Annotated in this window: 34 protein-coding genes and 1 riboswitch; of the genes, 9 read left to right on the plus strand and 25 right to left on the minus strand. The window is 72.3% G+C overall.

Translation table 11 applies throughout. The features are described from left to right. Positions 1–223: 223 nt before the first annotated feature. From OO47_RS28105 to OO47_RS28120, 4 genes are all read right to left on the minus strand, one after another. Positions 224–907 (minus strand): GntR family transcriptional regulator, encoded by a 684-nt coding sequence (locus OO47_RS28105; protein ID WP_030220767.1) that lies wholly within the window; start codon positions 905–907, stop codon positions 224–226. 201 nt (positions 908–1108) lie between these two features. After that, the gene (locus tag OO47_RS28110; RefSeq protein WP_030220769.1) at positions 1109–1879 is read right to left on the minus strand and encodes a M23 family metallopeptidase; all 771 of its coding nucleotides are present in this window, start codon (positions 1877–1879) and stop codon (positions 1109–1111) included. Between the two features lie 13 nt (positions 1880–1892). Then, positions 1893–2055: riboswitch (cyclic di-AMP (ydaO/yuaA leader) on the minus strand. 257 nt (positions 2056–2312) lie between these two features. Beyond that, positions 2313–3680, minus strand: coding sequence for a M16 family metallopeptidase (locus OO47_RS28115; RefSeq protein ID WP_030220773.1), 1368 nt, complete (start codon positions 3678–3680; stop codon positions 2313–2315). A gap of 26 nt (positions 3681–3706) precedes the next feature. Continuing rightward, positions 3707–5053: a M16 family metallopeptidase gene (locus OO47_RS28120; RefSeq protein WP_078489969.1), complete on the minus strand. Its 1347-nt coding sequence runs from the start codon at positions 5051–5053 to the stop codon at positions 3707–3709. A 181-nt stretch (positions 5054–5234) separates the two neighbouring features. Between OO47_RS28120 and OO47_RS28125 the strand changes: the two genes are divergently transcribed. Continuing rightward, positions 5235–7694 (plus strand): DNA gyrase/topoisomerase IV subunit A, encoded by a 2460-nt coding sequence (locus tag OO47_RS28125; RefSeq protein WP_030220779.1) that lies wholly within the window; start codon positions 5235–5237, stop codon positions 7692–7694. 29 nt (positions 7695–7723) lie between these two features. Here OO47_RS28125 and OO47_RS28130 read toward each other — a convergent pair whose 3' ends face one another. Beyond that, complete coding sequence (locus tag OO47_RS28130) at positions 7724–8779, minus strand: CobW family GTP-binding protein (protein ID WP_030220782.1); 1056 nt, start codon at positions 8777–8779, stop codon at positions 7724–7726. 289 nt (positions 8780–9068) lie between these two features. On the opposite strand from OO47_RS28130, the gene OO47_RS28135 reads away from it, so the two are divergent. Both OO47_RS28135 and OO47_RS28140 read left to right on the plus strand, forming a co-directional pair. After that, on the plus strand, positions 9069–10730 hold the full coding sequence (locus OO47_RS28135) for an ATP-binding protein (protein ID WP_030220786.1): 1662 nt from the start codon (positions 9069–9071) through the stop codon (positions 10728–10730). Continuing rightward, a complete protein-coding gene (locus tag OO47_RS28140) occupies positions 10727–11428 on the plus strand; it encodes a DUF7342 family protein (RefSeq protein ID WP_030220788.1) in 702 nt (233 codons plus the stop codon). Before OO47_RS28135 ends, OO47_RS28140 begins: the two co-directional genes overlap by 4 nt. Positions 11429–11454: 26 nt before the next feature. Here OO47_RS28140 and OO47_RS28145 read toward each other — a convergent pair whose 3' ends face one another. The 3 genes from OO47_RS28145 to OO47_RS28155 all read right to left on the minus strand — a co-directional run bounded on the left by OO47_RS28145 (position 11455) and on the right by OO47_RS28155 (position 15848). Then, on the minus strand, positions 11455–13047 hold the full coding sequence (locus OO47_RS28145) for a solute symporter family protein (RefSeq protein ID WP_030220790.1): 1593 nt from the start codon (positions 13045–13047) through the stop codon (positions 11455–11457). Then, on the minus strand, positions 13044–13529 hold the full coding sequence (locus OO47_RS28150; protein ID WP_234323324.1) for a DUF485 domain-containing protein: 486 nt from the start codon (positions 13527–13529) through the stop codon (positions 13044–13046). The genes OO47_RS28145 and OO47_RS28150 overlap by 4 nt, the downstream gene beginning before the upstream one ends. Positions 13530–13730: 201 nt before the next feature. Further along, complete coding sequence (locus OO47_RS28155; RefSeq protein ID WP_030220795.1) at positions 13731–15848, minus strand: DNA gyrase/topoisomerase IV subunit B; 2118 nt, start codon at positions 15846–15848, stop codon at positions 13731–13733. A gap of 434 nt (positions 15849–16282) precedes the next feature. On the opposite strand from OO47_RS28155, the gene OO47_RS28160 reads away from it, so the two are divergent. Then, positions 16283–16513 carry a DUF7455 domain-containing protein gene (locus tag OO47_RS28160; RefSeq protein ID WP_030211728.1) on the plus strand — a complete coding sequence of 77 codons (231 nt, stop codon included), beginning with the start codon at positions 16283–16285 and terminating at the stop codon, positions 16511–16513. Between the two features lie 225 nt (positions 16514–16738). Here the strand turns inward: OO47_RS28160 and OO47_RS28165 are convergent, their stop codons facing one another. From OO47_RS28165 to OO47_RS33620, 7 genes are all read right to left on the minus strand, one after another. Then, positions 16739–17557, minus strand: a complete 819-nt coding sequence (locus OO47_RS28165) for a serine protease (RefSeq protein ID WP_030220797.1) — start codon at positions 17555–17557, stop codon at positions 16739–16741. Between the two features lie 172 nt (positions 17558–17729). After that, complete coding sequence (locus OO47_RS28170) at positions 17730–19274, minus strand: RNA polymerase sigma factor (protein WP_030220799.1); 1545 nt, start codon at positions 19272–19274, stop codon at positions 17730–17732. Between the two features lie 379 nt (positions 19275–19653). Beyond that, entirely contained in the window at positions 19654–20541 is an 888-nt protein-coding gene (locus tag OO47_RS28175; RefSeq protein ID WP_078489971.1) for a FadR/GntR family transcriptional regulator, read from the minus strand. Between the two features lie 160 nt (positions 20542–20701). Then, positions 20702–22501 carry an ABC transporter ATP-binding protein gene (locus tag OO47_RS28180; protein ID WP_030220802.1) on the minus strand — a complete coding sequence of 600 codons (1800 nt, stop codon included), beginning with the start codon at positions 22499–22501 and terminating at the stop codon, positions 20702–20704. 119 nt (positions 22502–22620) lie between these two features. Then, a complete protein-coding gene (locus tag OO47_RS28185; protein ID WP_030220804.1) occupies positions 22621–23391 on the minus strand; it encodes an NUDIX hydrolase in 771 nt (256 codons plus the stop codon). A gap of 121 nt (positions 23392–23512) precedes the next feature. After that, entirely contained in the window at positions 23513–25567 is a 2055-nt protein-coding gene (locus OO47_RS28190; protein WP_030220806.1) for a glycogen debranching N-terminal domain-containing protein, read from the minus strand. Positions 25568–25682: 115 nt separating this feature from the next. Beyond that, positions 25683–27209 (minus strand): DUF4192 domain-containing protein, encoded by a 1527-nt coding sequence (locus tag OO47_RS33620; RefSeq protein WP_030220808.1) that lies wholly within the window; start codon positions 27207–27209, stop codon positions 25683–25685. Between the two features lie 344 nt (positions 27210–27553). Here OO47_RS33620 and OO47_RS28200 point away from each other — a divergent pair, with 344 nt between their 5' ends. Together OO47_RS28200 and OO47_RS28205 are read left to right on the plus strand one after the other, a co-directional pair. Further along, positions 27554–28669, plus strand: coding sequence for a winged helix DNA-binding domain-containing protein (locus OO47_RS28200; protein ID WP_033210568.1), 1116 nt, complete (start codon positions 27554–27556; stop codon positions 28667–28669). Positions 28670–28815: 146 nt separating this feature from the next. Then, positions 28816–30351 carry an ATP-dependent DNA ligase gene (locus OO47_RS28205; RefSeq protein ID WP_030220812.1) on the plus strand — a complete coding sequence of 512 codons (1536 nt, stop codon included), beginning with the start codon at positions 28816–28818 and terminating at the stop codon, positions 30349–30351. Positions 30352–30458: 107 nt separating this feature from the next. Here OO47_RS28205 and OO47_RS28210 read toward each other — a convergent pair whose 3' ends face one another. Next, positions 30459–32618: a RecQ family ATP-dependent DNA helicase gene (locus OO47_RS28210; protein WP_030220813.1), complete on the minus strand. Its 2160-nt coding sequence runs from the start codon at positions 32616–32618 to the stop codon at positions 30459–30461. A 346-nt stretch (positions 32619–32964) separates the two neighbouring features. Here OO47_RS28210 and OO47_RS28215 point away from each other — a divergent pair, with 346 nt between their 5' ends. Beyond that, on the plus strand, positions 32965–33594 hold the full coding sequence (locus OO47_RS28215) for a hypothetical protein (protein WP_030220817.1): 630 nt from the start codon (positions 32965–32967) through the stop codon (positions 33592–33594). Between the two features lie 144 nt (positions 33595–33738). Here OO47_RS28215 and OO47_RS28220 read toward each other — a convergent pair whose 3' ends face one another. The 5 genes from OO47_RS28220 to OO47_RS28240 all read right to left on the minus strand — a co-directional run bounded on the left by OO47_RS28220 (position 33739) and on the right by OO47_RS28240 (position 37789). Beyond that, the gene (locus OO47_RS28220) at positions 33739–34371 is read right to left on the minus strand and encodes a hypothetical protein (protein WP_033210570.1); all 633 of its coding nucleotides are present in this window, start codon (positions 34369–34371) and stop codon (positions 33739–33741) included. Positions 34372–34475: 104 nt separating this feature from the next. After that, positions 34476–35192: a ribonuclease HII gene (locus tag OO47_RS28225; protein ID WP_030220824.1), complete on the minus strand. Its 717-nt coding sequence runs from the start codon at positions 35190–35192 to the stop codon at positions 34476–34478. A gap of 338 nt (positions 35193–35530) precedes the next feature. Then, a complete protein-coding gene (locus tag OO47_RS28230; protein ID WP_030220827.1) occupies positions 35531–36439 on the minus strand; it encodes an ADP-ribosylglycohydrolase family protein in 909 nt (302 codons plus the stop codon). Positions 36440–36451: 12 nt separating this feature from the next. Then, positions 36452–37111 carry a histidine phosphatase family protein gene (locus tag OO47_RS28235; RefSeq protein WP_030220830.1) on the minus strand — a complete coding sequence of 220 codons (660 nt, stop codon included), beginning with the start codon at positions 37109–37111 and terminating at the stop codon, positions 36452–36454. 72 nt (positions 37112–37183) lie between these two features. After that, on the minus strand, positions 37184–37789 hold the full coding sequence (locus OO47_RS28240) for a YdbC family protein (RefSeq protein WP_030220832.1): 606 nt from the start codon (positions 37787–37789) through the stop codon (positions 37184–37186). 372 nt (positions 37790–38161) lie between these two features. Between OO47_RS28240 and OO47_RS28245 the strand changes: the two genes are divergently transcribed. Then, positions 38162–38692 (plus strand): TerD family protein, encoded by a 531-nt coding sequence (locus OO47_RS28245; RefSeq protein ID WP_030220834.1) that lies wholly within the window; start codon positions 38162–38164, stop codon positions 38690–38692. Positions 38693–38753: 61 nt separating this feature from the next. Here OO47_RS28245 and OO47_RS28250 read toward each other — a convergent pair whose 3' ends face one another. Both OO47_RS28250 and nrdR read right to left on the minus strand, forming a co-directional pair. Further along, a complete protein-coding gene (locus tag OO47_RS28250; protein WP_030220837.1) occupies positions 38754–41651 on the minus strand; it encodes a vitamin B12-dependent ribonucleotide reductase in 2898 nt (965 codons plus the stop codon). Between the two features lie 178 nt (positions 41652–41829). Further along, complete coding sequence (gene nrdR, locus OO47_RS28255) at positions 41830–42339, minus strand: transcriptional regulator NrdR (RefSeq protein ID WP_030220839.1); 510 nt, start codon at positions 42337–42339, stop codon at positions 41830–41832. A 503-nt stretch (positions 42340–42842) separates the two neighbouring features. Between nrdR and lexA the strand changes: the two genes are divergently transcribed. After that, positions 42843–43631, plus strand: a complete 789-nt coding sequence (gene lexA, locus OO47_RS28260; protein ID WP_030220842.1) for a transcriptional repressor LexA — start codon at positions 42843–42845, stop codon at positions 43629–43631. Between the two features lie 114 nt (positions 43632–43745). Here the strand turns inward: lexA and OO47_RS28265 are convergent, their stop codons facing one another. Next, complete coding sequence (locus OO47_RS28265; RefSeq protein WP_030220845.1) at positions 43746–45743, minus strand: ATP-dependent DNA helicase; 1998 nt, start codon at positions 45741–45743, stop codon at positions 43746–43748. Between the two features lie 37 nt (positions 45744–45780). Then, a partial coding sequence (locus OO47_RS28270) for an IucA/IucC family protein (protein ID WP_051736414.1) occupies positions 45781–47637 on the minus strand: 1857 nt, incomplete at its 5' end.

The raw sequence follows: 47637 nt of genomic DNA on the forward strand, positions 1-47637 counted from the left end.
TGGTGGAGACGGTTCTCTTGGTCGAAAACCCATCTACCAGGGGTTTCGTCATGCTGTCAGGTCAACCGGCAAGCTCGCAAAGCAGGTTGAGAAACCCTCCGTGGCCGCCGGAATTCCGGCGGCCACGGCCTTTCGCTTTTCCACCCCGCTCCCCCGCGCCCCCCATTTCCGGGCAGCACGAAAAGCCCCGTGGTATTTCTATTCTTTGTATACGGTGCGCGTGTTAATTCCGGGCACTCGTCGTGTTGACGACGTGTTGCGAAACCCTCACACGTCCCCGCTCCGGCCTCTTGAGCCGGTGCAGCGGCGTCGAGCGCTCCACGTGCAGCGCGGTGAGGGCCCTCGCCCGCTCGGCGTCGCCGCGCGCCACGGCGTCCACGATCGCGCCGTGCTCGGCCCACGTCTCCACCGGCCGTTCGGGCTGCCCCACCGCGTACATCCACGCGATCTTGTGCCGCAGCTGGGTGAGCAGCGCCGTCAGCGGCGGGCTGCCGGAGGCCTGCGCGAGCGTCTCGTGGAACCAGCCGCCGAGCGAGCGCAGGTCCTCGCCCTGGCCGCGCCTGGCCCGCTCCTGCCCCAGTCTGACCAGGCCGCGCAGCACCTTGAGGTGGGCGTCGGTGCGCCGCTGCGCGGCCCGGGCGGCCCCCAGCGGTTCGAGCAGCGCCCGCATGTCGAGCAGGTCGGCCGCCTCCTGCTCGGTGGGCTCGGCGACGTGCGCGCCCGCGTGGCGCCGGGTGAGGACGAAGCCCTCGGACTCCAGGGTGCGCAGCGCCTCGCGGACCGGGACGCGGGAGACCCCGTATCGGCGGGCGAGCTGCTCCTCGGTCAGCCGGCTGCCCCGCTCAAGGACGCCGGAGACGATGTCGTCCCGGATCGCCGTGCATACCGAATGCGCGGGAATGCGCATGTCCGACCTCCGCCTTGGTCCGCGCGAGACAATTCGAGCGGCGCCTGTTCTGCGCCTGATCCGCGACTCTATTGCAGCATGCCGGAATTTCCGATGCCCCATGGAATCCCTGGCCGCCTTTCGGCGGACGAGGGGACGGCGAAAAGCCCCGGCTCAGCACGAGCCGGGGCTTTTGCGACGCGAGTGGGGCGGTGGGGCGGGTCAGACGGTGACGCCGCGGGCGCGGAGGTAGGAGATCGGGTTGATGTCGGAGCCGTAGTCGGCGCCCGTGCGCGCCTCGAAGTGGAGGTGCGGCCCGGTCGAGTTGCCGGTCGAACCCGAGATGCCGATCTGCTGGCCCGGCTCGACGGTCTGGCCGACGTACACCCCGATGGAGGAGAGGTGACCGTACTGGGTGTACGTGCCGTCGTGCATCCGGATGACGATGTTGTTGCCGTACGCGCCGCCCCAGCCGGCCTCGACGACGGTGCCGGAGCCGACGGAGACGACCCGGCTGCCGTAGGCGGCGTGGAAGTCGACGCCGGAGTGGCTGCCGGAGGACCAGAGCGAGCCGCCGGTCCTGTAGCCGGTGGAGACGTACGAGCCGGCGATGGGGAGCTGGAAGGAGTTCAGGCGGCGGCGCTCGGCCTCGCGGGCGGCGCGGGCCCTCTCCTCGCGGATCTCCTTGGCGCGGGCCTCGGCCTTGCGCTTCGCCTCGGCGCGGGCCTTCTGCTCGGCGAGGGCCTCGAAGGCCTCGCGGTCCTGGGCGTCGGCCTGGGCGTTGAGCCGGTCGACGAGGGAGTCCTCGGTGATCACCTTGGTGAGCCCGGTGTCCTCGGGGGAGCGGTTGTCCGTGTCGGCGGCGAGCGCCGGGGAGGCGAGGGTTCCGATGACGCCGGTGGTGGCGAGGGTCGCCGCGCCGGCGATGCCCGCGCCACGGCGCGCCATCCGGCTCGAACCACGATGCTTCCCGGTGGCACGGGTGAACGCCATGAAGACGTTGTTCCTTTCCTTCCTTCTCGCCTACCGGGTTAGCTGACGGGTTCGGAGCAGGAAGGTCTCCTACGGGCCCCTCCGCACGAGGCGAAGGCGTCCGATTCACCCCAGGGACTGCGTGGGTCCCCGGCTCCCCAGGCTCGCGCCTGACGGGGACTCGGCGATGACTGTCCGGTGCCGCGGGCGCGGCGGGTGCAACTGGCGAACAGCCGCACCGACGCTATGCGGAGCCCCAGTCGATCACCAACCGAACATGGTCTTTTGTAAGGCATGCCACAGGGCAGATGATCACGCTTGCTTTCAATCCGGACAATTCGCCGGAGGGTTTCCGCGCGACCCCCGCACGGGACTCGCACGGACGGGCGAAGGGCCCTGACCTTCCGTCACGCCGGGGCCCTCCGTCCGCTCGTCCGTTCGTCCGCCCGTCCTGTCAGCCGGTGACGACGGTCACTTCACCGATGCCGAGCGCCCGCACCGGCTCCGCGATCTGCGCCGCGTCGCCCACCAGGACCGTGACGAGCCGGTCCACCGGGAAGGCGCTGACCACGGCCGCGGTCGCCTCGACGGTGCCGGTCTCGGCCAGGCGCGCGTACAGCTGGGCCTGGAAGTCGTCCGGGAGGTGCTGCTCCACCTGGTCGGCGAGCGTCCCGGCCACGGAGGCGGCCGTCTCGTACTTGAGCGGCGCCACCCCCACCAGGTTCTGCACGGCGGTCTCCCGCTCGGCGTCCGTGAGCCCCTCGGCGGCCAGGGTGCGCAGCACCTTCCACAGGTCGTCCAGGGCGGGGCCCGTGTTGGGGGTGTCGACGGAGCCGCTGATGGCGAGCATCGCCGCGCCGTTCCCCCCGGCGTCCGAGCGGAGCACCTGCCCGAAGGCCCGCACGCCGTACGTGTAGCCCTTCTCCTCGCGCAGGACCCGGTCCAGACGCGAGGTCAGGGTGCCGCCGAGGCAGTACGTGCCGAGGACCTGGGCCGGCCAGACGCGGGCGTGCCGGTCGGGGCCGATCCGACCGATGAGGAGCTGGGTCTGGACGGCGCCGGGGCGGTCCACGATGACGACCCGGCCGGTGTCGTCGGCGGTGATCGGCGGCATCGGCAGCGGCTCGCCCGGCTCACCGGTCCAGGCGCCCAGGGTCTCCGCGAGGACCTTCTCCAGGTCGACGCCGGTCAGGTCGCCGACGACCACGGCGGTGGCCGTGGCGGGCCGCACGTGCGCCTCGAAGAAGGCGCGGACCGCGGCGCCGTCGATCGCCGCGACGGTCTCCTCGGTGCCCTGGCGCGGCCGGGACATCCGGGAGTCGGCCGGGAACAGCTCCTTGGAGAGCTGCTTGGCGGCGCGCCGGGCCGGGTTGGCCGTCTCGTGGGGGATCTCGTCGAGGCGGTTGCGCACCAGGCGCTCGACCTCGGTGTCCAGGAACGCCGGGGCGATCAGGGCCTCGGCGAGCAGCCCGAGCGCCTTGGGCAGCCGGGAGACCGGGACCTCCAGGGAGACCCGTACGCCCGGGTGGTCGGCGTGCGCGTCGAGCGTGGCGCCGCAGCGCTCCAGCTCGGCCGCGAACTCCTCGGCGCTGTGCTTGTCGGTGCCCTCGGAGAGCGCGCGGGCCATGATGGTGGCCACGCCGTCGAGGCCGGCGGGCTCGGCGTCCAGCGGGGCCGGCAGGTAGAGCTCCACGGCGACGACCTGCTGGCCGGGGCGGTGGCTGGTGAGGACGGTCAGACCGTTCTCCAGGGTGCCGCGGTCCGGGGCCGGGAAGGCCCAGGGGCGGGCGGTGCCCGGCGCCGGCTGCGGGTGGAACTCCATGCTCGTCAAAGACGCGGCAGCGTCGGTCACTGGTCCGCTCCCTCTTCCTCGTCGCTGTCGCTCTGTTCGGTGCCCACCGGCTCGTAGACCAGGACCGCGCGGTTGTCCGGGCGCAGCCGGGCCGCGGCGGCCTCCCGGACCTCCTCGGCGGTGATGTCGAGGACGCGGTCGACGGCGGTGAGGGCGAGCTGCGGGTCGCCGAACAGCACGGCGAACCGGCACAGTTCGTCGGCGCGGCCCGCGACGGTGCCGAGCCGGTCCAGCCACTCGCGCTCCAGCTGGGCCTGCGCGCGCTCCATCTCCTCGGGCGTGGGGCCCTCGGCGGCGAACCGGGCGAGCTCCTCGTCCACGGCGGCCTCGATCTCGGGGACCTCGACGCCGCCGGACGTCTTGACGTCCAGCCAGCCGAGCGAGGGCGCCCCGGCGAGCCGCAGCAGGCCGAAGCCGGCGGCGACGGCCGTGCGGTCCCGGCGGACCAGGCGGTTGTGCAGCCGGGAGGACTCCCCGCCGCCCAGGACCGTCAGGGCCAGGTCGGCGGCGTCGCACTCGCGCGTGCCGTCGTGCGGCAGCCGGTAGGCGGCCATCAGGGCGCGCGCCGGGACCTCCTCCTCGACGACCTCGCGCAGCTGCTCGCCGATGACGTCGGGCAGCGAGCCGTCGCGCGGGGCCGGCTTGCCGTCGTGGGACGGGATGGAGCCGAAGTACTTCTCGATCCAGGCGAGGGTCTGCGCCGGGTCGATGTCGCCGACGACGGAGAGCACCGCGTTGTTCGGGGCGTAGTACGTGCGGAAGAACTCCCGCGCGTCCTCCAGGGTGGCCGCGTCCAGGTCGGCCATGGAGCCGATCGGCGTGTGGTGGTAGGGGTGGCCCTCCGGGTAGGCGAGGGCGGTCAGCTTCTCGAAGGCCGTGCCGTACGGCACGTTGTCGTAGCGCTGGCGGCGCTCGTTCTTGACGACGTCCCGCTGGTTCTCCATGGACTCGTCGTCCAGGGCGGCGAGCAGCGAGCCCATGCGGTCGGCCTCCAGCCAGAGCGCGAGCTCCAGCTGGTGCGTGGGCATGGTCTCGAAGTAGTTGGTGCGCTCGAAGCTCGTCGTGCCGTTGAGCGAGCCGCCCGCGCCCTGCACCAGCTCGAAGTGGCCGTTGCCGTGGACCTGCTTCGAGCCCTGGAACATCAGGTGCTCGAAGAGGTGGGCCAGCCCCGTGCGGCCCCGGACCTCGTGGCGCGAGCCGACGTCGTACCAGAGGCAGACCGCGGCGACCGGGGTCAGGTGGTCCTCCGAGAGCACCACGCGCAGGCCGTTCGCCAACCGGTGCTCGGTCGCTGTCAGGCCGCCGGAGCCGGCCTCGGCCGTGGCCGTGTGACCCATGGGCATGTACGTCCCTTCGATCGCGATGTGAAAAAGTCCTGCCACTGTATGCAAGCGCGCCGACACCTGGCGAAGTTCCCGTCCCGCCGAGATGTCCCTCTTCCGGGTCGCGGTCGGCGTTGTCGGTGGCACGGTCCACAATGGTCCGCGTCAGATCAACCTTGTTGGTGAAGGAGCCGCAGCCGCGATGGCCCGCCGCAGCACGAAGACACCGCCGCCGGACGACGCGTACGAGGAGAGGATCCTCGACATCGACGTCGTCGACGAGATGCAGGGCTCCTTCCTCGAGTACGCGTACTCGGTGATCTACTCGCGCGCGCTCCCGGACGCCCGCGACGGCATGAAGCCCGTCCAGCGCCGCATCGTCTACCAGATGAACGAGATGGGGCTGCGCCCCGACCGCGGCTTCGTGAAGTGCGCCCGGGTCGTCGGCGAGGTGATGGGCAAGCTGCACCCGCACGGCGACGCGTCGATCTACGACGCGATGGTCCGCATGGCGCAGCCCTTCTCCATGCGCCTCCCGCTCGTCGACGGCCACGGCAACTTCGGCTCCCTCGGCAACGACGACCCGCCGGCCGCCATGCGGTACACCGAGTCGCGGATGGCCCCGGCCGCGCTGCTCATGACCGAGTCCATCGAAGAGGACACGGTCGACTTCGCGCCGAACTACGACGGCCAGGAGAAGGAGCCGGCGGCGCTGCCCGCCGCCTACCCGAACCTGCTGGTCAACGGCGCGTCCGGCATCGCGGTCGGCATGGCGACCAACATGCCCCCGCACAACCTCGGCGAGGTCGTCGCGGCCGCCCGCCACCTGATCCGGCACCCGAACGCCGACCTCGAGACGCTGATGCGCTTCGTGCCCGGCCCCGACCTGCCGACCGGCGGCCGGATCGTCGGCCTCTCCGGGATCAAGGACGCGTACGCGACGGGGCGCGGCTCCTTCAAGATCCGCGCCACCGCGACCGTGGAGACCGTCACGGCGCGCCGCAAGGGCATCGTCGTGACCGAGCTGCCGTTCACGGTCGGCCCCGAGAAGGTCGTCTCCAAGATCAAGGACCTGGTCGGCTCCAAGAAGCTCCAGGGCATCGCGGACGTCAAGGACCTCACCGACCGCAGCCACGGCCTGCGCCTGGTCATCGAGGTCAAGAACGGCTTCGTGCCCGAGGCGGTCCTGGAGCAGCTCTACAAGCTGACGCCGATGGAGGAGTCCTTCGGCATCAACAACGTGGCGCTCGTCGACGGGCAGCCGCTCACCCTCGGCCTCAAGGAGCTCCTGGAGGTCTACCTGGACCACCGCTTCGAGGTGGTCCGCCGCCGCTCCGAGTTCCGCCGCACCAAGAAGCGCGACCGGCTCCACCTGGTCGAGGGCCTGCTCGTGGCCCTGCTCGACATCGACGAGGTCATCCGCCTCATCCGGGAGAGCGAGAACTCGGCACAGGCCAAGGAGCGCCTGATCGAGCGCTTCTCCCTGAGCGAGATCCAGACGCAGTACATCCTGGACACCCCGCTGCGCCGCCTCACCAGGTTCGACCGGATCGAGCTGGAGGGCGAGCGGGACCGCCTCAACGGCGAGATCGACGAGCTGACCGGGATCCTGGAGTCCGACGCGGAGCTGCGCAAGCTGGTCTCGGCGGAGCTGGCCGCGGTCGCCAAGAAGTTCGGCACGGACCGCCGGACCGTCCTGCTCGAATCGGCCGGCACGCCCGTCGCGGCCACGTCCCTCCAGGTCGCGGACGACCCGTGCCGGGTGCTGCTCTCCTCGACCGGCCTGCTGGCGCGTACGGCGACGGAGGAGCTGCCGCCCACCGACCCGGACGCGAAGCGGGTCAAGCACGACGTGATCGTGTCGGTGGTGGCCGCCACCCAGCGCGGCGACATCGGCGCGGTGACCTCGGCCGGCCGGCTGCTGCGGATCTCGGTGATCGACCTGCCGCAGCTGCCGGACACCGCGTCCGTCCCGAACCTGGCGGGCGGCGCGCCGCTGTCGGAGTTCGTCTCCCTGGAGGCGGACGAGACGGTGGTCTGCCTGACCACCCTCGAAGAGGCCTCGCAGGGGCTCGCCCTCGGCACGCTCCAGGGCGTGGTGAAGCGGGTGGTGCCGGACTATCCGGCGAACAAGGACGAGCTGGAGGTCATCACCCTCAAGGACGGTGACCGGATCGTCGGCGCGACCGAGCTGCGGACGGGCGAGGAGGACCTGGTCTTCATCACCTCCGACGCCCAGCTGCTGCGCTACCCGGCCTCCCAGGTGCGGCCCCAGGGCCGGCCCGCGGGCGGCATGGCGGGCGTCAAGCTGGCCGCGGGCGCCGAGGTCCTCTCGTTCACGGCGGTCGACCCGGCGTCGGACGCGGTGGTCTTCACGGTCGCGGGCTCCACGGGCGCCCTGGACTCCTCCGTCGGCGCGTCGGCGAAGCTGACGCCCTTCGACCAGTACCCGCGCAAGGGGCGTGCGACCGGCGGCGTCCGCTGCCAGCGCTTCCTGAAGGGCGAGGACGTCCTGACCCTGGCCTGGGCGGGCGCCGCCCCGGCCCGCGCAGCCCAGAAGAACGGCACCCCGGTCGAGCTCCCGGAGATCGACCCCCGCCGCGACGGCTCGGGCACCCCGCTGGCGAAGCCGGTGGAGGTGCTGGCGGGTCCGGCCAGCTAGAGCACCGTCAGGAGGAGTCGGAAGAGGCCCTAGAACAGGGTCTCCTCCGGCTCCTCCTCCGTCTGCGGCACGTATCGCAGCAGGCCCCACATGCCGGACTCGTCGGGCACGTCGTGCGGGCCGCTCAGCTCGCAGGCGGCGAGTTCCTTGCGCAGGCCGGCCGCGTCGATGCCGGAGCCGATCAGGACGAGCTGGGTGAGGCGCTCCTCACCGGCGGGCCAGGGCTCCGGGTAGAAGCGCAGGAAGCGTCCGACGGCGTGCACGGTGTAGCGGTTGGCCGGGTCGGCGGCGCCGAGGTCGACGAAGCCCTTGATCCGGTAGAGCCCTTCGGGACGGGAGTCGAGGAACGTCATCAGGCGGCGCGGGTGGAGCGGCGTCGAGGCCGTCAGCGAGACGGTCTCGTAGGACGCGTGCGCGTGGTCGTCGGCGTCGTCGGAGCCGTACAGGACGTCCTCGATGGACATCTGGCCCTCGATCTCGCCGTCCGGCACGACCCGGTCGAAGAGCAGTTCCGGGTCGACGCGGCCGTGGGAGGCCTCGATCACGGCGGCGCGTCCGGCGAGGCCCGCGACCGTCTCCCGTACGCTCCGCAGCTCGTCGGCGGAGACCCGGTCGGCCTTGTTGACGACCACGAGGTCGGCGACGGCCAGGTGCCGGTCGGTCCCGGGGTGGCGGTGGCGGGTGGCCCCGAACTCGGCCGCGTCGACGACCTGGACGAGCCCTCCGTACACGATCCGCTCGTTCTCGCTGGCGAGGACCATGCGGACCAGTTCCTGCGGCTCCGCGAGTCCGCTCGCCTCGATCACGATCACGTCGAGCCGGGACTCGGGCCGGGTCAGGACCTCCAGGTACTCGTCGAGTTCACTGGCGTCCACGGCGCAGCACAGGCAGCCGTTGCCGAGGGAGACGGTGGAACCGACCTGGCCGGCGACGGTCATCGCGTCGATGCCGATGTCGCCGAAGTCGTTGACCATGACCCCGATGCGGGTGCCCCGGGCGCTGCGCAGCAGATGGTTGAGGAGCGTGGTCTTCCCGGCCCCGAGGAACCCGGCCAGGACGACGACGGGGATCTGCTGCGTGGTCAAGGGACGTGCCTCCGGTCGTGCTCGGTCGTGGTGCCCGCGGGGTGCCGCTCGGCCGCTCCGCGGAAAGGCCCAGGATAGGCGGGCCGCGGGCCGGTGACGGGCCCCCGGGGGCGACGCGGGTGCGTACGTACGGGACGGGTTTCGGTCCCTCGGGGCGGGTGCCCCGGGACGGACTGCGGTCTCTTGGGCCCTACCCCCGCTCCGGCACCGCACGCCTTCCCTCCCCCTCCCCCCCTCCCCACCTCCGCTCATTTCCGGTGCCGGGGCGTGGCCCCGTACCTTTTCGGGCATGAACCCCGTACGGACCGGATCCCCGCGCCCCCGCACGCGCCGCCGGCGGTTCGGGTGGCCCCGGCGGGTGTTCTCGCAGGTCCTGCTGATGCAGCTGGCCGTCGCGACCGGGGTGACCGTCCTCGCCACCGGCTTCTTCCTGGCCCCGCTGAGCGCGCAGCTCGACGACCAGGCCATGCGGCGGGCCCTGGCCATCGCCGGGACCACCGCGTCGCCCCGACTCGCCGCCGACCTCACCGCCGGGCCGCCGTCCGCGCGGGGCCCGGTGCAGACGGAGGCCGAGCGGGTACGGGCCTCCACGGGCGCCGAGTACGTCGTCGTCATGGACGTGCGCGGGGTGCGCTGGTCGCATCCCGACCCCGTACAGATCGGCAGGGTCGTCTCCACCGACCCGAGCGAGGCCCTGGCCGGGCGGGAGGTCATGGAGATCGACAGCGGCACCCTCGGCCGGTCGGCGCGCGGCAAGGTGCCGCTGCGCGACGCGGACGGGCGGACCGTCGGCGCGGTCTCCGTCGGCATCGAGTACGACAGCGTCCGCGACCGGCTCCTCGGCGCGATCCCCGGTCTCCTCGCCTACGCGGGCGGCGCGCTCGCGGCCGGGGCCCTGGCCGCGTACCTGATCTCCCGGCGGCTCCAGCGGCAGACCCACGACCTGGCCTTCTCGGACATCTCCGCGCTCCTCGCCGAACGCGAGGCCATGCTGCACGGCATCCGGGAGGGCGTGGTGGCCCTGGACCGCAACGGTTCCGTACGGCTCGTGAACGACGAGGCGCAGCGGCTCCTCGGCCTCGGTCCCGAGGCGGCGGGGCGGCCGCTCGACGAGGTCCTCGGCCGGGGCCGTACCGCCGACGTCCTGGCGGGCCGGGTCACCGGCGAGGACCTGGTCACGGTCCGGGGGCACCGGGTGCTGATCGCGAACCGGATGCCCACGGACGACGGCGGCGCGGTGGCGACCCTCCGCGACCGCACGGAGCTGGAGCACCTCGGCCGCGAGCTGGACGCCACGCGGGGTCTCATCGACGCCCTGCGCGCCCAGGACCACGAGCACGCCAACCGGATGCACACCCTCCTCGGCCTCCTGGAGCTGGAGATGCACGAGGAGGCGGTGGAGTTCGTCACCGAGGTGGTCGGGGTACACCGGGCCACCGCCGAGCAGGTCACCGAGAAGGTCCACGACCCGCTCCTGGCCGCGCTGCTCGTCGGCAAGGCCACCGTCGCCGCCGAGCGCGGCGTCTCGCTGCGGATCGCGCCGGACTCGCTGCTTCCGGACCGGCTGGTCGACCCGCGCGAACTGGTCACCGTCGTCGGCAACCTGGTCGACAACGCCCTGGACGCGGCCGCCGGCACCCCGGACGCCCGGGTCGGCGTCTCCTTCCGCTGCGAGGACCGTACGGTCGTGCTGCGGGTCTCGGACAGCGGCCCGGGGGTGCCGGAGGAGCGGCGCGAGCTGATCTTCACCGAGGGCTGGACGACGAAGGCCCTTCCGTCCCACGGGAAGCGGGGGCTCGGGCTCGCCCTGGTGCGCCGGCTCGCCGGGCGCCGGGGCGGTGCCGCGACCGTGGCCGAGGGGCCCGGCGGCGGGGCCGAGTTCACCGTCGTGCTCCCCGACGCCCTGAGCTACGCCCCGGTCGTCCCGGAACCCGCCGAGGAGGCGCGATGACCGACGTCCTCATCGACGTGCTCGTGGTGGACGACGACGTGCGGGTGGCGCGGATCAACGCCGCCTACGTCGCCAAGGTGCCCGGCTTCCGGGTCGTCGCCACCGCCCATTCGACCGCCGGGGCGCTCGCCGTCCTGGACGAGCGGCCGGTGGACCTGGTCCTCCTGGACCACTACCTGCCGGACGAGAACGGCCTCGCGGCGGTACGGAAGCTCCGCGCGCGCGGCCACCAGTGCGACGTGATCATGGTGACGGCGGCCCGGGACGTGGCCACCGTGCAGGCGGCGATGCGGCACGGCGCCCTCCAGTACCTGGTGAAGCCGTTCAACTTCGCCGGTCTGCGCGGGAAGCTGGAGGCGTACGCGGCGCTCCGCCGCACCCTGGCGGGCGGCGGTGAGGCCGAGCAGGCGGAGGTGGACCGGATCTTCGGGGTCCTGGCGGCGGGCTCCGTCGCCCCCGACCTGCCGAAGGGGCACTCCCCCACCACGGCCGAGCTGGTCCGGCAGGTGCTGCTCGCCGCCGGCGGGCCGCTGTCCGCGCAGGAGATCGCCGAGCGGTCCGGCGTCAGCCGCCAGACCGCGCAGCGCTACCTCAAGCTCCTGGAGCGGACCGGCCGGGTACGCCTGTCGCTCCGGTACGGCGAGACGGGACGCCCCGAACACCGGTACGCCTGGGCGAGCTCACCGCCCACCGGCTGACACGGGCCGGGAGGGTTCCGTACGGATCAGACCGCTCCCGCGCCGGTCAGCGCCCGCACCTCGGTCTCCGCGTGCCGCGCCTCGTCGGGCGGCTCGGTCGAGGTGACCGTGCCGACCCATCCGGCGAGGAAGCCGAGCGGGACGGAGACCAGGCCCGGGTTCTGCAGCGGGAAGAGGTGGAAGTCGACGCCGGGGAACAGCGACTCGGGGCTGCCGGAGACGACCGGCGAGACCAGGACGAGCAGGACGGCGGGGACCAGCCCGCCGTACACCGCCCAGACCGCGCCCCTGGTCGTGAACCTGCGCCAGAACAGCGAGTAGAGCAGCACCGGCAGGTTGGCGGAGGCCGCGACGGCGAAGGCCAGGCCGACGAGGAAGGCCACGTTCAGGTCGCTGGCGAGCAGTCCGAGGCCGATGGCGGCGGCGCCGATCACCACCGCGGCGACCCGGGCCACGGCCACCTCGCTGTACTGCTTCGCGTGCTTGCGGCGCAGCGAGGCGTACAGGTCGTGGGCGACGGAGGCCGAGGAGGCGAGGGTGATCCCCGCGACGACCGCGAGGATGGTCGCGAAGGCGACGGCGGCGACGACCGCGAAGAGCACCGTGCCGCCGGTGGAGCCCGCGCCGCCCCCGAGGTCGAGCGCGAGCAGCGGTACGGCGGTGTTCCCGGCCGCGTTGGACGCCCGGACCTCGTCGGGACCGATCAGGGCGGCGGCGCCGAAGCCGAGCACGATCGTCATCAGGTAGAAGCTGCCGATGAGCCCGATGGACCAGACGACGGAGCGGCGGGCGGCACGGGCGGTCGGCACGGTGTAGAAGCGCGACAGGATGTGCGGCAGGCCGGCGGTGCCCAGGACCAGGGCGAGGCCGAGGCTGATGAAGTCGAGGCGGGCCGTCCAGTCCCCGCCGTAGCGGAGCCCTGGGGCGAGGAAGTCCGTTCCGTGGCCGCTGCGTTCGGCCGCGGTCGAGAGCAGGCTGTTCACGTCGCCGTGGAAGCGGAACAGGACGAGGAAGGTGAGCGCGACCGTGCCCGCCATGAGCAGGACCGCCTTGACGATCTGGATCCAGGTGGTGGCCCGCATGCCGCCGAGCGACACGTAGATCACCATCAGCGCGCCCACCCCGATCACCGTCCAGGAGCGGGCCGCCTCACTGGTGCCGCCGAGGAGCAGGGCGACCAGGCTTCCGGCGCCGACCATCTGCGCCACCAGGTAGAGCACGGAGACGGCCACCGAGGACGTTCCGGCGGCGATCCGCACGGGCCGCTCGGCCATGCGCGCGGCGACGACGTCGGCCAGGGTGAACCGCCCGCAGTTGCGGACCAGTTCGGCGACGAGGAGGAGGACGACGAGCCAGGCGACGAGGAAGCCGACGGAGTACAGCATGCCGTCGTAGCCGTAGAGGGCGATCAGCCCGGAGATGCCGAGGAAGGAGGCCGCCGACATGTAGTCGCCGGCGATGGCGAAGCCGTTCTCCATGGGCGAGAAGAGGCGCCCTCCGGCGTAGAACTCCTCCGCCGAACCGCGCCGGCTGCGGCTCACCCAGGTGGTGATGCCCAGGGTCACGGCGACGAAGACGCTGAACAGCACGAGCGCCAGGGTCTGGTGGTCTCCGGTCATCGCCGCACCACCCCTCGGGTCATCTCCTGGGTGTCCCAGCGCAGTTCGAGGGCCGCCCGGTCCCTGCGCAGCCTCGCGTGGCGCGCGTACGCCCAGGTGAGCAGGAAGGTGGTGAGGAACTGGCCGAGGCCCGCGACCATCGCCACGTTCACCGCTCCGGCGACCGGCCGGGCCATGAGCTCCGGCGCGGCGGTCGCCGCCACGACGTAGGCGAGGTACCAGGCCAGGAAGGCGAAGGTGGCGGGGAAGACGAACCGGCGGTAGCGGCGGCGCACTTCCTGGAAGGCGGGGCTCCGCTGGACCTCCAGATAGATCTCCGCCGCGCTGGGGACCCGCTGTCGCGGCACCGCGCCCGGGTGACCGCCTCCGGTCGCCCCGCTCTCCGCCCGCCCGTCCCGGCCGGGGGCCGGCGCGTCGTCCCAGGGGTCGTCGACCGGCACCGCCGAAGCGCCGCGCCCCTCCTGCTTGTCCACCTGCTCCACCGGGTCCAACTCTCCTTGTCAGCGAACCGTTCCGGCCGCGTGCACAAGGATGGACAGAGCAGGAACTTCCCGGACTCTTCTCCTCCCCCACTTCACCTCATCAGGTGACTCTTTTCCCAGGTGGCCTGACAAAACCGTGCTGATATGCGTACCGCACGGCCCGTGGGCGGAGCACTCGGCCCCACCCACGGACGGGGTCCCTCAGGCGTCGATGCGCGAGCGGTCGAGGGTGGCCGCGGAGCTGGTGATGAACTCCTTGCGGGGGGCGACGTCATTGCCCATGAGGAGGTCGAAGACCTGCTCCGAGGCCTCCAGGTCGCCGATGTTGATCCGGCGCAGGGTGCGGTGGCGCGGGTCCATCGTGGTCTCCGCGAGCTGGTCGGCGTCCATCTCGCCCAGGCCCTTGTAGCGCTGGATGGAGTCCTTGTAGCGGACGCCCTTGCGCTGGAACTCCAGCAGGGTCTGACGCAGCTCGCTGTCCGAGTACGTGTAGACGTACTTGTCCTGGCCCCGCTTCGGCTGCACGAGCTCGATGCGGTGCAGCGGGGGGACGGCCGCGAAGACGCGCCCGGCCTCGACCATGGGCCGCATGTACCGCTGGAAGAGCGTGAGGAGCAGCGTGCGGATGTGGGACCCGTCGACGTCGGCGTCGGTCATCATGATGACCTTGCCGTAGCGGGCCGCGTCGATGTCGAAGGTGCGGCCCGAGCCCGCTCCTATGACCTGGATGATCGCGCCGCACTCGGCGTTCTTGAGCATGTCCGCGACGGACGACTTCTGGACGTTGAGGATCTTGCCGCGGATCGGCAGCAGGGCCTGGAACTCGCTGTTGCGGGCGAGCTTGGCCGTGCCGAGGGCCGAGTCGCCCTCGACGATGAAGAGCTCGCTGCGCTCCACGTCGTCGCTGCGGCAGTCGGCCAGCTTGGCCGGCAGGGAGGAGGACTCCAACGCGGTCTTCCTGCGCTGCGCCTCCTTGTGCTGGCGGGCCGCGATCCGGGTCCGGGCCGCGGCGACGGCCTTCTCCAGGACGGCGCGGGCCTGCGCCTTGGCATCCCGCTTGGTGGAGGTGAGGAAGGCCTTGAGCTCCTTGGCCACCACGTTCGCCACGATCCGGCGGGCGGCGGAGGTGCCGAGGACCTCCTTGGTCTGGCCCTCGAACTGCGGCTCCGCGAGGCGCACGGTCACGACGGCCGTGAGCCCCTCCAGGGCGTCGTCCTTGACGATGTCGTCCTCGGCGACGCGCAGCATCTTGGCCGAGCGCAGCACCTCGTTCACCGTCCTGGTGACGGCCTGCTCGAAGCCGGAGACGTGGGTGCCGCCCTTGGGGGTGGCGATGATGTTGACGAAGGACTTGATCGTGCTGTCGTAGCCGGTGCCCCAGCGCAGGGCGACGTCGACGGCGAGCTCGCGGGTGACCTCGGTCGGGGTCATGTGGCCGCGCTCGTCGAGGACCGGGACGGTCTCCTTGAAGGTGCCCTGTCCGGTGAGGCGCTGGATGTCGCAGACGGCCCTGTCCTGCGCGAGGTACTCGCAGAACTCGCTGATGCCCCCGTCGAAGCGGAAGGTCTCCTCGCTCTTGCCGACGCCGGCCAGGTCCCGCTCGTCGCGGACGACGATGGTGAGGCCGGGGACGAGGAAGGCGGTCTGCCGGGCGCGCTGGTGGAGCGTCTCCAGGGAGAGCTTGGCGTCCTTGAGGAAGATCTGGCGGTCGGCCCAGTAGCGGACACGGGTGCCGGTGCGGGTCTTGGGGATCCGCTTGCCCTTGCGGAGGCCGTTGGCCGGGTCGAAGGGGCTGTCGGGGCCCTGCTCCGTGAAGACGCCGGGGACGCCGCGGCGGAAGCTGATCGAGTGGGTCGCGCTGTTCCGGTCGACCTCGACGTCGAGGCGGGCCGACAGGGCGTTGACCACGGAGGCGCCGACGCCGTGCAGACCGCCGGACGCCGCGTACGAGCCGCCGCCGAACTTTCCGCCGGCGTGCAGCTTGGTCATGACGACCTCGACGCCCGAGAGGCCGGTCTTCGGCTCGACGTCGACGGGGATGCCCCGGCCGTTGTCCCGGACCTCGACGGAGCCGTCCTCGTGGAGGACGACCTCGATGTGGTCGCAGTAGCCGCCGAGGGCCTCGTCGACGGAGTTGTCGATGATCTCCCAGATGCAGTGCATCAGGCCGCGGCTGTCGGTGGACCCGATGTACATGCCGGGGCGCTTGCGGACCGCTTCGAGCCCTTCCAGTACGAGCAGGTGCCGCGCGGTGTAGTTGGAACCGTCACGGTCTGCGGTCAGCAGCGCACTGGACGGCACGGACGTCTCGGCGGTCACGCGGTTCGCTCCTCGCTGAATTTGAAATCTGGCCCGATGGGTAAGGCCCGGCGTCGGTCACCGGCTTCAGAGGGTACCGATGCCTGGTAGAGCCGTTGTCACGCCACCCTCCCCGGTTCCTCATGCTAGTCCAGCTTCGCATGTACGTTCGATCCCTCGATCGGGTGACGTGAACATCACGTTCCCTTCCAGGCATGAACCATTTAGGCTCCGGGCACGTCCTCATGAACAACCGGCAACCACGCCGGGAGGGCCTGACCGAGACAAGCAACGCGAAATCCGTAGAGCGACGCAATACGGCTCATTCGCCGCCAACCGGCAGCAGACAGCCACCTTGGAAGAAGTTTCAAGGAAAAGGCACGAGCGGGAACGTTTTCGGCCTGGTTGGATGTTGACCCTGGTACGACAGCTCGTCGAGCTAGAGAAGAGGCGACGTGACTACTGTTCTGACCCCCGCGAGCCCCCTGACGGCCGCTGACCGCTGCGACCGCTGCGGCGCCCAGGCTTACCTGCGTGTCGTCCTGACCAGCGGAGGTGACTTGCTCTTCTGCGCCCACCACGGACGTAAGTTCGAGCCGGAACTCAAGAAGATCGCCGTTGAGATACAGGATGAGACGGACCGGCTCACGGACGTGCCGGCCCGCACGGTGGGCGACGAGCACTGACGCCCCGCATCCACGACGAGCCCAGGGCCGGTCGCTGACCGGACGGCGGGCGGTCACCCCCCTACTGCGGGGAGTGACCGCCCGTTCTCGTATCCGGACCCTTTCGGAAGAGGCTTCCGGAGCCCGGCTCACGGGCACTTCCGTAGCCCCTTCCGGAGGCCGGCTCACGGGCGCTTCCGCGGCCCCTTCCGGAACCCGACCCGAGGGGGTCTTCCCGAGCACGCCTCAGAAGCGCTCCGGCAGCACCGCCGAGACGCGCGTGTAGACGCCGGGGTTCTCGGCCTCCCCGCAGCCACTGCCCCAGGACACCAGGCCGACGAGGAGCCCCTCGGCCACCAGCGGACCTCCGCTGTCCCCCTGGCACGCGTCCCTGCCGCCCCGTGGATCGCCCGCGCACACCATCGTGTCGCCCCGGTACCGGACGCCGGAACCACCCGGATACGCCCGCTCGCACGCCGTGTCCGGCAGCACCTGGACGCGCGCCGTCCGCAGCGAGGAGGCGTAACTCCCCCTGCCGGTCGTGTCGCCCCAGCCGTAGACGTCCGCCGCCGTGCCCGGCGTGTACGCGGTGTCCCCCGCGCGGGCGACGCCGATCACGTACGACTCGGGCAGTGGACTCACCAGTGTCAGGACCGCCAGATCGCCCGAGTTGGTCGTCGGGTCGTAGTCGGGGTTGATCCACGTGTCGGAGACCCGGACCTCCTGGCCGCCCTGGCCGCGCAGCGAGGCACGGCCGGCGACGACCGCGAAGTCGCGCACCTCCCAGGGCTCGCCTCCGAGCACCTCCCGGCCCAGGCAGTGGGCCGCCGTGAGCACCTTGGTGGGGGCGACGACCACGCCTCCGCAGAACTGTCCCGCGCGCGTACCCCCGAACCGGTCACGACTGGACAGCGCCACGACCCACGGCGCGTCCGCGATCCCGACCTGGCGGCCGCCCACCACGACGCTGTCGGCGGCCACGGGGGCGGCGAGGGCTAGGTGTCCCGCCGCCGCGGTGATCAGTCCCAGAGCACCCGTCAATGCTCGGGTGAGGGAACCACGCATGGAGCCTCCTGACTCTCCGGTGATGTCGGTTCACCCAGAGTCCAGCAACCGAAGCCGTGCCGCACACCCGAAGGGCCCGGCTCCCCCTTTCGGGGAACCGGGCCCTTCGGTGTACCGCCGTGTGCCTCATACGGATCTTCGGATCCGGACCGGGGCGGGTGTGCCGACCGCGTCAGTCCAGGTAGTCGCGGAGCACCTGCGAGCGCGACGGGTGACGGAGCTTCGACATCGTCTTCGACTCGATCTGGCGGATCCGCTCGCGCGTCACGCCGTAGACCTTGCCGATCTCGTCCAGCGTCTTCGGCTGGCCGTCGGTGAGGCCGAAGCGCATCGAGACGACGCCCGCCTCGCGCTCGGAGAGGGTGTCGAGGACGGAGTGCAGCTGCTCCTGGAGGAGCGTGAAGCTCACCGCGTCGGCCGGGACGACCGCCTCGGAGTCCTCGATGAGGTCGCCGAACTCGCTGTCGCCGTCCTCACCCAGCGGGGTGTGGAGGGAGATCGGCTCACGACCGTACTTCTGGACCTCGATGACCTTCTCCGGGGTCATGTCGAGCTCCTTGGCCAGCTCCTCCGGGGTGGGCTCGCGACCCAGGTCCTGGAGCATCTGGCGCTGCACGCGCGCGAGCTTGTTGATGACCTCGACCATGTGCACCGGGATACGGATGGTGCGGGCCTGGTCGGCCATGGCGCGGGTGATCGCCTGACGGATCCACCAGGTGGCGTACGTGGAGAACTTGTAGCCCTTGGTGTAGTCGAACTTCTCAACGGCACGGATCAGGCCCAGGTTGCCCTCCTGGATCAGGTCCAGGAAGAGCATGCCGCGGCCGGTGTAACGCTTGGCCAGGGAGACCACCAGACGGAGGTTGGCCTCCAGGAGGTGGTTCTTGGCCCGGCGGCCGTCCTCGGCGATGATCTCCAGCTCGCGCTTGAGCTTCGGCGCGAGCTTGTCCGAGTTGGCGAGCTTGTCCTCGGCGAACAGACCGGCCTCGATGCGCTTGGCGAGCTCGACCTCCTGCTCGGCGTTGAGCAGCGGGACCTTGCCGATCTGCTTGAGGTAGTCCTTGACCGGGTCGGCGGTGGCGCCGGCGACCGCGACCTGCTGCGCCGGAGCGTCGTCCTCGTCCTCGTCGGACAGCACGAAGCCCTTGGTCTCGCCCTCGGTCTCCTCGTCCTCGCCCTTGCCGGGAGCGACGTCCTCGAGGAGCTCCTCGCCCTCGATGAGCTCCTCGGCGTCCTTCTTGGACGTGGTCTTCTTGGCCGCCATCTTCTTGGCGACGGTCTTCTTGGCCGCCGTCTTCTTGGTGGCGGTCTTCTTCGCGGCCGCCTTCTTGGCGGTCGAGCCGGCCTCGTCGGCCGGGTCGGCGCCTTCGGCGGCGGGGGCCGCGGCCGGGACGGCGGACTTCGTCACGGTCGCCCTGGCGGTGACGGTCTTGGTGGCGGTGCGCTTGGCCGGGCTCTTCGCTGCGACGCTCTTGCGGGCGCGCTTCGGCGACTCCGCTGCACTGACCATCAGCGTCACACCCTCTTCCTCGAGGATCTGATTGAGGCTGCGCAGAACATTCTTCCACTGGGTTGGCGGAATCTGGTCAGCCTCGAAGGCCCGACGCACGTCATCGCCGGCGATCTGCCCATCAGCCTTTCCCCGCTCGATGAGCGCCATCACAGACTCGGACTCGGCGATCTCCGGCGGGAGCGTACGGGATGTGCTGGCCGACACGAACAACCTCTCGGAACGATGGAAACGGCTTCCGGCCCCGCCCTGGATCGGGCTGGAGCCGACGACCGTCGACGGGGGATGTGCCGACGGCGCGGGCTGGACCGGGGAACTGCACAGCGCCTCCGTCGGCTGCTGTATTCCTTCCTCGGCTGTCACCTCTTAGGTCATCGCACGGCTCGGAGGAGTGTTACGCCCAATCTTCGTGGCCCGAGTCACACCTCATTTGCGACGAAACACCCAGGCCGGTCGATCGGCACACTTTTGTACCGTCGGAACCCGGACGCCGCCCCGGGACGGCCCTGCCGGACTCCCCTGGCAGCGCCCGGCTCCGGCGACACGCGGTGCGTGTGCCCGCTCGCTCCCGGCCACGGTCCGCGGGTCAGTGTTCGCGGGGAGCCGGAACGACACGTTCCACCTCGGGGTGGACCGTGAGGAGCTGCCGCATGGCCGCCTCGGCGCCCTGCGCGTCACCGGTGGCGAGCGCGTCCACGATCCGGGCGTGGTGGGCGAGGCAGGCCTCGCTCGGCCGGTCGCAGCCGGTGACGGGGCCGCCGGAGACCTGGAGCGCGGCGGCGACGATGCCGGAGAGGTGCTCCAGCATGCGGTTCCCGGCGAGCTGGATGAGGAGGGAGTGGAACTCGGTGTCGGCCCGGGAGAAGGTGACGGCGTCACCCTGGGCGAACGCGTGGCCCATGATCTCGACCATGTCGGAGAGGCGCTGCTGCACGTCCTCACGGCCGTGCCCGGCGGCGAGGCGGGCGGCCAGGGGCTCGATCGTCCAGCGCAGCTCGTTCAGCTCACGGCGCTGGTCCTCCCGCTGCGGGCCGAAGGCGCGCCACTCGATGATGTCGGGGTCGAGGAGGTTCCAGTCGCTGACGGGCCTGACCCGGGTGCCGACGTTGGGCCGGGCACTGACGAGCCCCTTGGCCTCGAGGACGCGGAGCGACTCGCGCACGACGGTGCGCGACACCTCGAACCGCTGGCCGATCTCCTCGGGGACGAGCGGACGGTCGGCGCCGAGGTCACCGGAGACGATCATCTGGCCGAGCTGCTGGACGAGCTGCCCGTGCAGCCCGCGCCCCCGGTTGCCGGCGCTCCTGCGGCCGACGCGGCCCAGATCAGTGTCCACCCCCTCCCAGGAGGGGGGACCCACCCGGCCTGCGGCGGGGGCCTCCGCATAGGGGTAGCGGTCGAGATCGCCCGGGGTGCCGAGGCCGGAGTCGACGGAGCGGGCGGCGGTCATCATGGTGTGCGCAAGGGTACTCACGCATCCTTTGTCGGCGCCGCCTCCACGGCCCTTGAGGTCTTTGGTGAAAAGCACACGAAAGGGTGATCGGCGCCCCTTACACAATTGACGATTAATCGGGCATAAGCCTTATAATTCACGCCAGTTGGCAGCGTCTCGGAACCTTTCGGTCCGCACGTGGTCACCAACGGGCCCTGCGGCGAAGGCCGGTGAACACATAAGCGCAGAACAGTCCCGTCAACGTCAGGGAGAGCGCCACTCCCGCGGGCTGCCCGAGCACGCGCAGCCCCCCGGCCAGCCAGCGGTCCACGGCCGGGGACCAGTGCGGACCCGCGAACTCGCGCAACCGCGCCGGGAGACCGGCGGCCGACCGCACCGAAGGCCCCGTCAGCACCGTCTGCAGCAGCGGAACGAAGGCGACCGGTACGGCGAGGACGGCCGCCACCCCGGCCGCGGCGGCCCGGAATACCCCGGCGCCGAGCACCCCGGCCCAGGCGCAGCCGACGAGCAGCCCCAGCCAATTCGCGCAGAGGATCGGCCATTTCCTCGGTACGGGGGTCAACTCGGCCCCGTAGAAGAGCCGCAGGGCCCCCAGGTCGGCCGCCGCGACGAGTGCTCCGAGCGCGAGGGCGACGACCGCCGCCACGGCGAGCTTCGCGAGCAGCAGACCCGGTCTGCGGGGCACGGCTCCGCGCCCCGTGGTGAGGGCGGGGTAGCGGTACTCCTCCGCGAAGGAGAAGGCGCCGAGCAGCCCGGCCCCCAGGGCGGCGGGCGGCAGCGGGGAGATCGCGGGCCAGCCGGCGAGGACGGCGGGCAGCGCGGCGCGGCCGCCCCGCCCGAGGAGCAGGGCGAGCACCACGGAGACGAGGAGGACGCCCGCCACGACGAGCGGCGTGGAGGGCACCCCCAGGAGCCGGTGGACCTCGTAACGGAGCGGGCGCAGGGGTGAGCGCATCGGTCGCCGGCGGACGGTCGGACGCTTCTCCGGTACGTGGTGGAGGGCGGGGGGCGGGACGACGTCCCGCGACGCGGGCGCGGTGGCCCGCGGTTCGGCGGCGGGCTCCTGGGAGGCACCGCCCTCCTCTGTGCCCCGCCCGCTCTTCGCGGTGGGGGCGGCACCCGTTTCTTCGGCGAGGCGGTGGACCGGTACGCCGTGCCGGAAGGCCGTGTCGCCGACGGACGCGCAGTCGCTGCCGTAGACGGAGAGCCGGCTGCCGTCCTCCGCGACCACCTCCACCGACCGCCGGGCGGCCCTCGCCTCCTGGGTGACGGCCGCGGCCAGGCGCGCGGCGTGCGGGGTGCGGACGGTGACCCGGGGGCGCAGCCGGGTCCGCGCGAACTCGGCGGCCTCTTGGTCGGCGACGAGTCTGCCGCCGTCCAGGGTGACGACCCGATCGGCGTTGCGGGCGGCGTCCTTGGGGTCCGCCGTGGTGTAGAGCACCGTGCCGCCCTCGGAGGCGTGGGCGCGCAGGAACCCGTACAGCCACGCGTTCTCGGACGCGGAGAGGCCGGCACCCGGCTCGTCGAGCAGCAGCGTATGGGGGGAGCCCAACAGGGCGCAGGCGAGGCCGAGTCGACGGTCCGCGCCGATCGGCAGGGTGCCGATCGGCCGGCGTTCCAGCCCGGCGAGGCCCACGCTCCGCAGCAGCTCCTCGGCCCGTGAGACGGGAGTTCCCGTGGCGGCGCAGAGCATCCGGAGCTGGCTGCGGAGCGTGCGGGAGGGGTGGCCGGGGACGTCACCGAGGAGCACGCCGACCTCACGGAAAGGGTGGGCGATGCGGTGCAGCGGCCGACCGCGGAAGTAGGTGGTCCCGCGTCCCGGCTCGAGTTCGAGCATGAGCCGGAGGGCGGTGGTCTTGCCGGATCCCGCGGGGCCGAGGAGGGCGGTCACGGCGCCCGACCGGGCCTCGAAGGTCAGATCGTCCACGGCGGGTGGGCGATCGCTGCGGGGAGTGCTGGTCAGTCCGATTGCCTGGAGCATCGCTTCTCTCGCGGTAGGTGACACCGCTCCGCGGCAGGGCGGCGCTATCGCAGCAAGATAACGCTACATTTCGGACTTTTCGCGCAGGGTTGGCGCCCTGGGTCGCCGGGTCCTCCTCCTCAGACCTCGGGTCGCAGCATGGGCGGGTTGAGGAGGGTGGCCCCACCTGCCCTGAAGAGCTGAGCAGGGCGACCGCCCTGACGGGTCGTGGTGCCGCCGGCCGGAACCAGGAAGCCGGGCGTGCCGGTCACCTTGCGGTGGAAGTTGCGCGGATCCAGGGCCACGCCCCAGACGGCCTCGTAGACGCGGCGCAGCTCTCCGACCGTGAACTCCGGCGGGCAGAAGGCCGTGGCCAGGGAGGAATACTCGATCTTGGAACGGGCGCGCTCCACTCCGTCGGCGAGGATCCGGGAGTGGTCGAAGGCGAGCGTCCCCGCTCCCCCTCCGCCGGCGCCGGCGGCCGCGTCCTCCCCGAGCAGCTCCTCGACGGGGGCCCAGCGGGCGCTGTTGGCATCGCCGCCGGCCCTGGGCGCGGGCAGGTCCGGGGCGAGGGCCAGGTGCGCGACGCTCACCACGCGCATCCGGGGATCACGGTCGGGCGCCCCGTACGTCGCCAGCTGCTCCAGGTGCGCGCCGTTGCTCGGTACGGGGGCCGGGGCGGCCGGGTCGTACGCGCAGAGGCCGGTCTCCTCGACCAGCTCGCGTGCCGCGGCGGCGCCGAGGTCCTCCTCCGCCCGTACGAAGCCGCCGGGCAGGGCCCAACGCCCCTGGAACGGCGCTTCTCCCCGCCGCACGACCAGGGTGCAGAGCGCGTGACGCCGCACGGTGAGCACGACCAGATCGACGGTGACGGCGAAGGGCGGAAAGGCCGACGGGTCGTAGGCAGGCATGCCGCGATCATAGTCGTCTCCCTGACGATAAACACGCCCCGCGGGATCTTCGGCGACGACTTCCCCGACGTGTCCTCCGGTGCGCCGCGAAGCTTCCCTCGTGTCCGTACCCGCCATTCCGTCACACCCCCAGCTGAAGACCGTCCGCGGCCTCCTCGACCATACCGAGACCGAGCCCGCTCACCCGCACGGTGAACGGCTCGCCCGCGACCACGAGCCCCGACAGGCGGATCGCTCCGAGGGGTGCGGAGGGCAGCGGGTGCGCCGAGACGGACCGGCCGGGCGCGTCGGGCCGGACCCCGGCGAGGGCGAGAAGGGCGTGGACCGCGCCGGCGGCCGCGACGGCCGCCGGCCGACACGCGGCCGGGTGGGGCACCGGGCGCCCGCCCGTCGTCCGCTGCTCGCCCGCGTACATCTCGGGAAGCCGGTGGCCGAAGGCCTCCGCCGCGCCGAGCAGCCCCCTCAGCAGGGAGGCCGCCTCCTTCCCGTGTCCTGCGGCGGCGAGGCCGGCCACGGCGACCGCCGTGTCGTGCGTCCGGACAGCGCCCGTCCGGTGGCCGAAGGGATTGTGGTCCGGTTCCTCGGTGCTCAGGCCGCGCAGCCCCCAGCCGGAGTCGAGGGCCGGGGTGCCGAGCAGCCGGGCCACCCGTTCGGCCTCCACCGCGTCCAGCAGGCCCTGCGCGTACCGGCCGCCACCCAGCAGCCCGGTGTCGAGCAGATGTGCCGCCCAACCGCCCGGTCGGCGCCAGGTCCCGCCGTCCGCCGTACGGGCGAGGACGGGGCCGCCCGTACGGTCGTCGGTCCAGAACGCGCGCCGGAACCGCTCCCGCAGTGTCCTCGCCGTATCACGCAGTGCGTCACCGCCGGGTCTTCCGCAGGCGTCGAGGAGGTCCGCGCCGAGCAGCGCCGCCCGGTGCGCGTGCGCCTGCGTCTCGGCCCACCGGGGTCCGGTGGGTCCCGGGTCCGGCACGAGACCGTCCGCGCCGACGACGCGGCGCAGCCAGTCGAGGCAGCGTTCCGCGACGGGCAGCAGCTCCTCCAGGTCCGCCGACGGCAGCCCCCAGCGGCGGGCCTCGGCGAGCACGGACGGAAAGGCGAGCGTGGCCTCGACGCCCGTGCAGCGGGGTGGAAGGCGGGGCCCGGCGTCCCTGAGAGGCCCTGGAAGACGGCCCGATTCGGCTCCTCCGCCGGAGAGTTGGGTGCGGCCGATGGCGCGGAGGGTGGTGGCGGCGAGCCGGGTGCCGAGGGGAAGGGCCATCCGGGCCGCCCAGAGCGCCTCGGCGGTGACCGGTCCGCAGCGCCAGGGGACACCGGCGGCGAGGTACACGTCCGCGGGGTGCTCCGGGGTGCGCTGGAGCAGGGCCCGCAGGTCTTCGACGGACGTACGCAGCAGCTCTCCGGGGCGCGGGTCGTCGGCCTCGGCCCGCGCCTCGGCGATGAGGTGGCCACCCGGTCGGCCGGGCCCCGCGCCCGGGGAGCCCGTGGGGCGGGCCGCGGCTTCCCCTCGTACGCGGAGCCTGATCGTGAAAGCGGCTCCGGGAGCCAACTCGGCCTCCCAGCGCAGGACTCCCGCCGCCGCCAGGGAGTCCATGGGTGCCGGGTCCGCGGTGACGGTGGCCGACCGGCCGTCGCTTCCGGTCCAGCGCAGTCCGGTTCCGTGGACGCTTGCCGCGAGCTCGGATCCGGGCCTGCCGGTCGCCACCGCGCCCAGGTCCGCGAGATCCGTGCCCAGAGCGAGCTCCACCGGGAGCCGGAGGGAGCGGCCGACGGCGCTCCGCAGGGTGATCCGCTCGGTGCCGTCGGCGCTCCGCGCCCGTTCGACGGTGAGGCCGGGGTCGGGTCCGGCTTCTCCGGGGACGCGCAGAACGCCGAGGAAGACCGCCCGGTCGGCGGACGCCATGCGGCCCTGGAGGGCGACGGGCTCCCGGCCGGACACCCGCAGGACGCAGCGGGAGAGCAGTCGCCGCCCAGCCGCGTAGACGCCTTCTGGTCCCTCGCCGGTGAGCTGGCCGTGTTCGGCGCAGACGACGAGGGCGGGCAGGGCGACGCAGACGAGCGCGCCGTGCACCGGGGGGAGTTCCACGGGGCGTGCCGCGCGCGGGAGCGCGGTGCCGGGGGCGCGGCCGGTCGGACGGCCGGTGGAGCGGCCGGAGGCCGGAACGGTGCTGGGGGCCATGGCGGGTGCGGGGTGCTCTCTGTGCGGACCGGGCGGCCGGCGGAGTGTCGGCGGCACGGTGCGTGCGCCTCCGCCAGAGAGCTGAACGCGTTCGCGGGCGGCCGGGTCACGGTCGTCACCGGCCACTCCTGCTGCCGCGCTGTCCGCCGTGGCGCGGGGAGCCGTTTCCCGGGCGGTCGGCGGCGGGCCCGCCGGGCCGGACTCCGGCCGCCGCACGCCGGTCCCGCGTTCCGGTCTGCCGACCGGCCCGGCCGAGGGCGGGGCGGGTGCCCTGCCGGTGGGACGCGCGCATCCGGACCCGCCGGGAGGATGCCGGGGCGATCTGTTCCGCAGCGGCCCGGGAGTCCCGCTCGCTCCTCAGGCAGGAGCGGAGCGATTCGGGGTCGAGGCCCTCGTTGCACGCCTGGTGGAGCAGCTGGGCGAAGACGTACTCGGGATCGGCGTCGAGGGCGAGGCCGAGGGCGACCCGGGCCGTCGGTTCGTCGCCGGTGGACCAGGCCGTCCAGCCCACGAGGGTGAGGGGCGCAGCGGCGTGCTCCTGGTAGGGGGTGACGCAGCGCCGGGCCAGTACACGCCAGAGCCGCAGGGCGGCGGTGCCCTCCCAGCCTTCCATCCATTCGGCGGCGCGATCCCGGGTGACCCGGTCCTGGAGGCCGAGGATCAGGGTGGCGGCCTCTTCGGGCGTGATCAGGGCGTCGTCGGCCGCGTCCCCGTCGCGCATGTCGGCGAGGGCCCTTCCGGGGAACGTCATACCCGGCAGGTTCGCCGTGCTCGCCGCATTCACCGGGCTCGCTGTGCTTGCCGTGTTCGCCGTGTTCGCCGTGTTCGCCGTGTTCGCCGGCGGATTCGAAGCCTTCGGGATCTTCGGGGACTTCGGGGACTTCGGGGACTTCAGGGGCTTCGGATTGGTGAACCGGCGGAGGATCTCGCGGGCGAGGCGCAGGGTCTCCTCGCGCACCTCCACTCGTCCTCGGTCCTCGGGACCTTCGAGGACCCGGGGGACGATCGAGGCGGCGGCCGTGTCGAGCGCGGCTCGCTGCTTCTCCTCCTCGGGGCCGCCGGCCGGCTTCAGCCTGGCTTCCATGTCCCGCAGGGTGCCCCGCACCTGCACTCCGGCGTACGTGGCGGTCGCCGCCGTCACCGTCGTGCCGCTGAGCGCGAGCGGGGTGCCGTCGGGCGGGCAGCAGCGTGCGTCGGGGCAGCAGTAGGAGAAGTAGAGGCCGTCAGAGATGCAGAGGACTTCGTAGACGGGGATGTCGAGGGCGCCGCAGGCGGTGCGCAGCCGCTGCGAGAAGGGGCGCAGTCGCTCCATGACGTGGCGGCCCGTCTCGCCTGGGGCCGGGTCCTGGCAGAGGAAGACGACGATGCCGTCCGGGCGGGTGCCGGACCGGGCCCCTCCCTCGACGAGGCACTCGGCGAGGTGGTCGGCGGTGGACGCCCATTCGCGGGGCGAGCTCGGGATGCCGAGCCTGACCCGGCCGCCGAAACGGCCCCGTTCGCCGTGGAGGGCGACCAGGACGACGGAGTCGGTGGGGTGGAACCCCAGCATGAACGGCAGGGCGTCGGCCAGTTCGGCCGGGCCTCGCAGGGTGATCTGCTGGGTACGGGAAGGACCGCTTGTTTCGTGGTGATTCGCGTTCATGACGAGGACGTTCTCGCGTTCTTCCGAAATCCGAAACCCCTGTGGATAACTCATGGATCGAGGCATCCGCCGCCCTTCTGAGTTATCCACAGATTCGCTCTCCAGTACCCACAATGTCCGAGGTGTCGGGTTGCATGGAGCCATGACCCACATGACCCTCTCGAAGATCCGGTCGCACTGCGAGGCGGTGCGGGCCGCGTTCGCCCGATTCCGCCGGGGTGGCGGGCGTCCAAGCACTCTCCGGGGCGGCGGGTGTCCGGTCGCTCCCCGGCGCGACGGACACGTCTCGACACCCTGTTCGGGCAGGATGGCAAGCGTTCTGCGACCTACACCGAGGAGCACTCATGCAGGTGACTCAGGATCAGGTACTCGCCTGGCGGCTGCGGCGGCAAAGCCTCGCCCCCCGACGGACGGCTTCCGTCGCGGAGCTGGTGCGGGAGCTGGCGGGGGTGCAGGCGCAGGTGGCCTCGTCCGCGGAGCTCGCCCTCGCCACCCGGCAGCGGAGACCGAAGGCCGGTGCCGTGCAGAAGGCGCTCGAAGCCCGCGAGGTGGTCAAGACCTGGGTCATGCGGGGCACGCTCCATCTCGTGGCGGCCGAGCACATGGCGGCCTACCTGTCGCTGATGGCGGCGGCGCGGACCTGGGAGAAGCCCGCCTGGCAACGGACGTTCGGGGTCACGCCGACGCAGATGACGGCTCTCGGCGAGGCCGTCGACGAGGTTCTCGCCGGCAGGACCCTCACCCGTCAGGAGCTCACCGAGGCCCTGGTCGCCCGCAAGGGATTCGCCGCCCTGGAAGCCCAGTTGACGTCCGGCTGGGGAACGGTGCTCAAGCCGCTGGCCTGGATGGGGAAGCTGTGCCACGGCCCGAACCAGGGCAACCGCATCACCTTCGCCTCGCCGCGCGACCGGGTGCCCGGCTGGTCCGGGACGATCGAGCCGGAGGAGGCGGCCCGCATCGTGATCCCTGCGTACCTCGGGGCTCACGGGCCCGCGACCCCGGAGACCTTCGACGCCTGGCTGACGCGCAACGCGCACCGCAAGACGGCGGTGCGGGGCTGGTTCGCCTCGCTCGGCAAGGAGCTGGCGAAGGTGGAGGCGGACGGAACGGCGTGCTACGTGCGCGCCGAGGACGTGGACGCGCTGGCGGCGGCCAGACCGTCGGAGGAAGTGCGGCTGCTGGCCGGGTTCGACCAGTACGTGCTGGGGCCGGGCACGTCCGACACGCGCATCCTGCGGGCGGAGCGGCGCAAGGCGGTGAGCCGTACGTCCGGGTGGATCACGCCCGTGGTGGTGTATCGGGGGCGGGTCGCCGGGGTGTGGGAGATCACCGAGGAGGCCGTGGACGTGCAGCTGTTCTCCGAGAGTCCCGAGGTGCCGAAGGAGGCGCTGGAAGCCGAGGTCGGGCACCTGGAGGTGTGCAACGGCCGGTCGTACGTGATGTCGGTGCGAACGATCTGAGGTCCCTTCGAGGCGTACGGCGGCGGAGGCGGCCGGCTGAACGCCGGTCGACCACGGGGGCTCGGTTCGGTGCGCCGCACCGCGTCCCGCGGACGCGGATGAGCAGACTGCGCGAGCAGGGTGAACCGACTGAGAGGGCTTTCCGCATGAGACTCGCCGACATCGCACGGGCGTCCCGGGACATCGGCGCCGCCTCGGCGCGCACGGAGAAGGTCGCGCTGCTGGCCGAGCTGTTCCGGGCGGCCGATCCGGCCGACGCCCCCGTCCTGATCATGTATATGGCCGGGCGGCTGCCCCAGCGCAGGATCGGCGTCGGCTGGAGCACGCTCAAGGAGCGGAGGGAACCGGCCGCCGAGCCGCGGCTCGGGGTGCGGGAGGTCGACGCGCTCCTCAGCCGGATCGCCGCCGTGTCCGGCAAGGGCGCGCAGGGTGAGCGGAAGAGGCTCCTCGACGAGCTGATGGGCACGGCCACCGAGGAGGAACAGCTGTTCCTCGTACGGCTGATCAGCGGCGAGTTGAGGCAGGGTGCCCTTGACGCCCTGGCCGTGGAAGGCCTCGCCTCGGCGGCCGGGGCGCCGGTCGCCGACGTCCGGCAGGCGGTGATGCTGAGCGGTTCACCGGCCGCTGTCGCCGAGGTGCTGCTCGCCGAAGGCCCGTCCGCCCTCGCCCGGTTCCGGCTCACGGTGGGACGTCCGGTCCTGCCGATGCTGGCCCACACCGCCAAGGACATCGGCGAGGCCCTCGCCAGGACGGGCCCCTGCGCCTTGGAGGAGAAGCTCGACGGCATCCGCATCCAGGTGCACCGCGACGGTGACGACGTGCGCGTCTTCACCCGCACGCTCGCCGACATCACCGACCGGACCCCCGAGGTGGTGTCGCTGGTCCGCGCGCTGCCGGTGCGCCGGGTGGTGCTGGACGGGGAGCTGCTGGCCTTCGACGAGCGGGGACGGCCGCGACCGTTCCAGGAGACGTCCGGACGGACCGGATCCACCCTCGACGTGGTGGGCGCGCGGACGGCGGTGCCGCTCTCCCCGGTCTTCTTCGAGGTGCTGTACGCCGACGGCGAGGACCTGCTCGCCGCCCCGGCCTCCGAACGGCGTGCGTTCCTCGACCGGCTGGTGCCGGAGGCGCAGCGCGTGCGCCGCCTCGTGGTGGCGGACCCCACCGCCCCGGAGGAACGTGCGGCAGCGGAGGCTTTCGCGTCAGCGGCGCTCGAACGGGGCCAGGAGGGCGTGGTCGTGAAGTCCCTCGACGCGCCCTACAGTGCGGGGCGCCGGGGCGCCTCCTGGCTGAAGGTGAAACCGGTGCACACCCTGGACCTGGTGGTCCTCGGCGCCGAGTGGGGCCACGGCCGGCGCACCGGGACGCTCTCCAACCTGCATCTGGGCGCACGGGCGGCCGACGGTTCCTTCGCCATGCTGGGCAAGACGTTCAAGGGCCTGACCGACGCCCTGCTCGCCTGGCAGACCGAGCGCCTGCGGAAGCTGGCGGTCACGGAAGAGCCCTGGGGCGTCACCGTACGGCCCGAACTCGTCGTCGAGATCGCCTTCGACGGGGTCCAGCGTTCCACCCGCTACCCCGCGGGCGTCACACTCCGCTTCGCCCGCGTGGTCCGCTACCGCGACGACAAGCTTCCCGCGGACGCGGACACGGTGGAGTCGGTGACGGCCCTCCTGCCCTGACCGGAGGCGCCCCCGCCCTGCTCCGGAGGCGCCCGCCCGGAACGGAGTCGCCCGCCCGGGACGGGCTGTTCCTCCCAGGCCGGAGGCGCCAGCCGGGGCCGGAGAGGTCAGCCGGCCGCGGCGAGGACCAGGGGGAGCACCTGCTCGGCGCCCGCCCGCCGGAGCAGCCGGGCGGCGACCGCGAGGGTCCAGCCGGAGTCAGTGAAGTCGTCCACGAGCAGCACGGGGCCGGGAGCGGCCGACAAGGCGCCGGACAGCTCCTCGGAGACGGCGAAGGCCCCGGAGAGCGCCCGGAGGCGCTGTGCGGAGTTGCTGCGGCGCACCGCGTGCGCGCCGTCCGGCCCGGTGTACGCCAGGGTCCCCAGGCAGGGGAGGCGGCCGATGTCCGCGATGCCCCGGGCGAGGGAGCCGACCAGTCGCGGGCGGGCCAGAGAGGGCACGGCGACGACTCCCACCGGCCGGGCGGTGGCGTCCGGGACACCCGGCGCCCAGCCGCCCGGGGAGCGCGCCCAGTCGGCGAGGACCGCCACCGCGGCCTTGAGGACGTCGTCCGGAACAGGCCCGTCGGGCGCGTTCTCGGCGAGGAGGGGGCGCAGGCGGTTGCCCCAGCCGATGTCCGAGAGCCTGCCCAGGGCCCTTCCGGTGGAGCACTGCTCACCGGCGGGGATCCGGCCCTTGAGTTCGATCCCCAGGGCGGGCATGCCGGTCGGCCACATCCGGCGCGGCTCCACCTCCACGCCCGGTCGGTCCAGTTCCCTGGTCGCGCCCGTCAGCGTCTCCGGCGACACGGAGGTGTCGGCCCAGGCGCCCGCGCAGTTGTCGCAGCGACCGCACGGGGCGGCGCCCTCGTCGTCCAGCTGCCGGCGCAGGAACTCCATCCGGCACGCGGTGGTGCCCACGTAGTCGCGCATGGCCTGCTGCTCGGCGGCCCGCTGCCGCGCCACCCACGCGTACCGCTCGGTGTCGTACGCCCAGGGTCGTCCGGTGCTCTCCCAGCCGCCCTTGACCCGTCGCACGGCCCCGTCCACGTCGAGGACCTTGAGCATCGTCTCCAGGCGGGTGCGCCGCAGGTCCACCGCCGCCTCCAGGGCCGGCACGGACAGCGGTCGTCCCGCGTCGGCGAGGGCGGCCAGGGTCTGGCGGACCTGTGCCTCGGGCGGGAAGGCGGTGTCGGCGAAGTAGCGCCAGATCGCCTCGTCCTCCTTGCCCGGCAGCATCAGCACCTCCGCGTGCTCCACACCGCGGCCGGCCCGGCCCACCTGCTGGTAGTAGGCGATCGGGGAGGACGGCGAGCCGAGGTGGATCACGAAGCCGAGGTCGGGCTTGTCGAAGCCCATGCCGAGGGCCGAGGTCGCCACGAGCGCCTTCACCCGGTTCTCCTGGAGATCGGCCTCGGCCTGGAGCCGGTCGGCGTTCTCCGTACGGCCCGTGTACGAGGCGACGGGGAACCCGCGCTGCCGCAGGAAGGTCGTGGCCTCCTCGGCGGCGACGACCGTCAGCGTGTAGACGATCCCGGATCCCGGCAGCTCGTCCAGGTGCTCGGCGAGCCAGGCCAGCCGGTGCGCGGCGTCGGGCAGCCGGACCACGCCGAGCCGCAGGCTCTCCCGCTCCAGGGAGCCGCGCAGCACCAGCGCCTCGCCGGCCCCGGTCCCGAGCTGTTCGGCCACGTCGGCGGTCACCCGGGCGTTGGCCGTCGCGGTGGTGGCGAGGACCGGAACCCCGGGGGCGAGCTCGGTGAGCATGGTGCGCAGCCGGCGGTAGTCGGGGCGGAAGTCGTGGCCCCAGTCGGAGATGCAGTGTGCCTCGTCGACCACCAAGAGGCCCGTGGTGGCGGCCAGTTTGGGGAGCACCTGCTCGCGGAAGTCCACGGAGTTGAGGCGCTCCGGGCTGACGAGGAGGACGTCGGTCCCGCCGCGCTCGACCTCGTCGTAGATCGTGTCCCACTCCTCGGGGTTGGCCGAGTTGATGGTGCGCGCGCGGATGCCTGCCCGCTCCGCCGCTTCGACCTGGTTCCGCATGAGCGCGAGGAGCGGCGAGATGATCACGGTGGGTCCGGAGCCGCGGCGGCGCAGCAGGGCGGTGGCGACGAAGTACACCGCCGACTTGCCCCAGCCGGTCCGCTGCACCACCAGGGCCCGCCGCCGTTCCTCCACCAGGGCGGCCACCGCCAGCCACTGGTCCTCCCGCAGCCGTGCCGTCCCCTCGGGGGCGCCGACCAGCTCGGCGAGAACGGCATCGGCTTCGGCGCGGAGCTCCAGGTTGTCCATGTCTCCATGCAACCCGATGCCACCGACAATCGGCGAACTCACCCAGGGTGACGGCCCGTCCACGAGCGGAAGGAGAGTTTCCGCTGGTGCCTGCGGGGTGTGCGCCGCGCGGAGAGGAAACCGTCGGACGAACGGGGAGTGAACAATGGGCAACTGGGCAGGGATATGAGTGGCATACCAACCCATTCCCGTCAGCGGTCTCAATTGCTCATTGCCGCTCGCGCACGGGCCCGCAAGAATTGGACCACCGCCCCACAAGGCCCGTCAGCGGTCCGGAAGGACTGTGCCGTGGTGCGCCCTCACCCGACCCTGCCCGCCCAGCGGGCGCGTATCCGAAGGGAGGACCGTGACCCTCGGATTCGCTCCGCCCACAGCCGCCTCGCTCAGATCGTCGTCCGGGTCCGCCAGCCGCCTCGCCCGGATACTCGAACCCTCCGAGTGGGCCGCGGCGGGGGTCCCCCTGCTGCGCAATCCGCGCGAGGTCGTCGGCGGCCTGCACTCCCGTCACGCGCCCACGCCCGCGACGGCGGTCCTCGCGGTCCTGGACCACGAGGAGCGGATCGCCGCCAGTGCTTCGTTCGTCCGCCGTTCCGTCCCGGCGGACGGCTGGGAGTTCCGCAACGCGCTCCTGGCGCACCTGCGGCGTGTCATCCCGCACGACCTGCGGAGGCGTGCGCCCGTGCGGACCGCGGTGCTCCTGTACTGCCGCGAGGGCGACGAGCGCTGGACGGAGGAGGACGGGGCTTGGATGTGGGGGCTCCGGGACGCCTGCACGCTGCACGGGCTGCGCTGCGGCGCGTACATCACGCTGACCCGAGGGGGCTGGCAGGTGCTCGGTGAGGGCCGGGGAGGCCGCCGGCCGAGTTCCGACTCGCTTCCCGTGCCGCTCGGCGACGGGCCGACCGGGTTCGACCGGATCACGCCGAGGACGGCGAGCGGCGCGGCCGAACCACTGCGCCGGGCCGCCGCGCGCTGACCACGCGTGCGGCGCCGCCGGAACGGCGCCGCACACCACCGCTCCTCCGCCGTGCCGGGTACGGCCCGGCGGAGGAGCGGTCGATCGGTCACCGGCCGGCCGACCACTCGTAGATCGGTCGACCGGCCGCTGATCGGTCGGCGATCAGACGCCGGCGCCCGCTCCGAGGAGCGCCGTGATGCGCTGCGGGTCGCCGCAGACGACGAGCAGCGTGCCCGCACGGGCCATCGCCGCGGGCAGGGCGCGGGCGGTCGCCCCGTCGTCCCCGCCGTTGACGGCGACGATCACCACGGGGCGGGAGGCGGCCCGCTCCACGGCGGAGGCGTCGGCGAAGAACACGTCGTCGCCGGTGTCCTGCTGGGCCCAGTAGGCGGCTTCCCCGAAGGACAGCTCGTGCGCCGCCCACGGGTGCTGCTCGCCGGTGGTGAGCACCAGGACCTCACCGGGGGCCCGGCCGCTCTCCAGGAGCAGGTCCAGAGCCTCCTCGGCGGCGTCGAGGGCGCCGTCGACGGGGGCCGGGATTAGCTGGAGCTGCGGGGCAGGGCGCTGGTCGGAACGATTTTCCGTGCCACCGGCCGGAGCCTTCCCGGCCGCGGGGCGCGGCTTCGGCGGCGCGGGCCGGGCAGGGCCGGGAACGGGACGTCCGGGGCGCGGAGAGGCCGCGGAACGCGGACCGGGTACGGGACGGGGGGTCGACGCGGGGCGGCCGGCGGCCGCGGTGGCGCGGGGACCCTGGGCGCTCTCGTGAATCTGAGGCTCCTCGGGGATGAGAGGCATGGGTGGATGTCTATCAAACGCCGTTGCACGGGGCATCGGCGGGTGGGCACAGAGGTGCACCCCGGGCGCGTGAGCAGCCCTTCGGCGGCCCCGTGACCGGAAGTTCAGAAGTCGAAGCCGAGTTGGCCCCCGCTTTCCAGCGCGGCCGCCCCGACGGAGAGACGGACCTTCTTGAGGTGGCGCCATCGGGGCAGCGCGTCCAGGTAGGACCAGGAGAGCCTGTGGTGCGGGGTGGGGCCCAGCTCTTCGAGGGCGGCCCGGTGGACCGGCGAGGGGTAGCCCGCGTTGGCCCCGAAGGCGTACGGCGCGTACTCCCCCGCTCCGGTCCCGGCCTCCAGCTCCGCCATGAGGGTGTCCCGGCGGACCTTCGCGAGGACGGAGGCGGCGGCGACGGCGATGCAGGACTGGTCGCCCTTGATCACCGTACGGACCTGCCAGGGGCTGCCGAGGTAGTCGTGCTTGCCGTCGAGGATCACCGCGTCGGGCCGCACGGGGAGGCCTTCGAGCGCCCGGACCGCCGCGAGCCGCAGGGCCGCGGTCATCCCGAGGTCGTCGATCTCCTCCGGGGAGGCGTCGCCGAGCGCGTACGCCGTGACCCACTGCTCCAGTTCCACCGCGAGGGTGGCGCGGCGCCTGGGGGTGATCAGCTTGGAGTCGGTGAGCCCTTCGGGGGGCCGGCGCAGTCCGGTGACGGCCGCGCAGACCGTGACGGGACCGGCCCACGCCCCGCGCCCGACCTCGTCGACTCCGGCGACGATTCTGGCGCCGGTGGTGGCTCGGAGCGATCGCTCGACGGTGTGGGTGGGGGGTTCGTACGGCATGGCGCCAGACAGGTTACGCCGCCCCGCACCGCCCGCGATACCCGGATTCCCGCCAAGCTTCCCGAGAAGTCCCAACGCCACCGCTTCCCGACTGCCCCCGGATTCACTTCCGCACACCCCGTACCGACACATCACCACAACGGAGAAGATCAAAGCGCGCGGACCAGCCTTCCGCCCACATCCCTTACGGGATGGGGAGGAAAACCAGGGGCAGGCCATCCCGAAACGGGCGGTGCCAGCCCCTGATCGCGGTCGAGGAATCGCATGCGCGAAGCCACCAGGAGCAGCCGGGACCGGCAGGTGTCACTCACCGGACCCGGCGAGACCGGATCACGGCCTCAGGAGGCCGTGGCGGGAACCCACTCAGGAAGTTCCTCGGTCTGTGCCAGCCATTCCGCCGGCGGTGCGCCGTCCGCCGCGGCGGCCACGACACCCCCCGCGATGGCACAGGTCGTGTCGACGTCCCCGCCGACCTGCGCGGTCGTCCAGAACATCCGCTCGAAGTCGCCGAGCGCCCGCGCGGCCGACCAGAGGGCGAAAGGAACCGTGTCGTGCGCGCTCGTACGCCGTCCGCTGCCCAGCACGGCGGCGACCGTGCCGGGGTCGCCGTAGTCGAGCATGTCGCGGGCCCTGCGCAGGCCCGCGCCGACCGCGCTGCGCGGCACCAGGGCGATCACCCCGTCCAGCAGCGCCTCGGGCGTGGGCGGCCCGGTCGGGTCGGCGGCGAGGGCGGCCGCGGCGGCGACGGCCATGGCGCCCACCACGGCCTCGCGGTGCTGGTGGGTCGTGTACGCGGAGATCTCTGCCTGGTGGGTCGCCTGCTCCGGGTCGTCCGCGTACCAGGCTCCGAGCGGGGCGATCCGCATCGCGGCGCCGTTCCCCCAGGAGCCCTGCCCCTTGAAGAGCGCGGCGGCCAGCTCCCGCCAGTCGCCGCCCTCCCGGACGAGCCTGAGCATCCGGTTGACCGCCGGGCCGTAGCCCCGGTCGAAGTCGTGGTGGTGCGCGAAGGACAGGGCGAGGGCGTCCTGGTCGATCCGGTCGTGTCGCGCGAGGACGGCCAGGACGGAGCAGGCCATCTCGGTGTCGTCGGTCCACTGCCAGGGGCCGGGGGGCAGCTCGCGCCGCTTCAGCAGGGGGTAGTGGACGGGTACGAAGAACTGGGAGCCCAGGGCGTCTCCCACGGACAGCCCGCGCAGGCTGGCCAGGGCGCGGTCGAAGCGCCGGTCGGGTGAGGAGTCAGCGGTCATCGGTCTGCCACTCTATCCGGTGCTGCCGTACGGTTCCGGGGTACGCCAGCGTTCGAACGGCCTGTCCAGACGGTATCTCCCGTCCTCATCGAGCAGGAGGACGCGCGTCTCGGCGTTGCCGGGGTTCGACAGGGACTCGAAGTCCGCGACCGTCCAGTGGAACCAGCGCATGCAGAAGAGGCGCATGGTCAGCCCGTGGGTGACGAGGAGGACGTTGGGCGGGTGGTCGGGCGCCTCGAAGCTGCGGTACAGGCTCTCCAGGAAGGCCCCGACGCGGTCGTAGACGTCCGCGCCCGACTCTCCCTGGGCGAAGCGGTAGAAGAAGTGCCCGTAGGCGTCGCGGTAGGCCTTCTGGAGGCGCACGTCCTCCCGGTCCTGCCAGTTGCCCCAGTCCTGCTCCCGCAGGCGCGGCTCCTCCCGGACCCGGACCTGCTCCGGGGGGAGGCGGAAGGCGCGGAGGGTCTCGTGGGTGCGCCGGTACGGCGAGACGTAGACGCTGACCGCCTCGTCGCCGAAGAGCTCCCGCAGCCGCTCCCCCGTCTCCTCCGCCTGCCGCCACCCGGTCTCGGTGAGCCTCAGGGCGTGGTCGGGCTCCCGTTCGTACACCGTGTCATCGGCATTGCCCTCGGACTCTCCGTGTCGTACGAGGACGATGCGCCGCGGTCGTGCCATACCCCGACCCTAGATCGCCCCCTCCCGGAAGGCTCGGCCGAGGGGGTGCCCGACGGGGGACGGTGGGTGCCCTCAGACCGTCCAGGAGGGTTCGAGCCGCACCACGTCGCCGCTCAGTGCCGCCACGTCGGCCGCGGTCCGGGCCCGCAGCCCGAGCCGCTCCACCCGTTCCTCCCGGTACTTGCCGTGCTCGGCGGCGGACTGCCACATCGAGAGGACCAGGAACTCGCTGCCGGGCGCCTCCCCGAACATGCCCCGCAGCATGCCGGGGGATCCGGCCATCGCGGGGTTCCAGACCTTCTCCTGCATGAGCGCGAAGTGCTCGGCGCGGTCCTCGTGGACACGGCAGTGCGCCACCCGTGCCACGTCGGCGTCGGCGAAGCGCGGTTCGAACCCCGTCTTCACGTCGAAGCGGTGGTCGAACAGCTTGACCTGGCCGTCCCGGAACGTGCCCACCTGCGACGCCGCGAGCCGGTCGTGCGACCGCGCCATGAAGGAGTCGTAGAAGGCCCGGCTCTCCCAGAACGCGAAGATGTGGGCGACGTCCGGCCGACTCCGGCTCCACCCGCCGCCCTGCCCCCGGAACCCCGGCTCACCGAGCAGCCCCGCCCATTTCCGCTGCCCCCGCTCGAACCCTCGACGGTCCACCACGGTGCAGCGAATCCACTTGACCAGCACCGCGCCATCGTACGGGGCCGGAGAGCACCCCGGCAGTCCTCGGCGGGCGCACGCGCTCCGGGCCCGCGCGCTCCCCCTGCTCTCGAACGGAACACCCGTACACGTAGCCGGTGAAGGTTCGTCAGGGTCCGCTCACCGCGGCCGATTTCCGTATCCGCCCCACCGATCCGGCCGATTCGAGCCAGGTCGACGTCGAGATCCGGCTCGTCACCGCTCCGTGCGCCGCTCTCCCCCGCAAGCACCGGACCCGCTGTCACAGGCGCATGACACCATGAGTGATCGGCCCGCGACCAAGGGCTCGGCCAAAAGTTCTCCGAACGGGCCGACGGTACGAGGCGAGGCGCGCGGGGGCGCGCGGAGAGGGGAAGCACCATGAGCGGACTCAACAAAGGGGTGGGGCGCGTCGAGGTGACGCTCAAGTGGGACCCCGCTCCGGCCGGTTCCCCGGCCCACGACCTGGACCTCGTCGCCGGTGTCTTCACCGCCGACGACCCGCACGGCGCGCCGGCGCAGCTGGTGCACTTCGGCAGCCGCTCCCCGGACGGCACGATCACGCTCCACCGCGACAGCCGTACGGGCCAGGGGTTCGGCTACGACGAGGCCATGACCGTGGAGCTGGACCGGCTGGCGCCGAGGTACGCGCGCGTGGTGGTCGGCGTGGCCATACAGCAGAGCGGCGGACGGCTGTCCTTCGGTGACATAGCGGGCACGGGCGTGCGGGTCCGCGAAGGCTACACGGACCTCCTGACCCACGACTTCGCGGACGTCCCGGACGCCCTGGCGGCGACGGTCGTGGAGTTCACCCGCTCCGGGCCGGACGGCTGGTCGTACCGCCCGGTCCCGCGCGGCTTCGACGCCGACCCCCAGGCCTTCGGCGCGCTGCTGGGATCCAGGGCTTCCTGATCCCTCCGGGTGTGCGGGAAGGGGCGCCGACCGGTCGGTCGACGCCCCTCTCACGGGCGGATCAGCTGCAGCCGCTGGTGGAGCCGCAGCCCTCGCAGATGTAGCAGGAGCCGGCCCGCTGCATCTTCGTGCCGCAGGAGAAGCAGAGCGGGGCGTCGGCGCTGATGCCGAGCTGCATCTCGACGAGCTCCGCCGAGGTGTGGGCCTGCTTCGGGGCGGGGACCTCGGCCTTCGGGGCCGGGGCGGTGGCGACGGCCTTCAGCTCCGGGGTGCGGGGCGCCGACTGGGCCAGGCCCTCGACGTCGACCTCGTCGTCCTCGGGCTGCTCGTACGAGCCGGTGTCCAGGTGGCGCTGGCGCTCCTCGGCCGAGTGGATGCCGAGAGCGGACCGGGTCTCGAAGGGCAGGAAGTCGAGGGCCAGGCGGCGGAAGATGTAGTCGACGATCGACTGCGCCATCCGCACGTCCGGGTCGTCCGTCATGCCGGCCGGCTCGAAGCGCATGTTGGTGAACTTCGAGACGTACGTCTCCAGCGGGACGCCGTACTGGAGGCCGACGGAGACGGCGATGGAGAAGGCGTCCATCATGCCTGCGAGGGTCGAGCCCTGCTTCGACATCTTCAGGAAGACCTCGCCGAGACCGTCGTCCGGGTAGGAGTTGGCGGTCATGTAGCCCTCGGCGCCGCCGACGGTGAAGGAGGTGGTGATCCCCGGGCGGCCCTTGGGCAGGCGCTTGCGGACCGGGCGGTACTCGACGACCTTCTCGACGGCCTCGCGGATCGTCGCCTCGGACTTCGCGGTGACCTCGGCCTTCTCGTCCTCCTTCTTCTTGGCGGAGAGCGGCTGGCCGACCTTGCAGTTGTCGCGGTAGATCGCGAGCGCCTTGACGCCCATCTTCCAGGCCTCGAAGTAGACCTCCTCGACGTCCTCGACCGTGGCCGTCTCCGGCAGGTTCACGGTCTTGGAGAGGGCGCCCGAGATCCACGGCTGGATGGCGGCCATCATGCGGACGTGGCCCATCGCGGAGATGGAGCGCTCGCCCATGGCGCAGTCGAAGACCTCGTAGTGCTCGGTCTTGAGGCCGGGGGCGTCGATCACGTTGCCGTGCTCGGCGATGTGGGCGACGATCGCCTCGATCTGCTCCTCCTGGTAGCCCAGGCGGCGCAGGGCCTGCGGGACGGTGCCGTTGACGATCTGCATCGAGCCGCCGCCGACGAGCTTCTTGAACTTGACCAGGGCGAGGTCGGGCTCAAGGCCGGTGGTGTCGCAGGACATCGCGAGACCGATGGTGCCGGTGGGGGCGATGACCGAGGCCTGGGCGTTGCGGAAGCCGTTCTTGGCGCCGAGGCGGATCACGTCCTGCCAGGCCTCCGTGGCGGCGGCCCAGATCGGGGAGTCCAGGTCGTCCATGCGGACGGCGGCGGTGTTGGCGTCGGCGTGCTGCTTCATGACGCGCTGGTGCGGCTCGGCGTTGCGGGCGTAGCCGTCGTACGCGCCGACGACGGCGGCGAGTTCGGCGGAGCGCTTGTACGAGGTGCCGGTCATCAGGGAGGTGATGGCGCCGGCGAGGGCGCGGCCGCCGTCGGAGTCGTACGCGTGGCCGGTCGCCATCAGGAGGGCGCCGAGGTTGGCGTAGCCGATGCCGAGCTGGCGGAAGGCGCGGGTGTTCTCGCCGATCTTCTGGGTGGGGAAGTCGGCGAAGCAGATGGAGATGTCCATCGCGGTGATGACGAGCTCGACGACCTTGGCGAAGCGCTCGACGTCGAAGGACTGGTTACCCTTGCCGTCGTCCTTGAGGAACTTCATCAGGTTCAGCGAGGCGAGGTTGCAGGACGTGTTGTCCAGGTGCATGTACTCGCTGCACGGGTTCGAGCCGTTGATGCGGCCGGACTCGGGGCAGGTGTGCCAGCGGTTGATCGTGTCGTCGTACTGGATGCCCGGGTCGGCGCAGGCCCACGCGGCCTCGGCCATCTTGCGGAAGAGCGCCTTGGCGTCGACCTCCTCGATGACCTCGCCGGTCATGCGGGCGCGCAGGCCGAACTTCCCGCCGGTCTCGACGGCCTTCATGAACGCGTCGTTCACGCGGACGGAGTTGTTGGCGTTCTGGTACTGGACGGACGTGATGTCGTCGCCGCCCAGGTCCATGTCGAAGCCCGCGTCACGAAGGGCGCGGATCTTCTCCTCCTCCTTGACCTTGGTCTCGATGAAGTCCTCGATGTCGGGGTGGTCGACGTCGAGGATGACCATCTTGGCCGCGCGGCGGGTGGCGCCGCCGGACTTGATCGTTCCGGCGGAGGCGTCGGCGCCGCGCATGAAGGAGACCGGGCCGGAGGCGTTGCCGCCGGAGGAGAGCAGCTCCTTGGAGGAGCGGATGCGGGAGAGGTTCAGGCCGGCGCCGGAGCCGCCCTTGAAGATCATGCCCTCTTCCTTGTACCAGTCGAGGATGGACTCCATGGAGTCGTCGACGGACAGGATGAAGCAGGCGGAGACCTGCTGGGGCTGCGGGGTGCCGACGTTGAACCAGACCGGCGAGTTGAAGCTGAAGATCTGGTGCAGGAGGGCGTAGGCCAGCTCGTGCTCGAAGATCTCGGCGTCGGCGGGCGAGGCGAAGTAGCCGTGCTCCTCGCCGGCCTTCGTGTACGTCTTCACGATCCGGTCGATGAGCTGCTTGAGACCGGTCTCGCGCTGCGGGGTGCCGACCGCGCCGCGGAAGTACTTGCTGGTGACGATGTTGACCGCGTTCACCGACCAGAAGTCGGGAAACTCGACGCCGCGCTGCTCGAAGTTGACGGAGCCGTCGCGCCAGTTGGTCATGACGACGTCCCGGCGCTCCCACGTCACCTCGTCGTACGGATGCACGCCGGGGGTGGTGTGGATGCGCTCGATGCGCAGGCCCTTGCTCGCCGACTTGGCTCCCTTGGTGCGGGAACCACGTGCCGGGCCGCTCGCCGTCTCTGTCATGCCGCCTCCCATATACGGGCAAAACACACTTTGGCGCCCAGATAATCCCAGGGCACCGTCTTCTGGTACGTCGTTCAGTACTGCTGCCACGAGGGCCGGAGGGCCGTTCGGGGCACGTCTGCCGGGCCGCGCGACGGCGGCCGGTCGCACCGGGCCGTACGACGGCCCGGACCGCCGGTCAGTCGGCGGCGGTGGCGGGAACGGGGACCTCTGGGGTCGCGCCGCTTCCGGGGTTCTCGACGGGGGGCCGCACGCGGAGCTCCGCGATGGCGGCCTCGAAGTCCTCCAGGCTGTCGAAGGCCTTGTAGACGGACGCGAAACGCAGGTACGCGACGAGGTCGAGTTCCCGCAGGGGGCCGAGGATGGCCAGGCCCACGTCATGGGTGGTCAGCTCGGCGCTGCCGGTGGCGCGCACCGCCTCCTCGACCCGCTGGCCGAGTTTGGCGAGGGCGTCCTCGGTGACCGGTCGTCCCTGGCACGCCTTGCGCACGCCGGAGATGACCTTGGTGCGGCTGAAGGGCTCGGTGACGCCGGAACGCTTCACCACCATGAGCGAGCAGGTCTCCACCGTCGTGAAACGACGGGAGCAGTCGGGACACTGGCGACGGCGTCGGATGGACGTCCCGTCGTCGGTGGTGCGACTGTCGACGACACGGCTGTCGGGGTGCCTGCAGAAGGGGCAGTGCATTGGTTCCAGAGCCTCCCTCACGGCACGACTGACAAGCCTCGCGCGGCCCGTCAAGGCCCTGCGAAGCGACCACCAGCATAGGTGATGCGAGCACTCCCGGCAGACCGGGACCACTACCCCTGGGGGGCCGATGACATCCAACCACTAGATCTTGGGTTGGGGCGCGTACGAGGCCTTCCGCGTGTCGCGGCGCGCCCGTTCCCGGGATTCCGCCCCGCCGGGTGTGACACTGAGGGGGCCGCCGACCGGCCCCGGATACGCGCGGATGCGTGCGGGTGATCGCGACCCAGCGGCGAAGGCTACCGGAAGGGCCGGTTCGGGGCGGCGGCGAGGTGGTCCCGGGACGGCGTCACGGCGGCCCGGGGCCGCGATGCGCATACACCTCTCCCCAGATGGGCGTAGGGCAATCCGCGAATTTTCACTCGAACGTGTGTTTGGCGCAACCTTTCGAAAGCTACTACCGTTGTGCCAGCCAGGGAGACCATTCGAGAGGGGCCGACGACGTGACCACCACCGCAGACAGTGCCACCATCACCGCCCAGGACCGCTCCCTGGGCCGACTCGAGGCGGTGCACGCCATGAGTGACGTGAACGTGAACGGCGAGGAGCCCGGGCGCCCCGCCCGCGCCCTCCCCGGACGACCTCCCGGCATCCGGGCCGACAGCTCCGGCCTCACCGACCGGCAGCGCCGGGTCATCGAGGTCATCCGCGACTCGGTCCAGCGGCGCGGCTACCCGCCGTCGATGCGCGAGATCGGGCAGGCGGTGGGCCTCTCCAGCACCTCTTCGGTGGCGCACCAGCTCATGGCCCTGGAGCGCAAGGGCTTCCTCCGCCGCGACCCGCACCGCCCCCGGGCGTACGAGGTGCGCGGCTCCGACCAGCCGAGCACCCAGCCCACGGACACCACCGGCAAGCCCGCCGCGTCGTACGTCCCGCTGGTCGGCCGGATCGCCGCCGGCGGCCCCATCCTGGCCGAGGAGTCCGTCGAGGACGTCTTCCCCCTCCCCCGGCAGCTGGTCGGCGACGGCGAGCTGTTCGTCCTGAAGGTCGTCGGCGACTCGATGATCGAGGCCGCCATCTGCGACGGCGACTGGGTCACCGTCCGCCGGCAGCCCGTCGCGGAGAACGGCGACATCGTCGCCGCGATGCTGGACGGCGAGGCCACGGTCAAGCGCTTCAAGCGCGAGGACGGGCATGTCTGGCTGCTGCCGCACAACGCCGCCTACCAGCCCATCCCCGGCGACGAGGCCACCATCCTCGGCAAGGTCGTGGCGGTGCTGCGACGGGTGTGACCGCATCCCGTCGGCTCTGACCGGGCCCCGGAACCCCCTGCGCCGGTTCCGGGGCCCTGCCGTGTCCGGGCCCGGTTTTCCGGGCCGGTTCCCAGACGCCCCCGGGTCCGTTTCTCAGACGCTCGCCGCCTTCGAGGCGGCGTCGATGGCCGCGAGCGACTTCCGTACCTGGTTGCGGTCGGTGGTGTACCAGAAGTCGGGGAGCGAGGCCTTGAGGTAGCTGCCGTAGCGGGCCGTGGCGAGGCGGGGGTCGAGGACCGCCACGACGCCCCGGTCACCGGTGGCGCGCACGAGGCGGCCCGCGCCCTGGGCCATCAGCAGGGCCGCGTGGGTCGCCGCGACCGCCATGAAGCCGTTGCCCCCGGCTTCCTCGACGGCCTTCTGCCGGGCGCTCATCAGCGGGTCGTCCGGGCGCGGGAACGGGATCTTGTCCATGACGACCAGCTGGCAGCTGGGGCCCGGGACGTCCACGCCCTGCCAGAGCGACAGCGTGCCGAAGAGGCAGGTCTTCGGGTCGGCGGCGAAGTTCTTGATCAGCTCGCCCAGGGTGTCCTCGCCCTGGAGCAGGATCGGCAGCTCCGGGACCCGGGTCCGCAGCTCCTCCGCCGCCTGCTGGGCCGCGCGCATGGAGGAGAAGAGGCCCAGGGTCCGCCCGCCGGCCGCCTGCATCAGTTCGGTGAGCTCGTCGAGCATGTCGCCCCGGTCCCCGTCGCGCGCGGGGCGGGAGAGGTGCTTGGCGACGTACAGGATGCCCTGTCGGGGGTAGTCGAACGGCGAGCCGACGTCGATGCCCTTCCAGACCGGCAGGTCGTCGCCGGTGGTGCCCTCGGGGGCGAGGCCGAGCGAGGCCCCGACGCCGTTGAAGTCGCCGCCCAGCTTGAGCGTGGCCGAGGCGAGCACCACGGACCGCTCCGTGAACAGCTTCTCCCGGAGCAGGCCGGAGACGGAGAGCGGCGCGACCCGCAGCGAGGCACCACTGTGTCGATATGCGGCTCCGCCGCGGGGCTCGTGCCGCTCGTACCAGACGACGTCGTACTCGGACCCCTGCGTGATCCGCTCCGCGACGCCGTGGACGGTCTCCACCGAGGCCATGGCCTGCTTGCGCACGGCGTCCTCGTCCTGCACGGACCGGTCGCGGGTCGACCCCAGGGCCGTGATCACGGCGCGGGCCGCGTCCCGCAGCGCCATCAGGGCGTACGCGAGGTCCTCCGGGATCTCCTCCAGGCGGCCCGGCAGCGCCAGCTCCATGACCCGCTCGAAGCCCTCGGCGGCGGTCTGCAGCTGGTCGGCGATCTTCTCGTCCACGAGCTTCGCGGACCGCCGCACCGCACGGTTGACCTGGCCGGGGGTGAGCTCTCCGGTGGCGACGCCGGTCACGCGGGAGACCAGTTCGTGGGCCTCGTCGACGATCAGCACCTCGTGCTCCGGGAGCACCGGGGCGCCCTCGATGGCGTCGATGGCGAGCAGCGCGTGGTTGGTGACGACGACGTCCGCGAGCTTGGCGCGCTCGCGGGCCGCCTCGGCGAAGCACTCGGCCCCGTAGGCGCACTTGCTCGCGCCGAGGCACTCCCGGGAGGAGACCGAGACCTGGGACCAGGCCCGGTCGGAGACGCCCGGCGTCAGGTCGTCCCGGTCGCCGGTCTCCGTCTCGTCCGACCAGTCCCGCAGGCGCATCAGGTCCTGGCCCAGCTTGCTGGTGGGCGCGGCCGCCTCGAAGGGGTCGAAGAGGCCTTCCTCCTCGTCCTGCGGCACGCCTTCGTGGAGCCGGTGCAGGCAGAGGTAGTTCGACCGCCCCTTGAGCATGGCGAACTGCGGGCGCCGGCGCAGCTGCGGATGCAGCGCGTCGACCGTCCGGGGAAGGTCGCGCTCGACGAGCTGGCGCTGCAGCGCCAGGGTGGCCGTGGCCACCACCACCCGCTCCCCCTGGGCCAGCGCCGGCACGAGGTAGCCGAGCGACTTGCCGGTGCCGGTGCCGGCCTGGACGAGGAGGTGGGAGTTGTCGTCGATGGCCTCGGCCACGGCCTCGGCCATGGCGACCTGGCCGGGCCGCTCCGTGCCGCCGACGGCGGAGACGGCGGCATGGAGGAGGTCGGGGAGGGATGGCTTCGTCATAGCCCTCCCACCCTACGGGGCGGCACTGACAGCCCGGTCACGCGAGCGGGTTGGGAACGGTCCCGTGGACGGCCGCGTGGGGGCGCTCGGACCGGTCGCGGTAGCCGTCCAGGTGCAGACGGTTGCGGTTGAGGCAGAGCCGCTCGATGCGGGGAGTGAGCAGGTCGAAGAGTTCGAAGCGCTCCTTCAGCTCGGGGAAGCGCGCCTGGTGGCGCAGGATCTCGGCGCGGACGAGGGCCCAGAAGTCCCTCTCGGGCACTCCGAGTTGCTCTTCGCAGAGCGGTGCCAGGTAGCGGAAGACGCCGACGAAGAGCCCCGAGTGGATGAACTGGGTCAGGAAACCGGGCTCCTCCGTCAACAGGACGTCGCGGACGCCATCCGGAAGGGTGGCGTGTTCGGGAAGCGGGTGGGCACTGATGTTCACATCGTCGACGAAGTCCTTGATCGCCAGGCGCACGGGGACGTCGTCGGTGTCGTACACGACGATCGCGTTCTCGCCGTGGGGCGAGAAGACCGTGCCGTAGCGGTAGAGGAAGTGCAGCAGGGGAGGGAGCAGAGCGGTGAAGAGGTGCTGGAGCCAGACGGCGGGGGCGAGTCCCGAGCGCTCGACGAGTTCGGCGACGAACGCCCGGCCGGCCGGGTCCGTGTGGAGGAGGGCCGCGAGGGTTCGGGCGCGCTCGCCCGGCGGCAGTCTCAGGGGCTCGCGCCAGATCGCTCCGAGCAGTTCCTTGTACTGGTAGGGGACTTCGGGGAGCCGGTCGTACAGCGGGTGCTCGACGGTGACGGAGGCGACCTCCCCGAGGAGGACCACCCGGCACTCGTCCCGCAGGAACGGGTCGGCGTCGCGCAGCCCGTGGACCCAGGCGGTCACGGCGGGGGCGGCGAGGGTGCGCTCGGTGGGCAACCCGCGCCAGACGAGGGTGTTGAGCACCGAGAGCGGGAGCTTGACCGTGTGCCGGTCGGGGCGGCTGGTGTTGAGGAAGGTGCGGACGGACTGCTGCGGCAGGCGGAGGTCGCCGTCGGCGGGGAGGGGGACGATGTCACCGGCGGCGACGGCGGGTGCGTAGAGCGGGAGCAGGACCTCGTCCCACTGCCAGGGGTGTACGGGGAGCAGGAGGTAGTCGTCGGGCGCGTGGCCGCGGGCGGTGAGGGCGGCACGGAAGGAGGCGCGGACCTCCGGGTCGAGTTCCCCTGCGTAGAGGAGGTCGGGGGTTTCGAGGCCGGGGACGCCTCGGTAGGCGGCGAGACGGTTGCTGACGGCGATCCACGGCAGCCGGGTGGGGCGGCGCGCTTCGGGGGCCCAGCGGGCGGTGTCGGAGGCGGAGAAGCCGATGCGGCCTTTGTTGAGGACGAGCCAGGGGTGGCCGGTCTGGTGGCCTTCGAGTTCCGCGTAGGAGAGCTCGGCCAGTCGGTCCGCGGTGAGGGCCGTGTGGTCGAGGCGGGTGTCGGCGGCGAGGGTGGCGGAGAGTTCGCGGATGAGATGGCCGAGGGTGATGCCGTCGAGCCGGAGGAGGCCGCGGGCGCGGACCAGGAGGTCGAAGGGGTCGGTCAGGGGCCGGCCCTCGTGGGTGATCGAGTCGGCGGTGACGCGCCAGCCGCCGTAGGCGCCCCGGCGGGCGCGGAAGGTGAGCGTGGTGCCGTCGTCCAGTCGCAGCGTGTAGCGGTTGGGCTCGCCGTCCCGGTCTTCGGCCGGGAGGGGTTCGACCGAGAGGGGTTCGGCCGGGAGGGGTTCGATGACCTCCTCGTACGCGAACTCGGCGAGGAGCTTGGCGAGCAGCCGGGAGGAGGCCCGGGTCCAGGCGGCGGCGTTCAGTTCGGGGGGCGCGAGCAGTTCGGGCCCGGGAGCCGGAGCCGGAGGGGTGGGAGGGGTGGGCGCGGGGACGGCGGGGCCCCG

The organism is Streptomyces bikiniensis (genome assembly GCF_000716625.1).
GTDB lineage: Bacteria > Actinomycetota > Actinomycetes > Streptomycetales > Streptomycetaceae > Streptomyces > Streptomyces bikiniensis.

Coding starts and splice junctions, on each gene's coding strand:
- OO47_RS28265 (WP_030220845.1), bottom strand. CDS start 45,743: ATGACGAAGCCATCCCTCCCCGACCTCCTCCATGCCGCCGTCTCCGCC.
- OO47_RS28185 (WP_030220804.1), bottom strand. CDS start 23,391: ATGCCTGCCTACGACCCGTCGGCCTTTCCGCCCTTCGCCGTCACCGTC.
- OO47_RS28250 (WP_030220837.1), bottom strand. CDS start 41,651: ATGACAGAGACGGCGAGCGGCCCGGCACGTGGTTCCCGCACCAAGGGA.
- nrdR (WP_030220839.1), bottom strand. CDS start 42,339: ATGCACTGCCCCTTCTGCAGGCACCCCGACAGCCGTGTCGTCGACAGT.
- OO47_RS28165 (WP_030220797.1), bottom strand. CDS start 17,557: ATGCGTGGTTCCCTCACCCGAGCATTGACGGGTGCTCTGGGACTGATC.
- OO47_RS28230 (WP_030220827.1), bottom strand. CDS start 36,439: ATGACCGCTGACTCCTCACCCGACCGGCGCTTCGACCGCGCCCTGGCC.
- OO47_RS28145 (WP_030220790.1), bottom strand. CDS start 13,047: ATGACCGGAGACCACCAGACCCTGGCGCTCGTGCTGTTCAGCGTCTTC.
- OO47_RS28225 (WP_030220824.1), bottom strand. CDS start 35,192: ATGCCGTACGAACCCCCCACCCACACCGTCGAGCGATCGCTCCGAGCC.
- OO47_RS28180 (WP_030220802.1), bottom strand. CDS start 22,501: ATGCTCCAGGCAATCGGACTGACCAGCACTCCCCGCAGCGATCGCCCA.
- OO47_RS28200 (WP_033210568.1), top strand. CDS start 27,554: ATGCAGGTGACTCAGGATCAGGTACTCGCCTGGCGGCTGCGGCGGCAA.
- OO47_RS28220 (WP_033210570.1), bottom strand. CDS start 34,371: ATGCCTCTCATCCCCGAGGAGCCTCAGATTCACGAGAGCGCCCAGGGT.
- OO47_RS28135 (WP_030220786.1), top strand. CDS start 9,069: ATGAACCCCGTACGGACCGGATCCCCGCGCCCCCGCACGCGCCGCCGG.
- OO47_RS28140 (WP_030220788.1), top strand. CDS start 10,727: ATGACCGACGTCCTCATCGACGTGCTCGTGGTGGACGACGACGTGCGG.
- OO47_RS28120 (WP_078489969.1), bottom strand. CDS start 5,053: ATGCCCATGGGTCACACGGCCACGGCCGAGGCCGGCTCCGGCGGCCTG.
- OO47_RS33620 (WP_030220808.1), bottom strand. CDS start 27,209: ATGAACGCGAATCACCACGAAACAAGCGGTCCTTCCCGTACCCAGCAG.
- OO47_RS28205 (WP_030220812.1), top strand. CDS start 28,816: ATGAGACTCGCCGACATCGCACGGGCGTCCCGGGACATCGGCGCCGCC.
- OO47_RS28245 (WP_030220834.1), top strand. CDS start 38,162: ATGAGCGGACTCAACAAAGGGGTGGGGCGCGTCGAGGTGACGCTCAAG.
- OO47_RS28190 (WP_030220806.1), bottom strand. CDS start 25,567: ATGGCCCCCAGCACCGTTCCGGCCTCCGGCCGCTCCACCGGCCGTCCG.
- OO47_RS28115 (WP_030220773.1), bottom strand. CDS start 3,680: ATGGAGTTCCACCCGCAGCCGGCGCCGGGCACCGCCCGCCCCTGGGCC.
- OO47_RS28125 (WP_030220779.1), top strand. CDS start 5,235: ATGGCCCGCCGCAGCACGAAGACACCGCCGCCGGACGACGCGTACGAG.
- OO47_RS28105 (WP_030220767.1), bottom strand. CDS start 907: ATGCGCATTCCCGCGCATTCGGTATGCACGGCGATCCGGGACGACATC.
- OO47_RS28210 (WP_030220813.1), bottom strand. CDS start 32,618: ATGGACAACCTGGAGCTCCGCGCCGAAGCCGATGCCGTTCTCGCCGAG.
- OO47_RS28235 (WP_030220830.1), bottom strand. CDS start 37,111: ATGGCACGACCGCGGCGCATCGTCCTCGTACGACACGGAGAGTCCGAG.
- OO47_RS28110 (WP_030220769.1), bottom strand. CDS start 1,879: ATGGCGTTCACCCGTGCCACCGGGAAGCATCGTGGTTCGAGCCGGATG.